General features: G+C 71.5%; 50 protein-coding genes and 1 pseudogene (1 of these 51 only partly in view). 25 read left to right on the plus strand and 26 right to left on the minus strand.

Features of this window, described 5'->3' with window-relative positions; genetic code table 11:
• Nucleotides 1-1138: the 3' portion of a DUF2264 domain-containing protein gene (locus ABT381_RS04185; protein ID WP_351587396.1), read on the plus strand. Its footprint begins 740 nt before the window's first position; 1138 of the gene's 1878 nt are visible here — the last part of the coding sequence; its start codon lies off the left edge, out of view; its stop codon occupies nucleotides 1136-1138.
• Nucleotides 1139-1194: 56 nt separating this feature from the next.
• Here the strand turns inward: ABT381_RS04185 and ABT381_RS04190 are convergent.
• Nucleotides 1195-1596: pseudogene (locus ABT381_RS04190) on the minus strand (ABC transporter substrate-binding protein); the annotation flags it as partial.
• Here ABT381_RS04190 and ABT381_RS04195 point away from each other — a divergent pair.
• Nucleotides 1510-2409: a LysR family transcriptional regulator gene (locus ABT381_RS04195; protein ID WP_351587398.1), complete on the plus strand. Its 900-nt coding sequence runs from the start codon at nucleotides 1510-1512 to the stop codon at nucleotides 2407-2409. The pseudogene ABT381_RS04190 and the gene ABT381_RS04195 sit on opposite strands and share 87 nt — an antisense overlap.
• A 20-nt stretch (nucleotides 2410-2429) precedes the next feature.
• Here ABT381_RS04195 and ABT381_RS04200 read toward each other — a convergent pair whose 3' ends face one another.
• Complete coding sequence (locus ABT381_RS04200; protein WP_351587492.1) at nucleotides 2430-3206, minus strand: SDR family oxidoreductase; 777 nt, start codon at nucleotides 3204-3206, stop codon at nucleotides 2430-2432.
• A gap of 212 nt (nucleotides 3207-3418) precedes the next feature.
• On the opposite strand from ABT381_RS04200, the gene ABT381_RS04205 reads away from it, so the two are divergent.
• The 8 genes from ABT381_RS04205 to pstS (ABT381_RS04240) all read left to right on the plus strand — a co-directional run bounded on the left by ABT381_RS04205 (nucleotide 3419) and on the right by pstS (ABT381_RS04240) (nucleotide 14493).
• Entirely contained in the window at nucleotides 3419-3820 is a 402-nt protein-coding gene (locus ABT381_RS04205; RefSeq protein ID WP_351587400.1) for a tautomerase family protein, read from the plus strand.
• Between the two features lie 37 nt (nucleotides 3821-3857).
• Nucleotides 3858-5381, plus strand: coding sequence for a purine-cytosine permease family protein (locus ABT381_RS04210; protein WP_351587402.1), 1524 nt, complete (start codon nucleotides 3858-3860; stop codon nucleotides 5379-5381).
• Entirely contained in the window at nucleotides 5378-6100 is a 723-nt protein-coding gene (locus tag ABT381_RS04215; RefSeq protein ID WP_351587404.1) for a nitroreductase family protein, read from the plus strand. Before ABT381_RS04210 ends, ABT381_RS04215 begins: the two co-directional genes overlap by 4 nt.
• 119 nt (nucleotides 6101-6219) lie before the next feature.
• Nucleotides 6220-8388: an FUSC family protein gene (locus ABT381_RS04220; protein ID WP_351587406.1), complete on the plus strand. Its 2169-nt coding sequence runs from the start codon at nucleotides 6220-6222 to the stop codon at nucleotides 8386-8388.
• A gap of 48 nt (nucleotides 8389-8436) precedes the next feature.
• Entirely contained in the window at nucleotides 8437-9945 is a 1509-nt protein-coding gene (locus ABT381_RS04225; protein WP_351587408.1) for a CoA transferase, read from the plus strand.
• 197 nt (nucleotides 9946-10142) lie between these two features.
• Complete coding sequence (locus ABT381_RS04230) at nucleotides 10143-11354, plus strand: alpha/beta hydrolase (protein ID WP_351587410.1); 1212 nt, start codon at nucleotides 10143-10145, stop codon at nucleotides 11352-11354.
• A 102-nt stretch (nucleotides 11355-11456) separates the two neighbouring features.
• The gene (locus tag ABT381_RS04235) at nucleotides 11457-13178 is read left to right on the plus strand and encodes a chitinase (protein WP_351587412.1); all 1722 of its coding nucleotides are present in this window, start codon (nucleotides 11457-11459) and stop codon (nucleotides 13176-13178) included.
• Nucleotides 13179-13374: 196 nt separating this feature from the next.
• Nucleotides 13375-14493 (plus strand): phosphate ABC transporter substrate-binding protein PstS, encoded by a 1119-nt coding sequence (gene pstS / locus ABT381_RS04240; protein WP_351587414.1) that lies wholly within the window; start codon nucleotides 13375-13377, stop codon nucleotides 14491-14493.
• 47 nt (nucleotides 14494-14540) lie between these two features.
• Here pstS (ABT381_RS04240) and ABT381_RS04245 read toward each other — a convergent pair whose 3' ends face one another.
• Nucleotides 14541-14894 (minus strand): SH3 domain-containing protein, encoded by a 354-nt coding sequence (locus ABT381_RS04245; RefSeq protein WP_351587416.1) that lies wholly within the window; start codon nucleotides 14892-14894, stop codon nucleotides 14541-14543.
• Between the two features lie 228 nt (nucleotides 14895-15122).
• On the opposite strand from ABT381_RS04245, the gene ABT381_RS04250 reads away from it, so the two are divergent.
• The gene (locus ABT381_RS04250) at nucleotides 15123-15830 is read left to right on the plus strand and encodes a response regulator transcription factor (protein WP_351587418.1); all 708 of its coding nucleotides are present in this window, start codon (nucleotides 15123-15125) and stop codon (nucleotides 15828-15830) included.
• The gene (locus tag ABT381_RS04255; protein WP_351587420.1) at nucleotides 15827-17458 is read left to right on the plus strand and encodes a sensor histidine kinase; all 1632 of its coding nucleotides are present in this window, start codon (nucleotides 15827-15829) and stop codon (nucleotides 17456-17458) included. Before ABT381_RS04250 ends, ABT381_RS04255 begins: the two co-directional genes overlap by 4 nt.
• Nucleotides 17459-17462: 4 nt before the next feature.
• Here ABT381_RS04255 and ABT381_RS04260 read toward each other — a convergent pair whose 3' ends face one another.
• From ABT381_RS04260 to ABT381_RS04280, 5 genes are all read right to left on the minus strand, one after another.
• Nucleotides 17463-18689: an ABC transporter permease gene (locus tag ABT381_RS04260; protein ID WP_351587422.1), complete on the minus strand. Its 1227-nt coding sequence runs from the start codon at nucleotides 18687-18689 to the stop codon at nucleotides 17463-17465.
• Nucleotides 18686-19471, minus strand: coding sequence for an ABC transporter ATP-binding protein (locus ABT381_RS04265; RefSeq protein WP_467754760.1), 786 nt, complete (start codon nucleotides 19469-19471; stop codon nucleotides 18686-18688). The genes ABT381_RS04260 and ABT381_RS04265 overlap by 4 nt, the downstream gene beginning before the upstream one ends.
• On the minus strand, nucleotides 19468-20811 hold the full coding sequence (locus ABT381_RS04270) for a peptidoglycan-binding protein (protein ID WP_351587424.1): 1344 nt from the start codon (nucleotides 20809-20811) through the stop codon (nucleotides 19468-19470). Before ABT381_RS04270 ends, ABT381_RS04265 begins: the two co-directional genes overlap by 4 nt.
• Before the next feature lie 26 nt (nucleotides 20812-20837).
• On the minus strand, nucleotides 20838-21413 hold the full coding sequence (locus ABT381_RS04275) for a hypothetical protein (RefSeq protein WP_351587426.1): 576 nt from the start codon (nucleotides 21411-21413) through the stop codon (nucleotides 20838-20840).
• A 176-nt stretch (nucleotides 21414-21589) separates the two neighbouring features.
• The gene (locus tag ABT381_RS04280; protein ID WP_351587428.1) at nucleotides 21590-22114 is read right to left on the minus strand and encodes a hypothetical protein; all 525 of its coding nucleotides are present in this window, start codon (nucleotides 22112-22114) and stop codon (nucleotides 21590-21592) included.
• A gap of 112 nt (nucleotides 22115-22226) precedes the next feature.
• On the opposite strand from ABT381_RS04280, the gene ABT381_RS04285 reads away from it, so the two are divergent.
• Together ABT381_RS04285 and ABT381_RS04290 are read left to right on the plus strand one after the other, a co-directional pair.
• The gene (locus ABT381_RS04285) at nucleotides 22227-22691 is read left to right on the plus strand and encodes a MarR family winged helix-turn-helix transcriptional regulator (protein WP_351587429.1); all 465 of its coding nucleotides are present in this window, start codon (nucleotides 22227-22229) and stop codon (nucleotides 22689-22691) included.
• 54 nt (nucleotides 22692-22745) lie between these two features.
• Nucleotides 22746-24221: an MFS transporter gene (locus ABT381_RS04290; protein ID WP_351587431.1), complete on the plus strand. Its 1476-nt coding sequence runs from the start codon at nucleotides 22746-22748 to the stop codon at nucleotides 24219-24221.
• Here ABT381_RS04290 and ABT381_RS04295 read toward each other — a convergent pair.
• The gene (locus tag ABT381_RS04295; RefSeq protein ID WP_351587433.1) at nucleotides 24199-24741 is read right to left on the minus strand and encodes a GNAT family N-acetyltransferase; all 543 of its coding nucleotides are present in this window, start codon (nucleotides 24739-24741) and stop codon (nucleotides 24199-24201) included. The two genes, ABT381_RS04290 and ABT381_RS04295, sit on opposite strands and share 23 nt — an antisense overlap.
• Here ABT381_RS04295 and ABT381_RS04300 point away from each other — a divergent pair.
• Together ABT381_RS04300 and ABT381_RS04305 are read left to right on the plus strand one after the other, a co-directional pair.
• The gene (locus ABT381_RS04300; RefSeq protein WP_351587435.1) at nucleotides 24740-25351 is read left to right on the plus strand and encodes a helix-turn-helix domain-containing protein; all 612 of its coding nucleotides are present in this window, start codon (nucleotides 24740-24742) and stop codon (nucleotides 25349-25351) included. The genes ABT381_RS04295 and ABT381_RS04300 overlap by 2 nt on opposite strands.
• A 49-nt stretch (nucleotides 25352-25400) precedes the next feature.
• A complete protein-coding gene (locus ABT381_RS04305; RefSeq protein WP_351587437.1) occupies nucleotides 25401-26057 on the plus strand; it encodes a GOLPH3/VPS74 family protein in 657 nt (218 codons plus the stop codon).
• A gap of 41 nt (nucleotides 26058-26098) precedes the next feature.
• On the opposite strand, the gene ABT381_RS04310 is transcribed toward ABT381_RS04305, so the two are convergent.
• A complete protein-coding gene (locus ABT381_RS04310; protein ID WP_467754759.1) occupies nucleotides 26099-27340 on the minus strand; it encodes a benzoate/H(+) symporter BenE family transporter in 1242 nt (413 codons plus the stop codon).
• Between the two features lie 149 nt (nucleotides 27341-27489).
• On the opposite strand from ABT381_RS04310, the gene ABT381_RS04315 reads away from it, so the two are divergent.
• Both ABT381_RS04315 and ABT381_RS04320 read left to right on the plus strand, forming a co-directional pair.
• Nucleotides 27490-28053, plus strand: a complete 564-nt coding sequence (locus tag ABT381_RS04315) for a helix-turn-helix domain-containing protein (RefSeq protein WP_351587439.1) — start codon at nucleotides 27490-27492, stop codon at nucleotides 28051-28053.
• 51 nt (nucleotides 28054-28104) lie between these two features.
• Nucleotides 28105-29382: a DUF1479 domain-containing protein gene (locus ABT381_RS04320; RefSeq protein WP_351587441.1), complete on the plus strand. Its 1278-nt coding sequence runs from the start codon at nucleotides 28105-28107 to the stop codon at nucleotides 29380-29382.
• A 45-nt stretch (nucleotides 29383-29427) separates the two neighbouring features.
• On the opposite strand, the gene ABT381_RS04325 is transcribed toward ABT381_RS04320, so the two are convergent.
• Complete coding sequence (locus ABT381_RS04325) at nucleotides 29428-30684, minus strand: ROK family transcriptional regulator (protein WP_351587443.1); 1257 nt, start codon at nucleotides 30682-30684, stop codon at nucleotides 29428-29430.
• A gap of 108 nt (nucleotides 30685-30792) precedes the next feature.
• Between ABT381_RS04325 and ABT381_RS04330 the strand changes: the two genes are divergently transcribed.
• Nucleotides 30793-31377 (plus strand): nucleosidase, encoded by a 585-nt coding sequence (locus tag ABT381_RS04330; RefSeq protein WP_351587445.1) that lies wholly within the window; start codon nucleotides 30793-30795, stop codon nucleotides 31375-31377.
• Nucleotides 31378-31550: 173 nt separating this feature from the next.
• On the plus strand, nucleotides 31551-32672 hold the full coding sequence (locus ABT381_RS04335) for an NADH:flavin oxidoreductase (protein ID WP_351587447.1): 1122 nt from the start codon (nucleotides 31551-31553) through the stop codon (nucleotides 32670-32672).
• 20 nt (nucleotides 32673-32692) lie between these two features.
• Here the strand turns inward: ABT381_RS04335 and ABT381_RS04340 are convergent, their stop codons facing one another.
• The 5 genes from ABT381_RS04340 to ABT381_RS04360 all read right to left on the minus strand — a co-directional run bounded on the left by ABT381_RS04340 (nucleotide 32693) and on the right by ABT381_RS04360 (nucleotide 38153).
• A complete protein-coding gene (locus tag ABT381_RS04340; protein ID WP_351587449.1) occupies nucleotides 32693-33697 on the minus strand; it encodes an alpha/beta hydrolase fold domain-containing protein in 1005 nt (334 codons plus the stop codon).
• A gap of 100 nt (nucleotides 33698-33797) precedes the next feature.
• The gene (locus ABT381_RS04345; RefSeq protein ID WP_351587501.1) at nucleotides 33798-34733 is read right to left on the minus strand and encodes an NAD(P)-dependent oxidoreductase; all 936 of its coding nucleotides are present in this window, start codon (nucleotides 34731-34733) and stop codon (nucleotides 33798-33800) included.
• 20 nt (nucleotides 34734-34753) lie between these two features.
• Nucleotides 34754-35953: a Cmx/CmrA family chloramphenicol efflux MFS transporter gene (locus ABT381_RS04350; protein WP_351587451.1), complete on the minus strand. Its 1200-nt coding sequence runs from the start codon at nucleotides 35951-35953 to the stop codon at nucleotides 34754-34756.
• Nucleotides 35954-36028: 75 nt separating this feature from the next.
• Nucleotides 36029-36610: a TetR/AcrR family transcriptional regulator gene (locus ABT381_RS04355; RefSeq protein ID WP_351587453.1), complete on the minus strand. Its 582-nt coding sequence runs from the start codon at nucleotides 36608-36610 to the stop codon at nucleotides 36029-36031.
• Between the two features lie 31 nt (nucleotides 36611-36641).
• Nucleotides 36642-38153, minus strand: a complete 1512-nt coding sequence (locus ABT381_RS04360) for an APC family permease (protein ID WP_351587455.1) — start codon at nucleotides 38151-38153, stop codon at nucleotides 36642-36644.
• Nucleotides 38154-38760: 607 nt separating this feature from the next.
• On the opposite strand from ABT381_RS04360, the gene ABT381_RS04365 reads away from it, so the two are divergent.
• The 3 genes from ABT381_RS04365 (at nucleotide 38761) to ABT381_RS04375 (ending at nucleotide 41852) form a co-directional block, all read left to right on the plus strand.
• On the plus strand, nucleotides 38761-39246 hold the full coding sequence (locus ABT381_RS04365) for an SRPBCC domain-containing protein (RefSeq protein ID WP_351587457.1): 486 nt from the start codon (nucleotides 38761-38763) through the stop codon (nucleotides 39244-39246).
• Nucleotides 39247-39609: 363 nt separating this feature from the next.
• On the plus strand, nucleotides 39610-40620 hold the full coding sequence (locus ABT381_RS04370) for a tryptophan dimethylallyltransferase family protein (protein WP_351587459.1): 1011 nt from the start codon (nucleotides 39610-39612) through the stop codon (nucleotides 40618-40620).
• Between the two features lie 5 nt (nucleotides 40621-40625).
• A complete protein-coding gene (locus ABT381_RS04375; protein ID WP_351587461.1) occupies nucleotides 40626-41852 on the plus strand; it encodes a pyridoxal phosphate-dependent aminotransferase in 1227 nt (408 codons plus the stop codon).
• A gap of 57 nt (nucleotides 41853-41909) precedes the next feature.
• Here the strand turns inward: ABT381_RS04375 and ABT381_RS04380 are convergent, their stop codons facing one another.
• The 7 genes from ABT381_RS04380 to ABT381_RS04410 form a co-directional block, all read right to left on the minus strand.
• On the minus strand, nucleotides 41910-43385 hold the full coding sequence (locus ABT381_RS04380) for a cytochrome P450 (RefSeq protein WP_467754758.1): 1476 nt from the start codon (nucleotides 43383-43385) through the stop codon (nucleotides 41910-41912).
• On the minus strand, nucleotides 43379-44002 hold the full coding sequence (locus tag ABT381_RS04385; protein WP_351587465.1) for a GTP-binding protein: 624 nt from the start codon (nucleotides 44000-44002) through the stop codon (nucleotides 43379-43381). The genes ABT381_RS04380 and ABT381_RS04385 overlap by 7 nt, the downstream gene beginning before the upstream one ends.
• Nucleotides 43983-44354 (minus strand): DUF742 domain-containing protein, encoded by a 372-nt coding sequence (locus ABT381_RS04390; RefSeq protein ID WP_351587467.1) that lies wholly within the window; start codon nucleotides 44352-44354, stop codon nucleotides 43983-43985. The genes ABT381_RS04385 and ABT381_RS04390 overlap by 20 nt, the downstream gene beginning before the upstream one ends.
• Nucleotides 44351-44737, minus strand: coding sequence for a roadblock/LC7 domain-containing protein (locus tag ABT381_RS04395; protein WP_351587503.1), 387 nt, complete (start codon nucleotides 44735-44737; stop codon nucleotides 44351-44353). Before ABT381_RS04395 ends, ABT381_RS04390 begins: the two co-directional genes overlap by 4 nt.
• Nucleotides 44738-44791: 54 nt before the next feature.
• Nucleotides 44792-46288: an ATP-binding protein gene (locus ABT381_RS04400; protein WP_467754757.1), complete on the minus strand. Its 1497-nt coding sequence runs from the start codon at nucleotides 46286-46288 to the stop codon at nucleotides 44792-44794.
• Between the two features lie 453 nt (nucleotides 46289-46741).
• A complete protein-coding gene (pstS, locus tag ABT381_RS04405; protein WP_351587471.1) occupies nucleotides 46742-47926 on the minus strand; it encodes a phosphate ABC transporter substrate-binding protein PstS in 1185 nt (394 codons plus the stop codon).
• A gap of 26 nt (nucleotides 47927-47952) precedes the next feature.
• Entirely contained in the window at nucleotides 47953-48558 is a 606-nt protein-coding gene (locus ABT381_RS04410; RefSeq protein ID WP_351587473.1) for a flavodoxin family protein, read from the minus strand.
• A 253-nt stretch (nucleotides 48559-48811) separates the two neighbouring features.
• Here ABT381_RS04410 and ABT381_RS04415 point away from each other — a divergent pair, with 253 nt between their 5' ends.
• Nucleotides 48812-50272, plus strand: a complete 1461-nt coding sequence (locus tag ABT381_RS04415) for an aldehyde dehydrogenase family protein (RefSeq protein WP_351587475.1) — start codon at nucleotides 48812-48814, stop codon at nucleotides 50270-50272.
• Here ABT381_RS04415 and ABT381_RS04420 read toward each other — a convergent pair.
• Entirely contained in the window at nucleotides 50260-51630 is a 1371-nt protein-coding gene (locus ABT381_RS04420; RefSeq protein ID WP_351587477.1) for an MFS transporter, read from the minus strand. The genes ABT381_RS04415 and ABT381_RS04420 overlap by 13 nt on opposite strands.
• Before the next feature lie 130 nt (nucleotides 51631-51760).
• Complete coding sequence (locus ABT381_RS04425) at nucleotides 51761-52690, minus strand: LysR family transcriptional regulator (RefSeq protein ID WP_351587480.1); 930 nt, start codon at nucleotides 52688-52690, stop codon at nucleotides 51761-51763.
• Between the two features lie 114 nt (nucleotides 52691-52804).
• On the opposite strand from ABT381_RS04425, the gene mdlC reads away from it, so the two are divergent.
• Nucleotides 52805-54397 carry a benzoylformate decarboxylase gene (mdlC, locus tag ABT381_RS04430; RefSeq protein WP_351587482.1) on the plus strand — a complete coding sequence of 531 codons (1593 nt, stop codon included), beginning with the start codon at nucleotides 52805-52807 and terminating at the stop codon, nucleotides 54395-54397.
• Here mdlC and ABT381_RS04435 read toward each other — a convergent pair.
• Nucleotides 54384-56336, minus strand: a 1953-nt coding sequence (locus ABT381_RS04435) for an HAD-IC family P-type ATPase (RefSeq protein ID WP_351587484.1), incomplete at its 5' end; no start/stop codon positions are given. The two genes, mdlC and ABT381_RS04435, sit on opposite strands and share 14 nt — an antisense overlap.

Consider the following 56336-nt stretch of genomic DNA (forward strand, 5'->3'; position numbering starts at 1 on the left):
GCTCCTCTTCGGCGGCGACGGCGCCCCCATCCACTTCGGCCGCTCGCTGACCTACCGCTTCGCCGCCACGGCGGCGGTCGGCCTCGGCGCGCTGACCGGCCACACCCCCCTCGCACCGGGCGTCTCCCGCCGGCTGCTCAGCGGCGCCCTGCGCCACTTCCTGACCCGCGGCGGGGTGGGCGCCGAGGACGGACTGCTCGGCCTGGGCTGGTACGGGCCGCACGAGCCCACCTGCCAGACGTACTCCGGGCCCGGCTCCCCGTACTGGGCCTCCAAGGCGTTCGTCGCGCTCCTCACCCCCGCCGACGACCCGCTGTGGACGGCCACCGAGGAGGCGGCCCCCGCCGAGGCCGCGGACCGGGTACGGGCGCTGCCCGCCCCCGGCCTGCTCGTCCAGACCACCGCGGCCGACGGCATCGCCCGGCTGCACAACCACGGCAGCGACCACGTCCGCCCGCACGAGGGCGACAACGCCGCCGCGCACGACGTCCTCTACGGGCGCTTCGCGTACTCGACCAGTACAGGACCGACCTCCGCCGACAACGCCCCCGACAACCACCTCGCCGTCGAGGTCGCCGGGCGGTCCTCGGTGCGCTGCCGGATCCATCCGCTGGGCGCCGGCGACGGCGACGGCTGGGGCTGGGCGGCCTCCTGGCACCGCCCGGTGTTCGCCGCGGGCCCGCCGATGGTGCCGGGCCTGGAGGTACGGAGCGTGACGGTGGCCCGCGGCCGGTACGAACTGAGAGTGCATCAGGTCGCGGGCGTCCCGCACGGCGCCCGCATACACCTGACGGGCTGGGCAACGCCCCCGGCCGGGCCACTGTTCTCGCAGCTCCACGGCCTGCACGGCTGGCCGGACCACGACGAGGTACGCGCCCCGCAAGGCACAGCCTTCACCCCCTGGGCGGTACTCCCCCGCCTCAGCACGCGGCCCGTCGAGGACGCCGACGCAACGGTGCTCGTGGCGGCCCTCGCTTCCCTGACGGGTGCGGCGGAGGCAGCGCCCCTGACCGATGTCGCCACCGTGGTGTCGGCGAACGCCGAGGAGATCCGCGTCCGGTGGGCCGACGACGGATCGGTCACCCGGATCGCCTTCACCGTTGGGACGCGACACGTCACGGTGGTGGCACGGGAGTGAGGCGTGGTACGGCGTCTCGCAGGGTGCGGGTGGCCTTCAGCAGCTTCCGGGCGCGCCACGATGTCCAGTGGCGCCGCGCGGGACAGCTCGAAGCGGACCTGCCGGGTCCCGACCGGGGTGATCTTCTTCACCGGATCCCACACGTAGGAGGCGCCGGCCCTCAGCTTCATGGTGCGCTCGATCGACGCCTTGACCGCCTCGGCGGTCAGCGGGTGCCCGGAGTGGAACCGTACGTTGTCCCGCAGAGTGAACGTCCAGGTCCGGCGGTCCCCGGACCGCGGGAATCCTCGTCGGCAGATCTGAGTTGTCTGCTGTGACAACGACTGCCACGAGGTGGACCGCGGTCCACTGCAAGGAGGAGACGGGAGCCGATGAGCCTTCGTCAGTTCGAGTACGCCCTGGCCATTGCCGAGGAGGGCTCGGTGACGGCGGCGGCAGAGCTGCTGCGCGTCGCTCAACCGTCGGTGTCCCAGCAGATCCGCGGTCTGGAGCGGGATCTCGGCGTGGAATTGTTCGCTCGCACGCCGACCGGACTGGTGCCCACCGTGGTCGGCCGCGCGTTCCTGCGGGAGGCGGAGGTCGCGGTGAGCGCGGCGCGGCGGGCGCGGACGACGGCGCGGGCCGGTGCCGATGACATCGTGGGCGAGCTGGTGGTCGCGGTGCAGATGGGCTTCGGCACGCGGCAACTGCCGAACGCCCTGGGCGCGCTGCGTCGCCGCTTCCCGCGGCTGGAGGTCACCGTCTTCGAGGAGCCGAGCTCCGCCGAGCTGGAGCGGCTGTGCCGCCGGGGCGTGCTGGACCTCGCCCTGATGGCGGCGTGCGAGCGGAGCCCCGCCAACGCCCACCACCTCGGCGACGAGGAGCTCGTCGTGGTGCTGGGCGCCGGGCACCGGCTGCTCACCGCGGACCGGGTCGAACTGCGCGAACTGGAGGGGGAGCCGTGGGTGAGGTTCGACCGCGACAGCGCGCTCGACGGCGTACTCCTTGCCGTGCTGCGGGACAACGAGCTGGCCCCGACCACGGCCGCCCGCGTGTCCCAGACGGCGACGGCCGTGCGCTGGGCCGCCCAGGGGCTGGGGGTGACGCTCGTCCCGGCCTCCGCGGTGCCCGACGGTCACGAGCACCTCGTGCGCCCGGTGTCCCCGGCCGTGTCCCAGCCCGTCATCGCCGTAATCCGGCAGGGCCCGGGCCCCGCGGAAACGGCATTGCTGGAACTCCTGCGGCAGGAGGCCTGGGACATATTCGCGCGAGGGACTGTCAGCCCTCTCTAGCAATTCCTCGCAATTCGGTGTCAGCCCCTGGGGAATTCACCGCCGTCCACGAAGAGATTACTTCCGGTCAGCCAGCCCGCCCGGTCGGACGCGAGGAAAAGCACTGCGTCGGCGATGTCGTCGGGCCGCCCGTCGCGCCCCAGCGGCGTCGTGTCGTCGGCGTTGACCTGGGCCGGTGCCGCGCTCAGGCGCGCCCACTCCTCCCGGGTCGCTTCGCCGCCGGGGGTGGTGACCCGGCCGGGGCTCACGGTGTTGACCCGGATTCCGGCCGGGGCCAGTTCGGTGGCCAGTCCCCGGCTGTAGTTCTCCAGCGCCGCCTTCGCCGCCGTGTAGTGCAGGAACTGCCCCAGCGGGGTGCGGACGGCGGCCGAGGAGACGTGCACGATCACCCCCGACCGCTGTTCCCGCATCCCCGGCGCCAGCAGTGCGTCGAGGCGTACCGACGCCAGGAAGTTCAGGTCAAGGGCCTCCTGCCACTCCTCGTCGGAGATGGCCGAGGCGGCCGCGTGAGGTGTGGCTCCGCCCGCGTTGTGGACCACGATGTCCACCCCGCCGAGCGTCTCCTGCACGGCCGCGGCGAGCGCCTCCGCGCCGGCCCGCGTCCGCACGTCGGCCGCCACGAACGCGGCCCCCTCCGGCACCGTGCTCGTCGCCGACCTGGCGGTCGTGAGCACCTCGGCGCCCGCGCCCAGGAGCTGCCGCACGACGGCCGCTCCGATTCCGCGAGTACCACCCGTGACCAGTGCCCGCTTTCCCGCGAGTTCCCGCGTTCCCGATGAATTCTCGATCGTGGCCATGCCACCGGTCCTCTCCATAGCGTAATTATCCGCTCGACGGAATTCAGTCGCGATGCGCGCCTCATCGAGCTGTTTCACAGTAGGACCGGAAAAGAATGAGAGACAAAGACGAAAAGTCAGCAGAGGCTATAGGGGACTCCTATGGCAGCGACTGGTGACTGTACCTACTAGTATGTACGCTCCTGCTCTCCTCTCGGAAAGGGACCTCTGACATGCCATTTGTGCGCATTGACGCGCTCGGGACCGACAGCACGCGGCTCGACGCGCTCGGCCGTGCCGTGCACGACGCCCTCGTCGAGACGATCGGCTTTCCGCCCGACGACCTGTTCCAGGTCCTGACCGGTCATGACGGCGTCAACAGCACGCTGCGCTACGGCAATTACCTCGGCATTCGGCGCGACGACGGGATCGTGTACGTCGCGATCACGATGCGTTCCGGGCGCACCCCCGAGCGGAAGCGGGCGTTGTACCGGCGGATCGCCGAGCTCGCGCACGAGTACGCGGGGACCGAGCCGCGGAACGTCTTCATCACCCTGACCGAGAACGAGTCGGTCGACTGGTCCTTCGGGCACGGGGTGGCGCAGTACGAGCCAGGGGGCGCTGACAGACTGTGAGGCCGAGCGACAGCAGCGGCGACAGGAAGCGGAGCACGTGACCACGGCGATCACCGAAATCGAGACCTACGGCGTCGAGCGCATACCGGACGAGGACCGTTCCGCGCGTCCGATCGACCTCTTCCGGCTGGCCTTCGGTGGCGCGAATACCTTCGCGACCTGTGTGCTCGGGGCCTTTCCCGTGCTCTTCGGGCTGTCCTTCCTGCAAGGGCTCGCGGCGACCGTCCTCGGGCTGGTCGCCGGGGCGCTGCTGCTCGCCCCGATGGCGTTGTTCGGCCCGGCCAACGGCACGAACAACGCCGTCTCCTCGTCCGCGCACCTGGGCGTGCACGGGCGGATCGTCGGGTCGTTCCTCTCGCTCCTCACCGCCGTGGCGTTCTTCTCGATTTCGGTGTGGTCGTCCGGGGACGCGCTCGTCGGCGGCGCCCACCGGCTCGTCGGGGTCCCCGAGTCGGGGCCCGCGTACGGCCTCGCGTACGCGCTCTTCGGCGGGCTCGTCCTCGTGGTCTGCCTCTACGGCTTCCGGTTCATGCTGCTGGTCAACAAGGTGGCCGTGGTGGCGGCGTCGGCGATGTTCGTCCTCGGCGCCTTCGCCTTCGCGGGCGACTTCGACCCGGGGTACGCGGGTGCCTTCGCCTCGACCGACGACCCGCTGTTCTGGCCCTCGTTCGTCGGTGCCGCGCTGATCGTGCTCTCCAACCCGGTCTCCTTCGGCGCGTTCCTCGGCGACTGGTCCCGCTACATCCCCGCCGCGACCTCGCGCCGCCGGGTGATGGGCGCCGCGTTCCTCGCCCAGCTGGCCACGCTGCTGCCCTTCGTCTTCGGCCTGGCCACCGCGTCGGTCATCGCGGAGAAGGCCGCGCGGTACGTCGACCCGGCGGCGCCCAACTACGTCGGCGGCCTCCTCGCCGTCTCGCCCGGCTGGTACTTCCTGCCGCTCTGCCTGATCGCCCTGATCGGCGGCCTGTCCACCGGCACCACCGCGCTCTACGGCACGGGCCTGGACTTCTCCAGCGTCTTCCCGCGCTTCAGCCGGGTGCAGGCCACGCTGTTCATCGGGGTGCTGTCGATCGCGTTCATCTTCGCCGGCCGCTTCGCGCTGAACCTGACCCAGTCCATCTCCACGTTCGCCACGCTGATCATCACCTGCACCGCGCCCTGGATGGTCGTCATGATCCTCGGCTATGTCACCCGCCGCGGCTGGTACGACGCGGACGCCATCCAGGTCTTCAACCGGCGTCAGCGCGGCGGCCGTTACTGGTTCACGCACGGCTGGAACTGGCGCGCCATGGCCGCCTGGCTGCTCTCCGCCGCGCTGGGGCTGCTGTTCACCAATCTGCCCGGCCAGTTCGTCGGCCCGCTCGGCGGCCTCGCCGGCGGCGCGGACATCTCACTGCCCGTCGGCCTCGCGCTCGCCGCGGTGAGCTACCTCCTCCTGCTGGCCGTCTTCCCCGAACCGCGTGCGGTGTACGGGCCGGACGGGCCCCGGTTCGTCCGGGCGTCCGCGGCCGAGGTACCGCCGATCGTCGACGACCGTACGACCTACACTCTGCGGTCATGATCACCACCACGACCGCCTCCTCCGCCCGTCAACCCCCGCTCTTCGACACCATGTCGACCATGCGGGCCATGCGCCGCCTGAAGCCCGACCCCGTGCCGGACGAGCTGCTGGAGCGGCTCGTACAGGCCGCCGTCTGGGGACCCAGCGGGGGCAACATGCAGCGGTACGAGTACGTCGTCGTGACCGACCCCGAGGTCATGGCACGGCTGGCGCCGCTGTGGCAGCGGTGTGTGGACGCCTACCTGGCCACCACCGGTAAGCATGCGCCTGAGGGGATGGACGAGGCCGCGTACGGCCGCATGGTCGCGGCCATCGAGTACCAGCGCGACCACTTCGCCGAGACCCCTGCTCTGATCATCCCCTGTTACCGGATGCCCGAGCAGCAGCCGGACGAAGCGGGGCTGCGGGCTTCGGCGCAGGCGCTGGGCACGGACGCGGTACAGGAGCTGGCACGGACCCAGTCGCGCTTCACGGCGCTCGCGGAAGGCTCGTGCGTCTATCCGGGCGTGCAGAACCTGCTGCTCGCCGCCCGCGCGCTCGGCCTGGCCGCCAACATCACCATCTGGCACCTGATGCTGGAGCGGGAGTGGAAGCAGGCGCTCGGCATCCCCGAGGACATGCGCACCTTCGCGGCGATCCCCGTGGGGTGGCCGGCCGGCAACTTCGGTCCGGTGCGGCGGCGCCCCGTCTCCGAGGTCATCCACCGCAACGCCTGGTGACGTTCTGATGAGGGACCGAGGGACCGACTGCGCCCCGGCGGCGGGAGTGGGCTGATTCACTCCCCGTCGGGGCGCGGTCACTCGCCCCGCACGGACCGTTAGGTGTAACATACATATATATGAGTGAGGTCAAGGCATGGTGCTCCGCCATCCAGCACAGCTTCCGGGCGGGGCTGAAGATGGAACGCGTACTTTCGGATCCCTGGGCGATCGGCCGGGCCGTGCTCGCCGTCGTCGCCGCATCCGTCGTGGGATGGCTGCTCGACGACCCACTGGCCTGGGCCATGATGACGGTCGGGGCCTTCATCTGCGGCATCGGCACGCTCCTGGCGCCGGTCCGGCACCGGGCGGTGAACGCGCTCGCCCTCGGGGTCGGGTTCTCCCTCGCCACACTGGTCGGCGTGTACCTCCACCCGATGGGCTGGTGGTTCCTGCTCGTGCTCGCCGTGGCGTCCTACGTCGCCGGGCTGTGGCGCGCCCTGGGCGTGGCCCCCGGCATCCGGGCCTGCCTGGTCACGATCGGCCTCATGATCACCGCGGACCTCTCCCCCGGCACATCGGCCGGGCTGACCATGGTCCAGTGGATCGCGGTCGGTTCCGCCATGGTCTTCGTCGCCCAGCTGCTGCCCCCGTACGGCCGTCGCCACCCCGCGCAGCGCAAGGCGGTGGCCGCGCTGTACCGGAGCCTGGCGAGCACCGCGCGGGCCGCCGAGCCCGCCGAGTACCTCTCGTCCGCCCCCTTCACCGCGGCCCGCTCGGCCCTTGATCTGCTGCCGTCGTTCGCCCGCCCCGCCGCGGCCCCGCTCTACGGGCTGCTCGCGGAGGCCGAGGGCATCCGGCGGGCCCTGCACTTCCTGCCCCGGACGGCGCGCGTGCCGCGTACCGCGATCGCCGAGGCGCTCGACGCCGTCGCCGGTACGGTGCTGACCGCCCGGCGCCAGGACGCCGACGCCGAGGCCCTGCGTCTGCTCGACACCTGGCGCGGGCCCGAGGCCGACGCGCTGCTGCCCCGCCTCCGGGAGGCCGCGCGGCTGGCCGACCACTGGCTCCAGGCCCGCGGCCCCGAGGGCCTTGACCAGGTACTGGACGCCTTCCCCGCCGAGAACGCGCTGCGTTCCGGATGGCGCCGGCTGATGGCCGAGATGCGCCCGGGCGCTCCCCTTTTCCGGCACGCCATCCGCATCGCGGTCGGCACCGCGGCCGGTGAGGCGGCGGGCCGCGCGTTCGGCGACTTCTGGGGCCACGCCCTGCCCGACCACGGCTTCTGGGCCGCGCTCACCACGATGCTGGTGCTGTTCCCCGACTACGGGCACACCTTCGCCCGCGGCTGGAGCCGGCCGATCGGCTCGATCCTCGGCGGGATCGTGGCGTGGGTGGTGCTGCTGCCCGGCGGGTGGAGCGCCGACGGGCTGGTGATCGGCGCGGCGGTCCTCGCGGCCTGCGTCTTCCTCACGCTCCGCGTCGGCCAGCTCGTACTGAACTTCTTCATCACCGCCTGGATCGTCTTCCTCATCAGCCGGCTCGGCTCGGCGCCCGACCTGATCGAGTGGGGCCGCCCCGCCGACACCCTCGTGGGCGCGCTGCTCGGCCTGGTCGTCTTCGTGGTGATCCCGACGTACCACCACCACCGCACGCACGAGCTGCTGGCCGACTGGCTGCGGGTGCAGCGGCGGCTGCTGCCGATGCTGGTCACCGGGTACGCCGAGGCGGGCGCGGTGGATCCGGCCGGGATCGACGTGCTGCGCCGGCAGTCCCGGCAGGCCAGGGAGCGGCTGGACGGCGCGATCGGCAGCCTCGGCCACGAGCCCCGCAGCCACCGCGCCCGGTGGACCGCCGAGGAGCTGACCGGCATCCAGCGGTCGGTGTACGAGATCACCCAGTGCGCCGCGCTGCTCTACGACGGGCAGCCGGGCCGGCCGGCGGACGCCGTGCCGGAGACCGCCGAGTTCGCCGCGGTCCTCGATCACCACCTGGCGGAGCTGGCCGCCGTCGTCGCCGCGAAGGGCCGGCCGCACCCCGGCGTCCTGCGCGCCGCCTTCGACGCGACGGCCGCCCGCAGCGGGCTCGCCGACCTGGTCGACCGCACCGCGCCCGACGGCGTCGCGCACGCCCGTGGCCGGGCCCTCACGCTGTGCCTGCACACCGTGACGGCCGTCGAAGAGCTGGTCGCCCGCCTGGCCTCCGGCGCGGCGGCCGGTCCGGTGGCCGGTGAACGGGGGTCGGGAGCGGGCCAGTTGGGCTCCGTACGCAACCATCGCACTCAGATGTCGTATGCAACCACCGAATAACCACGTCGTACGCAACCACCGAACACAGCACAGGGAGCTGACCGACCGATGACCACGAACACCGAGCACGCCCAGCGGCTCACCCAGCGCATCGAGGCAGCCGTCGCCGCCCCGGCCACCGACGACGCCTTCGACGTCGAGGCCGCCTTCGCCGAGGTGCTGGCAGGCATCGGCATGAGCCCGGAGGACACCGGGGGCAAGGTCACCTTCCTCGGCGCCGACCCGGTCGTACCGAGCACCCTGCGGCTGGGCGGGGCCGCCGCCATCGCGCTCGCGGCCAAGTCCGCTGCGGTCGCCAAGCTGTGGCGGCTGCGCGGCGGCGACGGGCAGGACATCACCGTGGACCTGCGGAGCGCGCCGCACCGGCTGTGCCCGTTCTACGACCGCCGCTGGGAGCTGCTGAACGGCTACCCGCCGGCCTCCTCCACCAACGTCAACCAGGCGCTCGGCTTCTCCTTCTACCCGACCGCCGACGGCCGCTGGGTGATGCCGCTCAATCCCTACCCCGGCATCAAGAACGCCGCCATGAAGCTGCTCGGGACGCCGGACGACCCCGCCGCCGTGGCCGCGGCGATCGCCGGCTGGAACGCCGATGACCTGGAGAAGGCCGCTGTCGAGGCCGGCGTCGTGCTGCCCGTGCTGCGCTCCCCGCTGGAGATGCTGGACGAGCCCCAGTACCGCGACCACCTCGCGCACATGCCGCTGGTCCAGATCGAGAAGATCGGCGACAGCCCGGCCGAACCCCTGCCCACCGAGGGCGACCAGCCCCTCTCGGGCATCCGGGCCCTGGGCATGGGCCATGTGATCGCCGGCGCGGGAGCGGGCCGGTCGCTGGCCCTGCACGGCGCCGACGTACTGAACATCTGGCGCCCCAACGAGCACGAGCACGACACCACCTACACCACGGCCAACATCGGCGTCCGCTCCACCACCCTCGATCCGCGCTCCGCCGAGGGCGCGGCCCGCATTCGCGCACTGCTGACCGGCACCGATGTCTTCTACGCCAACCGCCGCCCCGGCTACCTCGACAGCATCGGGCTGAGCCCGGAGCAGGCCGCCGAGGCGCGCCCCGGCATCATCCACGCGACGGCCACCCTCAACGGCCCCACCGGGCCGTGGGCCGACCGGGTCGGCTTCGACCAGACCGCCGGCAGCCTGGTCGGCATGATGAACCTCGAAGGCGACGGCGAGCGGCCCGGCCTGCCGCCGATCCTCGTGGTCAACGACTACATCGTCTCCTGGCTGATGGCAGCCGGCGTCAGCGAGGCGCTGGCCCGCCGGGCGCGCGAGGGCGGCAGCTACCGCGTGCACGTCTCACTGACCCGTGCCGCGCTGTGGATCCTCAGCCTCGGCGTCTTCGACAAGGCGTACGCGGCCGGGATCGCCGGTACCGGCGTGGAGCACGCCTACCTCGACCCCGAGACCTTCACGGACGAGACCCCGCTCGGTACGTACCAGGGCGTCACCGACCAGGTACGGATGTCCGGCACCCCCGGCCGCTACCCGTTCACCCTCGTCCCCCGCGGCTCTTCGCGGCCGGAGTGGCTGGGGGCCTGAGCTACGGCCGGGGTTGAGGGTCGCTGCCGGCGCCGTACGGGGCACCGGGTGGGCAACGTCCTTGGCAAGAACCGGCCCCAGCCGGAACGCACCGTGCTTCGCTCGCCTCCTCAACGATGAGCGGGACCGGGCCGCCCGCCGAGCTGACGGGCGGCCCGCCCCGGACGTTGCGAGGTGTGGGGTGGAGTGATGGGCGCATGGATCTGACCAGCGGCTCGCTCGAATACACGGTGGTGGTGGCCGCCGTGCTCTGTGTGGTGCTCACGGTGTGGGGCTGGCCCCGGCTGGCCGGGCGCGGGCTGCTGCCCGTGCTGGGCCGGCTCGCGTCCATCGCCGTCACCCAGCTCGCGCTCGTCTGCGCGCTGGCCCTGGCCGTCAACTCGGCCTTCGAGTTCTACGGTTCGTGGAACGAACTGCTCGGACGCAACGAGCAGGCACCGGTGTCCGTCACCCACCAGACCGGCCCGGACGGCAACCGGGAGACGGTCGCCGGGGCGCGGCGCGGGCTGGTGCAGGCGGCCGGGCCCCAGGGGCTGGACCGGGTGGACGGACTGCCCGCGGGCCCGCCGGACAAGGCCGGCAAGGTGGAATCCGTACGGATCATGGGGCGCCGTACCAGGGTGGTGAATCCGGCCTTCGTCTATCTGCCGCCGCAGTACTTCCAGCGCCAGTTCCGCCGCCAGCGCTTCCCCGTGATCGTCGCGATCAGCGGCTATCCGGGCGGCATCACCAACCTCGCGCGGTACCTCCGCGTGCCGCAGACCGCCGGGCGGCTGATCGCCCGGCACGCGATGCAGCCGACCGTCGTGGTGATGATCCGGCCGACCATCGCACCGCCGCGGGACACCGAGTGCGTGGACGTGCCCGGCGGGCCGCAGGCCGAGACGTTCTTCACCAAGGACCTGCCGGACGCACTGAAGTCGGTCTACCGCGTCGGCCACGACCCCAGCGCCTGGGGAGCACTCGGGTACTCCTCCGGCGGCACCTGTGCCCTCCAACTCGCCCTGCGCAATCCCGGTGTCTACACCTCGGCCGTCGCGATGTCCGCCGACTACCGGGTCACGGACGACCTGACCACCGGCAGCCTCTTCGGCTCCGGGCCGCGGGCCGCACAGCGCCGGCGCGAGCACGACCTGCTCTGGCGGCTGAAGCATCTCCCGACGCCGCGGGTCTCCGTGCTGGTGGCCAGCAGCCGGCAGGGCGAGCCGGATTACGCCGACACGATGCGCTTCGTGCGCGCGGCGAGGCCGCCGATGACCGTCGACTCGATCATCCTGCCCCGGGGCAGCCACCACTTCACGACCTGGCGACGGGAGATCACGCCCGCGATGGAGTGGATGGGCTCCATGCTGACCTTCCCGCAGGACGTGGCGCCCCGGCCGCGGCGGAGCGCGCGGACCTCGCCGTGACCCCTTGACAACAGCATTGGTCTGAACCATTTTTAGCGCAGACACGGTGGCCGCCGTCTCGTACGTGCCCTTGGGTTCCCCTCTTCCGCACCGGAGACAGCCATGCCCCGTACCGCAGATGTCAGACCCGGCCGGCACAGACGCCGGCTCACGGCCCTCCTCGCCACCGCCGCGGCCTTCGTGTGCGCGGCGAGCGGCGCCCCGTCGGTCGCCGCCCCGCAGGCCGACGTCAACGTCGCCAAGAACCCCGGCTACGAGTCCGGCCTGTCCAACTGGACCTGCGCGAACGGCAGTGGCACGACCGTCACGAGCCCCGTGCACAGCGGTACGGGCGCTCTGAAGGCCACCCCGGCCGGCTCCGACCACGCCCAGTGCTCGCAGACCGTCGCGGTCAAGCCCGGCTCGACGTACCGACTCAGCGCGTACGTCCAGGGCTCGTACGTGTACCTCGGCGCGTCCGGCACCGGGACCACCGACGTCTCCACCTGGACCCCCGGCGGCTCGGGCTGGCAGCAGCTCAGCACCAGTTTCACCACCGGGCCCGCCACCACCTCCGTGACCGTCTACACGCACGGCTGGTACGGGCAGCCCGCCTACTTCGCCGACGACCTCAGCGTGTTCGGGCCCGACGGCGGAGGCGGCACCGATCCCATACCGGGCGTGCCGGCGGCCCCGACCGGTCTCGCCGTCGGCTCCGTGACGCCGTCCTCCGTCGCCCTCTCCTGGAACGCGGCCAAGGACGCCACCGGATACACCGTCTACCGCGACGGCGCCAAGGCGCAGTCCGTCAGCGGTACTTCCGCGACCGTGACCGGCCTGAGCCCGTCCACCGCCTACCGCTTCCAGGTCGCGGCGACCAACGCGGCCGGCGAGTCCGCCAGGTCGGCCGAGGTCACCGGCACCACGGCCGCCGACGGCGGGCCCGGCGGCAATCCGGCGGTGCCCAAGCACGCGGTCACGGGCTACTGGCAGAACTTCAACAACGGCGCGACCGTCCAGAAGATCAGCGACGTGCCGGGCCAGTACGACATCATCGCGGTCTCCTTCGCCGACGCCACGAGCACGCCCGGCGCGGTCGCCTTCCACCTCGACACCGCGGGCCTGAACGGCTACACCGTCGACCAGTTCAAGGCCGACATCAAGGCCAAGCAGGCGGCCGGCAAGTCGGTGGTCATCTCGATAGGCGGCGAGAAGGGCACGATCTCCGTCAGGGACGCGGCCGCGGCGGCGAACTTCGCCAACAGCGTGTACGCGCTGATGCAGGAGTACGGCTTCAACGGCGTCGACATCGACCTGGAGAACGGCCTCGACCCCACCTACATGACGCAGGCGCTGCGCTCGCTGTCGCAGAAGGCGGGCGGCAAGCTGGTCCTCACGATGGCCCCGCAGACCATCGACATGCAGTCGACGTCGGGCGGGTATTTCAAGACGGCGCTGAACGTCAAGGACATCCTGACCGTCGTCAACATGCAGTACTACAACAGCGGTTCGATGCTCGGCTGCGACGGCAAGGTCTACTCCCAGGGGACGGTGGACTTCCTGACCGCGCTGGCCTGCATCCAGCTCGAAGGCGGTCTCGACCCCTCCCAGGTCGGGATCGGCGTGCCCGCCTCCACACGCGGCGCGGGCAGCGGGTATGTCGCACCGAGCGTGGTCAACGCCGCCCTGGACTGCCTCACAAAGGGCACCGGCTGCGGCACCTTCAAGCCCGCGAAGACCTACCCCGGGCTGCGCGGCGCGATGACCTGGTCGACGAACTGGGACGCCACCGCGGGCAACGCCTGGTCCAACGCAGTCGGCCCGCACGTCCACGCGCTGCCGTAGCGACGGCCCGCACGGCGGTGTTCACCTGGCCGTGATCCAGAGATCACCTGCTGTTCGCCCGGGCGACACGCACCTCGTACGAAAGATCGGCGAGCATTCATGTCCAGTTCGTTGTGTCGAGGTGAGTGTGGCGCCGTGTGGGTGCCGTGCGGGTGCCGTGAGGGGAACAAGAGTGCAAAGCCAACGTCGGGTCCGTATGAGGCGTACGAGCCGATGGAGCACTCTGCTCACCGCGACCTGCGCGGGCGCCGCGCTGCTCGCCGGGTGCGGGGCGCAGGCCACCGGCCCGGCGGACGGCAGCCGCCGGTCCGCGGAGCCGGTGCCCGCCGGGATCGACTGTGCCGGTCAGGGCAGGGCGCGCGGCTCCGGCTCGACGGCGCAGCAGAGCGCCATGGAGCACTGGATCGACGCGTACCAACGGGCCTGCCCGGGCGCGCGGATCGCCTACAACCCACTGGGGTCGGGCGCCGGTGTCGCGCAGTTCCAGCGGGGGGCGACCGCGTTCGGCGCCACCGACGGGGTGCTGAGCAAGCAGGAGATCGAGTGGTCGCGAGAGGTCTGCCGGGGCGGCCGGGCCATCCATCTGCCGATGGCCGGCGGCCCCGTCGCCATCGGTTTCCAGCTGCCGGGCGTGGACCATCTGGTACTGGACGCGCCGACCCTGGCGAAGATCTTCGACTCCCGCATCACCACCTGGGACGCACCGGCCATCCGGAAGCTGAACCCCGGCACGAAGCTGCCGTCCCTGCCCATCCGGCCGATGCACCGCTCGGACGACTCGGGCACGACCCAGAACTTCCAGGAGTACCTGGCCGGTGCCGCGCCCGAGGACTGGCCGCACTCGGCCGGGAAGGCGTGGCAGGGCAAGGGCGGCGGCGCCGCCACCGGGTCCTCCCGCGTCGCGGCGGAGGTGGCCTCCTCGCCCGGGACCATCGGCTACTTCGAGCTGTCCTTCGCCGTCTCCCACAAGATCACTACGGTCAGCATCGACACCGGTGCCGGCGAGCCGGTGGCGCCCACGACGGAGACCGCCTCGGCCGGCATCGGCGCCGCCGAGATCGTGGGTGAGGGCAAGGACAAGACGCTCGCGTTCGACTACGCCGCGCCGAAGCCCGGTGCGTACCCGATCGTCCTGATGACGTACGAGCTCGTCTGCGACAAGGGAAATCAGGCCGCTTCCCTGCCGGTCCTCAAGTCGTTCCTGACCTACACCGCGGGCCCCGAGGGTCAGAAGCGGCTCCCGGCACTGCACTACGCACCGCTCCCCGACCCCGTCGCGACGGAGGTCCGCCGGGCGGTCCGCTCGCTGAACTGACCAGGGGCGGCCCCGGCGGGACCGCCCCTGGCAGTACGGGCAATGGATCAGAAGCCGCAGTACACGCTGGAGCCGTAGTCGCTCAGCAGGTCGTCGCGGACCCAGCCGTAGGTGCCCGTGCTGTCGTTTCTGAGGTACGTCCAGGTGTAGTCGCCGGCCACCGTGTAGCAGTGGTAGTCGAGCCGGTGGCCGGAGTAGGCGATGCCGTTGCTCGCACAGCCGGTGCTGGAGCCGCTGCGCTCGTTGGCACCGCTCGCCGTGGCGTTCCAGGCGCCTCCGTCCTTGTCGGCGGCGGTCTTGCCGCAGGACGCTGCGGCCACCGCCGGAGTGGAGAGGGTGAACGGGAGGCACACGGCCACCGCCGCGATGGCGGGCAGAACGGCTGCGAGTCGACGCTTCATAAGATCCCCCACATGCGATTTTTTGTTGGCACCGCCCCTGCTTGCCGAGTGGCTTGAGGCAAGAGCAGTGACCACTGCATCGCCTGGGATGCACGTGGCGTTAGTACGATCCTGTTCTGAACATGGCGAAGAAAGCATTCCGCCCCGGAGTGACCGATTTCGGGTGCCCGAGAGGCCGAAAAGGCGCTACGGGCGCACAAATTGGCACATGACGTGAGGAGAGGCGCGTTGAGCGCTCGCATACTGGTCGCCGAGGACGACGTGAAACAGGCCCGCCTGATCCGGCTCTACCTGGAGCGGGAGGGGAACGAGGTCCAGGTCGTCGGCGACGGCCGCTCGGCCGTGGACCGGGCACGGTCCGCCCGGCCCGACCTCATCGTGCTCGACGTGATGATGCCGAACGTCGACGGACTCGATGTGTGCCGCATCCTGCGCGCCGAGTCCCAGGTGCCGATCCTGCTGCTCACCGCGCGCACCACGGAGGAGGACATGCTCCTGGGGCTGGACCTCGGGGCCGACGACTACCTGACCAAGCCGTACAGCCCGCGGGAACTGACCGCCCGGGTCCGGGCGTTGTTACGGCGGGCGAAGGCGGCGGGGCGTACGGAGCCCACCGTCCTCACGGTCGGGGACCTGGAGATCGACACCGCGCGCTTCGAGGTGCGGGTGGCCGGCGAGCCGGTGGTGCTGACCGGCAAGGAGTTCGCCATTCTGACCGTCCTCGCGGGCGAGCCCGGCCGGGCGTTCACGCGGGCCCAGATCATCGACCGGGTCTTCGGATTCGATCAGAACGTCCTGGAGCGCACGGTCGACGCGCATGTGATGAACCTGCGACGGAAGCTGGAGAAGGCGGGCGGCCCCGACGGCCCGCGGTATGTGGAGACGGTGTACGGACGGGGTTACCGGCTGGCCGCGGGTCAGGGTGAGGAGCGGTGAGCTTCCGGGTGCGGGCGCTCGCCCTGCTGATGCTCGTCGCGATGGCCGCCACGGCGGCGACCGCCTGGCTGACGTGGCGTCAGGCGACGCGGCAGGCCGCCGATTCCGTCACCGCCGGGCGGCAGGTGGTGTCCCGCATCACCGGCGAGCTGTACGCCTACGGTTTCGCGCACGGCACCTGGGAAGGCATCTCGCCCACGGTGAGCCGGCTGGCGAAGGACACCGGCCAGCGCGTCTGGGTCGCCACGGAGGCCGACGAGCTGCTCGCCGACTCCGACGCCCTCACCGGCCGCGAGCCGCGCGCGGTGAGCCGGCAGCCCCCGGTCCTGGTCGACCCGCGCCCCACGCTGCGGCTGCCGACGGACCAGGTACCGCTGGCCTCGGTCAAGCGCACGGTCACGGCGATCGGCGAATACCGGGCGGCCGCGGCGTATGCGGCGTGCCTGACCCGGGCCGGGGCCACGGTCACGGCCCGGCCGAACAGCATCGGCGTGCCCCGCGTGAGTACGAACGGCAGGGCGCCCGCGCAGTGCGAGGAGCCGGCGGCGGCGTCCGACCCGAAGGCGGCCCAGGACCACGCGGCGGTCCAGAAGTGCGAGGGCGAGCGGCGGTTCGCCACCTGCCTGCAGCGCGCCTTCGACGAGCGGATCGGTACGGCCGCGCCGCCTCGGCTGCAGGTCCGCATCGGGGTGCGCGACGAATCCCCGCCCACCCTGGCCGCCGCGCCGACCGTGGCCGTCGCCGTCGGGGTCGCCCTCGCGGCCATCCTCGGCGCGCTGCTGCTGAGCCGGGCCGTACTGCGCCCGATCCGCGCCCTGACCGTGGCCGCCCGGGGTCTGGGGGACGGCGAGCTGGGCCGGCGGGTGCCGGTCTCCGGGCGGGACGAGATCGCCGAACTGGGCCGTGCCTTCAACCGGATGGCCGATTCCCTCCAGGCCGGCGAGGAACGCCAGCGCCGCCTCACCGGTGACATCGCGCACGAACTGCGCACTCCCCTGGCCAACTTGCGCGGCTACCTCGAAGCATTGCAGGACGGGGTCGTGGAGCCCACGCCCGAACTCCTCGCGTCCCTCCACGAAGAGGCGATGCTGCAACAGCGGATCGTGGACGACCTGCAGGTCCTGGCGCTGGCCGAGGCCGGGGCGCTCACCTACCACCGCGCCGACGTCGACCTGCGCGACCTGCTGGAGACCTGCCGCACCGCCCACCGGGCCCAGGCCGAGAGCGCGGGTGTCGCGCTGGAACTGGCGGCGCCGCAGCGGGCGTACGCGGTCGCCGACGCCGACCGGCTGCGCCAGGTCATCGGCAATCTGATCGGCAACGCGATACGGGCGACGCCGCCCGGCGGCACGGTCACGCTGGCGCTGGCCTCCCGCGCCGACCACGCGGTCCTCCAGGTCCGCGACACCGGCACGGGCATACCGGCCGAGGACCTGCCGCACCTCTTCGACCGCTTCTGGCGCGCGGACGCGGCCCGGGGCCGCGCCACCGGCGGCAGCGGCCTGGGCCTGTCCATCGCCCGGCAGATCGTGAGCGATCACCAGGGGACGATCGGGGTGGAGAGCACGGTGGCGGTGGGGACGGTGTTCACGGTGGCGCTGCCCGCGGGGCCGGGTCCCACCGGGTGACGCCTCAGCCGGCGAGCGCCTCGGTCGGGGAGAGCCGTCCGGCCCGTACCGCCGGGTAGAGGCCCGCTGTCGCGCCGATCAGCAGCGTGACGGCGATGCCGGCGCCGGCGGCCCACACCGGTACCTCGGTCGGCCAGTCCCGCACGTATGCGTACGCGGCAGTGATCGCCGTACCGAGTATTGTCCCGCCGAGGCCGCCCAGTGCGGACAGCAGCAGCGACTCGGCGACGAACTGGCCCCGGATCTGGCCGCTGGTGGCGCCCAGCGCGCGGCGCAGGCCGATTTCCGGGCGGCGTTCGAGCACCGAGATGACCATGGTGTTGCCCACCCCGACGCCGCCCACCAGCAGCGCGACCCCGCCGAGGCCGAGCAGCAGCCCGGTCAGCGCGGACTCGGTGGCCTCCCGGGCGGCCAGCGCGTCCGAGGGCCGGGAGACCAGCACCTCGTTCGGCTTCGCCGGGTTGGCGGTGGCCGCGAGCACGTCCCGTACCGCCGTCACCCGCTCGTTCCGGGCGCGTACGTAAATGGTCGACGGGTGGCCGTCGAAGCGCAGATACGTCCGCGCCGCCTGCCGGCCGACCAGCGCCGAACTGTCGATCTCCGGGGCGAGCGGCGCCGGTTCCAACACGCCGACCAGCGAGAACCACTTGCCGCCCAGCCACAGGCGCATGCCCGGGGTGTACGCGTCCAGCCGCCGGGCCGCCTCCGCGCCGAGTACCACCGCCGGGTACTCCTCGGTCGCCGAAGCGAGCCACCGGCCGGTACGGATCTTGCCGCCGATCGCCGGCAGCAGCCGCGGCTCGGCCGCCGCCACCTGGACGCTGCTGGTCCGCCCCACGGGTATGTGCGCGTTGCGGTAGACCGCGGCGCCGTCGATCACACCGACCGACGCCACCTGCTGCACCGGACCGATCCGCCGGATCATGGGCACCGCCTCCTCGGGAAGGCGGGTCTTCCGGCCGTCGGGGGTCTGACCGGGGGCGACGCGCAGCATGTTGGTACCCAACGCGTCGAGCCTGCGGTCGACCTCGGCCCGGCTGGAGCTGGAGATGCCGACGACGGCGACCATCGCGGCGACCCCGATCGCGATCCCCAGCGCGGACAGGAACACCCGCAGCGGGCGGGTGCGCAGCCCGGTCCCGCCGAGCCGGACGATGTCGGCGGGGCTCAGCCGGGCGGGACGCAGCGAGGTGGTGCGCTCGCGGCTTCGTTGGGGCTTCCGGTGGCTCAACGCTCCTCCCCGGAGCCGGAGTTGGTACGGCCGGGGGCGGCGGGGCCGTACCCGGTTCCGCCGCTGTCGGCGACGATCCGGCCGTCGCGCATCTCCACCCTCCGGTCGAAGACCGTGGCCATTTCGCGGTCGTGGGTGATGACCACCACCGTGGTGCCGGCCGTGTGCAGATCGCGCAGCAGCTCCAGTACCGCGGCGCCGGAGGCCGAGTCGAGGTTGCCGGTGGGCTCGTCGGCGAGCAGCAGGGCCGGCTCGCCGATGACGGCACGGGCGACCGCTGCCCGCTGCCGCTCGCCGCCGGATAGCTGGTGCGGCAGGTGGTCGATCCGGTGGTCGAGGCCCACCCGGGTCAGCGCGACCGCCGCCCTGCGCCGGCGTTCCCGCAGCGGCACGCCCGCGTACAGCAGCCCGTCGGCGACGGTGTCCAGTACCGGTACCCCCACGGCCAGGTGGAACTGCTGGAAGACGAAGCCGATGCGCTGCGCGCGCAGTGCGGAGACCTCGCGGTCGGACAGCTCGGCGATCGGGTGGCCGTCGACGGCGACCCGGCCGCTGGACGGGCGGTCCAGGGTGCCCATCAGGTGGAGCAGGGTCGACTTCCCGGACCCGGAGTGGCCGACGACGCAGACCAGTTCGCCGTACGCGATGGCCAGGTCGACCCGGTCGACCGCGGTGACGTGGCCGGGGTAGGTCTTCGTCACGCCATCGAACTCGACGACGTGTGCGCCCGGCGTGGACTCCGATGGCGGGTGGGCATGCTGGGTGTCGGTCGCTGAGGTCACTTCGGGATTCTCACTTTCATGCCCTCGTGGACCTGGGGCCCGCTCACCTCGACCCGGCCGTTGGCGAACAGCCCGGTCTTTACCGGTACGAACCGGTCGGCCCCGCCACCGCCACTCCCTTCGGCCAACTCCACACCGTGGCCGCCCTCGGCCAGGGCGACGAGGGCGGCGACCGGAACGGTCAGCACGCCCTTGCGCTGCTCGACCACATAACGAACGGTGACCGGGCCGCTCTCCATCCTGCCCAGCGCGTCCTGGTCGTCGAAGGTGATCACCACGGACACCGTGGCCGCCTTCGACCCCGCGTCGCCACCGCCGTCCTCGCCGCCCCCGCCGTCGGCGCCCCCCTCACCCCCGGCGCCGGAGGCGGACGCGTCCTTGCCCACGCTCGCGACCTTGCCCTGCACGGAACGCCCGTCCGGGAGCTCCACGGTGACCTCGCTGCCCCGTCGCGCCCAGTCCGTGTCGGCGGCGGGCGCGGCCACGGTGACCATACGGGAGGTACGGGTGTAGCTCACCGGGCTGCCGGCGGCCTCGGCCCCGACGCGCACGCTGGTGCCCGCGATCCGTACCGGCCCTGACGCGTAGACGATGTCACCGGCGCCGACCTTGCCGGTCTGCGGCAGGCCGAGGTCTTTCTGCCAGCGCTTGACCGCGTCGGCGGTCAGTGTGGTGTACGTGTCGTCCACGGTGAAGCCCGAGTAGCCGAGGGCCTGGAGGTTGGTCTCGAACTGCTTGACGTCCATGCCGCGCAGGGGCGTCGGCTGAGCGGACGGGGCGGGCTGCTGACTCGGCGGGGTGCCCCCGTCGATGTCATCGGCTCCGTCGGTGCCCTTGATCCCACCGATGCCCTTGGTCCCACCGATCCCCTTGGCTTCATCGGTGTCCTCGCTCCCCGCACCGCTCCCTGCGGTACCCGCTTCCGGCGGCTCCACCATGCCCAGATCGCGGTACATGGGCAGGCTGCCGTACAGCAGCACCACCGGACGGTCGTCGACGCGCAGCACGGTCCCGCCGCGCCGGATCGTCCGGTCCGTCTCGGGCAGCCAGGTCACCGTCCCCTTCGCCTTGACCGGGAACGGGACCTCGGGTCCGTGGCCGAGCCGGCCGTCGATCTCGGTCTGGTCGGTCAGCGTGCCACGGGTGACCCGTACCGCCTGGCTGCTCCTGCTCTGCCCCGATTGATCGGCGTCCGCGCCGCCTCCGCCCAGCCCGAGGGCGCCGACCGTACTGACCCCGGCGACCAGGAGAATCCCGGTCCCCACGAGTACGGGGCCGCGCCTGCGCCGCCCGGCTCTCCGGCCGTCGGCGCGGCTCTCCGATTCCCGTCCCGTGTCCATGATTTCCCGCCCCCGCCCCGTTCCTGTCAGCCCTTGGGCGTGGGCGCGTTGTCCGGGATGCCGATGATCGAGGCGCACTTGCGCGCGGCCCGCTTCGCACCCGCCGACGTCGAATCCCACTGGACGTCCCGGAAGTGGCCGTCCTCACCGGTGTCGGGGAAGTCGGCAGCGCCGTGCTCCTGCATGCACTTCGCGTACTCCCGGTTCTTCCCGATCTCCTCCTTGGAGAGCTCGGGCTGCTGCTCCTGCTGGACGCTGTCGGGGACGGGCAGGCTGAGGTCCGCGCACTTCTCCTGCGCTTGCAGGGCCTTCTGGTCGCGCTTCCACTTGGCGTTGTCGCCGAAGTCGACCCGGCCCTTGGCGTCCGGGTCCGGCACGTCGAGTCCCGCGTCACGCAGGCACTTGACCCACTTGCGCTGCCCCTCGACGTACTCGGCCAGCTCACTGGCGCCGCTCTTGGACGCACTGGCGCCGGTCTTGCCGTTCCCGGCGGACGCGATGTCGTCCCCGCCGTCGTCGCTCCCGCAGCCGGTCACCGTCAGCGCCACCACCGACACCGCCCCGACCAGCAGCCGTCCCCCGAACCACCGACGCGAACCCATCCCCGCACTCCTCATCCCTCGGCCACCGCCCGGCCCACCGAGGCCGGACGCGCCGAATGTAGAGCCGCACCGATGAAGAACCTATGAAGAAGCCATCAAGAACTTCTCCGCACGGATCGAGGAGGGGTCCGCACGGACCGAGGAGAAGGGAGGTAGGCCGGTTCTCGGACGCCGGGTCAGCAGCCGGTCCGGGTCGGGGTGAACCGCATCCGGTCGTGTTCGTCCTTGCCGAGCGCGGTGGTGTAGGTGGCGTGCGTAACGCGGTACCAGACGTCGTCCTTGCCGCGCCGGCCGTTGACGTCGTCGAGCTTCACGCACCACCGCTCCGGCCGGACGACCCGCCGGTACGTCTCCGTGCCCTGCCGGACCTTCCGGCACTTGTCGTACCGCTCGGTGGTGTACCACGTCTTCTTCGTGCGGCCGCTGCGCTTGGTGTGCTTGACCCGCTTCGTGGCGAGCGTGCACTTCTTCACCTTGTGCGGCCGGGTGGCCTTGACCGTCTTCTTGGTGACGTGGCGGACGCCGGCCCGGAGCCCGGTGACGCCGTCCGAGTGCGGCCGCGCGTCCTGGGCGCTCTTGCCCGTACCGTGACTGCCGCCGTCGCTCCCCCGGTGGCCGTCCGCTCCGGCTCCGCAGGCGCCGAGCGCCGCCACGAGAAGTGCCGTCAGCCCGGCCTGTATCAGTCGCTGCTTGGTGCGCATGTCTCCCCCTGCGGTCCTGCGGTCTGCGGTCGCTCCGGCAGCGGTCAGCGTAGCTGATCTTCACCATGCGCATGGCGAACCGCGGTGAACACTCTTGAACTATGCTGAAGAGATGTCCTCCGGCGAAGAGCTCGATCACGCGGCCGTCGAACTGCGCAACAGCCTGATGCGCATGGCGCGCCGCCTACGGGCGCAGCGCCCGCCCGGTGAGCTGACGCTCGGCACGATGGCCGTACTGGGGCGGCTGGAGCGCGACGGGCCGGCGACCGCGAGCGAGCTGGCCGCGGCGGAGCGCGTCACCCCGCAGTCGATGGCGCGCCCGGTGACCCGGCTCGTGGATCTGGGCCTGGTCGACCGCCGCCCGGACCCGGCCGACGGACGACAGACGCTGCTGCACGCCACGGACAGCGGCCGGGAGTTGATCCGGGTCGATCGCGCGCGCAAGGACGTCTGGCTGGCCCGCGCAATGGCGGCCCACCTCAACGACGTGGAGCGCGATCTGCTGCTGCTCACCACCCGGCTGCTGGACCGGCTGGCCGCCGCCCCCGAGGACGGGGAGCCGGGGCCCTCGGGCTGAGGGTGCGGTCCTCCCCCGTACTCCTCTCCCGCGCCACCAGAATGGACCGCCCCCGTGTCCCCCTCCCCCTCCTCCCCTGATTCCGCTCGCGCTTCCGGCGCCGAAATACCCAGCAAGGCTGAAGACCAGGGCGGCGCCGTCCCGACCGAGAAACGGCCCCAGCTGCCGCAGCGCATGGTCGGCCCCATCGCCTTCGGCACGATCCTGCAGCCGCTGAACTCCTCGATGATCGCGGTCGCCCTGGTCGGCATCCAGGCGCACTTCGGAGCCGGACCCGCGACCGCCTGGCTGGTCTCCGGCCTCTACCTCGCCACCGCCGTGGCCGCCCCGGCCGCCGGCCGGCTGGCCGACACGCTCGGCCCGCGCAAGGTGTCGCTCGCGGGGCTGGCCCTGGTCGCCCTGGCCTCGCTCGCCGCCCCCTTCGCCCCCTCCGTCGGCGTACTGGTCGCCTGCCGCGTCGTCATCGGCATCGGCACCGCCGCGCAGTACCCCTGCGGGCTCGCCATGGTCCGCCGCGCCGCCGACCGGATGCGGGCCGACTCGCACAACGCGCTGGCGGCGCTCACGGTCTGCTCGCAGGTCATGGTCGCGCTCGGCCCGACCCTGGGCGGCGTGCTGGTCGGCGGCTTCGGCTGGTCCGGCATCTTCTGGGCCAACGTGCCGCTGACGGTGATCGGCGCGGCCGCCATCCTGCTGTGGGCCCCCGCCGACCCCGTACGCAAGAACAGTGCGCTGCGCCGGACCGTCGTGGAGCTGGACCTCCCCGGGATGCTGCTGTTCGTGGCGGCCATGGGCCTGCTCATGTACTGGCTGCTGTCGCTCGCGGAGACGCCGTACTGGTGGGCGCTGGGCGGAGCGGTGGCCGCCGGGCTGTGCACGGTGTGGCGCTCGCTCCGGGCCCCGGTGCCGTTCCTGGACCTGCGGCTGCTCTCGAACCGCGCACTGTCCTTCACGTACGTACGGACCATCGCCACGTACACCGCGTACTACGGCATCTTCTACGGGCTGCCGCAGTGGCTGGAGGAGTCCCGGGACCTGGGCGCCTCCGGGGCCGGGCTGGTGATGCTGCCGCTGGCTCTGATGGGCATCGTCTCCACGCTCACCGCCACCCGGGTGCAGAAGACCCGCGGGCCCGGCCCGCTGCTCCTGATCGGTTCGGTGGTGCTCGCGGCGGGCGGGCTGCTGCTGACGCTGCCCAACCACTCCTCCCCCGTATGGCTGCTGGTCCTGCTGTGCCTGGTGCTCGGCATCCCGAACGGCTACAACTCGATGGCCAACCAGAACGCCGTCTACCAGGCCGCGCCGGCCGCCCAGGCGGGCGCGGCGGGCGGGCTGTACCGCACCGCGCAGTACGTCGGCGCCAACCTCGCCTCCGCGATGCTCGCCCTGCTCATCGGCAGCCACTCCACCGACGGCGGCCTCCACCGCACCGGTCTCGCCATCGCCGCGATCAGCGGCTGTCTCGCGCTCGCCGCAGTGGGCGGGCTGCGCCGCGGGCGGCCAGGGCTCAGGCCAGCGCGAGGCGCATGATCGTCAGGTCCAGCCACCGGCCGTACTTGATGCCGACCTCGCGCACGGTGCCGACGTCCTGGAAGCCGAACCGTTCGTGCAGGCGGATCGAGGCGGCGTTGCCCGACTCGATGTCGGCGATCATGACGTGGTAGCCGGCCGCCCGCGCGGAGGTGATGAGGGTGGCCAGGAGCGCGGAGCCGACGCCCAGTCCGTGCCGGTCGGTACGGACGTAGACGGAGTTCTCCGCCGAGTGCCGGAAGCCCTCCAGCTTCCGCCAGGGTTCGTAGACCGCGAAGCCGACGACCTCGCCCGCGTGCTCGGCCACGAACGCCGCGCCCTTGTCCAGGAACGCGGCGAGCCAGGCGGCGCCCTCGGCGGGCGTCTGGAGCGTCTCCGTCCACAATGCGGTCGAGTTCTCGATCGCATCGTTGCGAATGGCGAGAATGGCGTCCAGGTCACCGGACCGCGCCGGACGCACCGCCGCCGCTTCCGCCACTGCGACCGCCGCTCCCTGCTCCTTCTCATATATTGGATGCATGTCCCATATAATAGATCCTCTGGTGACCCGGATCGGGGCACGGGTACGTGCCGAACGGGAACGGCGCCGGTGGACCTTGGCGCAGCTGGCCGATGCCTCCGGCGTCTCACGCGCCATGGTCCATCGGATCGAGCGCGGCGAGAGCAGCCCGACCGCCGTCGTCCTCGGCAAGCTGTCCGGCGCCTTCCGCATCAGCGTCTCGTCGCTGCTCGCGATGGCGGAGGACGCCACGGACGGCACGGACGGCGGGAACGCCACGGGCGGTGGGGACAGCAAGCACGGCGGCGCCGTGGACGCGGCGGAGTGGCGCGACCCGGCCACCGGGTACCGCCGCCGCCAGCTCTCCTCTCCGCGGTTCCCCGCGGAGCTCGCCGAGATCCGGCTGCCCGCCGGCGCGCACGTACCGTATCCGGCCGCGGCGTTCGCCTTCGTACAGCAGATCGTCTGGGTACTGGACGGCCGGCTCACCTTCCACGAGGGCGACGAGACCCACGAACTCGCGGCGGGCGACACGATCGAGCTCGGCACCCCGGCCCCGCGCGCCTTCGCCAACCGCACCGAGCAGGAATGCCGCTATGCCGTCATCCTCGTCCGCTCCGAGGCGCCCTGACCACCATGACCGTCGCAACCGTGATCGCCATGGCTGCGTCCTCCCTGCTATGACGATGCCTCCTGCCACCGAGCTGACGATGGCCGAGGAACTGCTGCTCCTGGGCCTGAACCCCGACCGCTCCAGGTTCCGCGTCCGGTCCCCTTATCTCCGTTACGGCCTGGCCGCCGCGGTACTGGCCGAGCTGGAGGAGTACGGCAGCGTGGCCGAGGAACGGGGCAGAATCGTCGTCCCGCGTCCGCTGCGCACCGGACAGCCCTTGCTCGATCCGTTCCTCGACGGCCTCGCCGCCGCCTCCCGCGGCTCCGCCGGCAAGGGCAAGGGCGAGCACCTGCAGAGGTGGCTCCGCCGCAACGGAGAGCGGGCGGAGCGGCTCGCCGCGGATGCCCTCGTCGCCCGCGACGCGATCCGGCTGGAGGAGCGGCGCGCCCTCGGCCTCTTCCCGTACCGGCGCTACCACGTGCGCGATCATGGGATGCACGGCCAGGTGCTCGCCGCCTTCCACGGCGCGCTGAAGCGCGGCGTTCCCGACCGCCGCTCCCGCGTCCTCGTCGGCCTCGCTCTGGCGACGGATGTGGCCGCCCGTCTCGGCGTTCCCTGGCGGGTGCGCCGCGAACTCAAACCGCTCGTCCGCGAACAGTGGTTCGCGCGGGCGGTGCACAAGCAGGTCCACTCGGACAAGGCCGCAAGCAACGGGGGCGGTTGAGCGGGCACGGACGGGTGGGCGCGGCGATCAGGGTGCGGTGGTCAGGTACGCGTCGTGAGGCGGGGCGAGCGGGCGGTGGGGGTGGCGCCCGATGCGGGGTCGTCCGGCTTCCGCCGCTTGCGCCCCGCCGAGAGGATCACGCTCGTGAGGACGCCTGCGAGCAGGCCCCAGAAGGCCGAGCCGATGCCCAGCAGCGTCACGCCGGAGGCCGTGGCGAGGAAGGTGACGACGGCCGCTTCGCGGGACGCCGTGTCGGACAGTGCGGTGGCCAGCGAGCTGGTGACGGTACCGAGCAGGCCGATGCCGGCGATGCCCATGACGAGGGCGTGCGGCATGGCGGCGAGCAGGGACGCCACCGTCGCGCCGAGGACGCCGACGCACAGGTAGAAGACGCCGGCCCAGACGCCCGCGACATAGCGTCTGCGGCGGTCGGGGTGCGCCTCTTCGCTGGTGCAGATGGCCGCGGTGATCGCCGCGAGGTTGAGGCCGTACGCGCCGAACGGCGCCAGGAGGAGGTTCGCGGTGCCGGTCCAGGTCATCAGCGGCGAGACCGGTACGTCGTAGCCCGCGCCACGGATCACCGCGACGCCGGGGAGGTTCTGGGAGGCCATGGTGACGACGAACAGCGGGACGCCGACGCTGATCAGTACCTTCCAGTCGAAGTCCGGGGTGACGAACACGGGCGTGGCCACGGAGAGCCGCACCCGCTCCGCGTGCCAGCCGCCGGTGAACACGGTGGCGACGACGCCGGCGGCGAGGGCGAGCAGTACGGCGTAACGGGGCAGCAGCCGACGGCCGAGCAGGTACGCCACGAACATCGGGAAGGCCACGGCGAAGCTGCCGTGCATGGTGGTGAAGAGGCCGGTACCGAACTGGAGCAGGACCCCCGCGAGCAGCGCGGCCGCCATCGGCACGGGGATGCGGTTCATGGCACGGGCGAACCAGCCCGTCACCCCGCTGGCGAGGATGAGCAGCGCGGAGAACAGGAACGCGCCCACGGCCTGGGCCATCGACACGCCGCTCAGGCTCGTGGTCAGGAGGGCCGCGCCAGGCGTCGACCAGGCGGTCACCACGGGCGCCCGGTAGCGCACGGACAGGCCGATGCAGGTGCACGCCAGGCCCACGCCGAGGGCGAGCATCCAGGAGGAGATCTCGCGGGAGTCCGCGCCGGCCGCCTTGGCGGCGGTGAAGACGAGGGCGGCCGAGCTGGTCACGCCCACGGTCACCGCGATCAGTCCCGCGACGACCGCGGAGGGCGGGGCGGCAGCGCGTATTCGAGCCATAGCCATCAGGGACATACCGTTCGTTGTTCTCAGTCGGTCCTTCAGAGCGTCCGCTGTTCTCTTTATGGAACGTTCTGTTTGTGGAACGGTAGAGAGTAGGCTGGTCGCTCGTCAATGACCTTTCGAAGACGGGAACGGACGCGCGCGGCATGGGCCTGAACGACGAGGTGGGGCGCCGGCTCCGGGAGCTTCGCCAGCAGCAACGCCTGTCCCTGTCCGAACTGGCCCGGCGCTCCGGCGTGGGCAAGGGGACGCTCTCGGAGCTGGAGGGCGGACAGCGCAACCCCACCCTGGAGACGCTGTACGCGCTCACCACCGCGCTCAACAGCCCGCTCAGCGCCGTGCTCAGCGACCAGCCGCCGCACGCCTTTCAGGCGCAGGGCGCGGGCGTCTCCGGCAGCGCCGTCACCGCGGTCCTCATCGAGCGCTTCGAGGAGCCGCCGGCCGTCACCGACATCTTCCGGATCCGCATCGCCGCCGGCAGCGTGCAGGAATCCGCCGCGCACATCGCAGGCACGTCGGAGAGCCTGATGGTGCTGACCGGCACGGCCGTGGTCGGCGAGCCGGCGCAGCCGCAGACGGCGGGCCCGGGCGAGTACGCACACTGGCGCGCCGACGCGCCGCACGTCTACAGCGCGCCGCACGGCGAGGACGTGCACGGGATTCTGTTCGTGCGGTATCCGCAGGCGGCCCCGGGCGTTACGTTGCTTTAGTCAGGAGCCCTGACCAAAGCTTCCCGAAGGACCGATCCCGAGGAGTCCGCCATGTCCGCCGATACCGCGCTGCCCCACTGGGAGGCCGTTCCCGAGGACCTGTCCGCAGCGATCCGCCGGATCAAGCCGGCCCTGCGCGCCCGCATCGAGGCCTCCGGGCGCAGCGTCGCGGAGGTCTTCGCCGTCGTGGAGCGCCGGGTCGCCGCCCGGGTGGCCGAGATCGCGGCCGACAAGGAGCGCGGCGAGGAGGTGTGGCCGGTCATCGACTACGCCGACATCGCGCACGGCACCGTGCCCGCCGGCCTGCTCGACAAGCTCGAGCGGCGCGGCTGCCTGGTCGTGCGCGGCCACTTCGACCGCGAGCAGGCCCTCGCCTGGGACGCCGACATCGTCGAGTACGTCGAGCGGAACGAGTTCTTCGAGAACTACGCCGGGCCCGGCGACGACTTCTTCGGCAGCGTCGGCTCGAAGCCGGAGATCTACCCGATCTACTGGTCGAACGCCCAGATGCAGGCCCGGCAGAGCGACCGGATGGCCCGCGTCCAGACCTTCCTCAACTCCCTCTGGAAGCACGAGTCCGACGGCGTGCGGTGGTTCGAGCCGGACCGCGACGCCATGTATCCCGACCGCATCCGGCGCCGTCCGCCGGGCACCGACTCCGGTGGGCTGGGCACGCACTGCGACCCCGGGACGCTGGACCTGTGGATGACGCAGGCGTACCAGCTGGCCTTCCGCCACCTGTTCGACGGCAGCGTCGAGGAGTACGACCCCTGGGACGCGGCGCACCGCACCGCCGGGCCGCAGTACCCCGGCTCCACGATGTGCTCCGCGTTCCGTACGTTCCAGGGCTGGACCGCGCTGTCGGACATGGACCACGACCAGGGCGTCCTGCACACCGTGCCGATCCCGGAGGCGATGGCGTATCTGATGCTGCGTCCGCTGCTGCCGGACGTGCCCGAGGACGACATGTGCGGTGTCACCACCCATCAGGTCTTCCCCGCGAGCGAGAAGTGGCATCCGCTGCTGATGGAGGCCCTCACCGGCATCCCCGACGTCAAGGCCGGCGATTCCGTCTGGTGGCACTGCGACATGATCCACAGCGTCGCGCCGGTCACCGGCCAGCAGGGCTGGGGCAACGTCATGTACATCCCCGCGGCTCCCTGGTGTCCGCGCAACGAGGAGTACGCGGCGAGCGTGCGGGAAGCGTTCGTCACCGGGTCGAGCCCCGCCGACTTCCCCGAGGAGCACTACGAACGCGGCTGGACCGGCCGCTTCACCGTCGATCAGCTCAACGAGGCGGGCCGCCGCGGCCTCGGCTTCGACGGCTGACCGGACGCGGTACCGGACGGCTGACCGGCGAGGCGCCAGGGCCGGTCAGCTGTTGGCGCGCGCCCACAGGTCCGTGCGGCCGCGGCGTACGGCGAGGGCGAGGGCGCCGCGGAGGGTGGCGTTCGCGCCCAGCGTCCCGGTCTCCACGCGCGGGGCCAGCGGCGCGAGCGCGTCGACGGTGGCGCGGACCGGTGCGAGCAGCGCGGGGTGGGCGCCGATGGGGCCGCCGAGCAGGACGAGTTCGGGGTCGACGACCGCGCAGACGGCGGCGACGGCCTCACCGATGGTGCGGCCTTCCCGTTCCACCACGGCCTGTGCCTCGGGGTCGCCCCCGGCGGCCCGGTCCAGGATCGCGCGGGCGGCTTCGACGGCGGCGGGGCCGCGGAGCCCGGCCGCCCCACCGCCGGTTCCGCCATCGGTACCTGTGCCGGTGCCCGAGCCGGCACCTGAGCCGGTACCGCCCATGGCGAAGCCCTCGGCGACCGCTCGGGCGAAGCCGTGGCGGCCGTCCGTACGGCCGTGGCTCCCGCCGAGATAACCGATCTCGCCGGCCATCCCCCGGGCGCCGCGGACCAGTTCGTCCCCGATCACCAGGCCCATGCCCATCCCGGCACCGATGTGGACGTACGCACAGCTGCCGGCCTCCCCCGTCGCGCCGTGCCACCGCTCGGCGAGCGCGGCGAGGTTGACGTCGTTCTCCACCAGCAGCGGCGCGTCGGTCACGCCGGCCAGCGCCTCCCGGGGCTGGAAGAGACCGGCGGGGTGCGGCGTCTCGGGCAGCGGGATCACCGCCGACGTGCCGGGGTCGACCGGGTTGGCCACGGACAGGCCCACCGCGAGCAGGGGGCCGCGCGTGCCGCGGCTGCCGGCGATCGCGTCGCGCACCATCGTGCGCAGCTGTCCGGCCGCGTCGGCGGGCTTCCCCGTTGCGGCGGGCGGGACCGAGGTCTCGTGGAAGGGCGTGCCGAACAGGTCGGCGGCGGTCAGCCGTACCTCGGTGGAGTCCAGCGAGGCCGCGAGGACGAAGCCGGCGTCCGCTGCCACCTTGTAGTACGTACCCACCCGGCCCTGCCGGCCCGTCTGGGCGCCGGCCGGCAGCAGCAGACCCGCGCCCTCCAGGCGGCGCACCGCCTCCGAGACGGTCGTCTTGGAGATGCCGGTCACCTGGGCGACCTCGGCGCGGGTGATGGGCGCCTGCTCGAACACCGTGTCCAGCACGATCTGGTCGGTCAGTTCACGCAGCAGCGTCATGCTCGGCAGCGCCGCGCGGCCGAGTCCGCCGAGCCCTCTGCGGATGTCCATTCCACCCCTCGTCCGCCGTCGATGCGGCTGCCACTTTATCGCCGGCGTGCTGGTCAGGGGCCCGCCCCGGCAGCCGGGGCCAAAACGTGTGAGGTTAGCGTGACGTCCATGGAACTCATAGGAGAGATCACTGCCGACCGGCCGCTGCTCGTGGTCGCCGTCAAGGAAGAGGCGCAGTTCCTCGGCGCCGACTTCCCGGTCCTGCTGACGGGCATCGGCAAGGTCAACGCGGCGACCGCGCTCGCCACCGTACTGGCGCGCGGCCCCCGCCCCTCCGGCATAGTCAACCTGGGCACGGCCGGCGCGCTGCGCCCGGGCTGGCGGGGTACCCATGTGATCGGCTCGGTCATCCAGCACGACCTGGACAGCCCGATGCTGGCCGCGCTGACGGGCGAGACGTACGGCGCGCCGCTGGACCTGGCGGACGAGGGCGGACCGGTACTGGCGACCGGCGACTCCTTCATCGCCGACGACGCTGCCCGCGACCGCCTCGCGGCGCGCGCCGCGCTGGTGGACATGGAGGGGTACGCGGTCGTGGCCGCCGCGCAGCAGGCCGGCGTGCCGGTGCGCCTCGTCAAGCACGTCAGCGACGAGGCGGGCGACGACGCGGCCAGGACGTGGCAGGAGTCGGTGACGGAGTGCGGCCGCGAGCTCGCCGCGTGGGCGGCGGAGCACATCGCCGTCGGTTCCTGAGCAGCCTTCCGGTACCTGGCGGTACTTGGCGGTACCTGGCGCCTGCACGGGCCACTGTGGCGCAGGCGACAGTGAAATACGGATGACCATGGTGGCGGCGGGTGTTCCGAACAACGGAGCGCCTGCCTCCCGGCGGCGCTCTCCCATCGCGTCACAACCGAGGAGAACCACACGTGTCATCCAGCGACCCCGCCGCCCGCGCGGCCCAGGTGCTCTCCCGCCCCTTCTCCCTGGGCGGGCTGACCGTGCCCAACCGCATCGCCATGGCGCCGATGACCCGCGAGTTCTCGCCGGGCGGCGTCCCGGGCGCCGATGTCGCCGAGTACTACGCGCGCCGTGCCGCGGGCGGCGTCGGCCTGATCATCACCGAGGGTACGTACGTCGATCACCCGGCCGCCGGGACCAGCGGCGCCGTCCCCCGCTTCCACGGTACGGACGCGCTCGACGGCTGGCAGCGGGTCGTGGACGGGGTGCACGCGGCGGGCGGCACGATCATGCCGCAGCTGTGGCACGTGGGCATGGCCCGGCAGGCGGGCGCGCCGCCGTTCCCCGATGCCCCGCCGTCCGGCCCGTCCGGGCTCGGCCTCGACGGCACGCCGTCCGGGCACGCGATGACGCAGCGCGACCTCGACGACGTCATCGCGGCGTTCGCGGACGCGGCGCGCGCGGCCGAGCGGCTCGGCTTCGACGGCGTCGAGCTGCACGGCGCGCACGGTTACCTCATCGACCAGTTCCTGTGGTCGGGCACCAATCAGCGCACCGACGCGTACGGCGGCGACCCCGTGGCCCGTACCCGCTTCGCCGCCGAGATAGCGGCGGCCTGCCGCGCGGCGGTCTCCCCCGACTTCCCGATCCTCTTCCGGATGTCGCAGTGGAAGATGGGCAATTACGAGGCCCGGCTCGCCGACACCCCGGAGGAGCTGGACGCGCTCGTGGCGCCGCTCACCGCTGCGGGCGTGAGCGCCTTCCACTGCTCGACGCGCCGCTACTGGCTGCCGGAGTTCGAGGACTCGGACCTGAACCTCGCCGGATGGGTCAAGAAGCTCTCCGGTCTCCCGACGGTCACCGTCGGCTCCGTCGGTCTCGACAACGAGTTCATCCAGGCGTTCCAGGGCAAGCAGGCCGGCGTCGCCGGCATCGACCGGCTGCTGGACCGGATGGAGCGGGACGAGTTCGACCTGGTCGCCGTGGGCCGGGCGCTGCTCGGCGACCCGGAGTGGGCCGCCAAGATCTTCGAGGGCCGCACCGGCGACCTCGTACCGTTCGACGCCTCGATGCTGCGCACGCTGAGCTGACGCGCGCGGCGGTACGGCGCTCATCGCCCCCTGTGCGCCAGCAGCTCTCGGATCCGGTCGCGGGGCAGTGACCGGCGCGGTGAGCGGCGGGCGCCGTCCGGGCCCGCGAGGGACGAGTGGCGGGACGGCTCGGGTCCGGGCAGCGAAGCGAGCAGGTGGCGACGGGCCTGATGGCCCTCGGCGGTGGGCCAGAGCGGGTAGACGTGGATCTGGCCCACCCCCTCGGCGAAGTCCACGTCGACCCCCTCGCGCGCCGCCAGGTCGCGGAAGCGGCGGGCGTCGGCGGTGAGGATGTCGCGCGTCCCGGCGAACACCGTCGTACGGGGAAGCCCCGCCAGGTCGCCGTTCAGTGGGCTCACCCACGGATCGGCGAGCTCCAGCTCGCCCGCCCACAGGGCACCGCAGTACCGCAGCGCCTCCGTCGCCAGCATGGGATCGTGCGGCTGCAGCCCTGCGATGCCGGGGTTGTCCAGTACGAGGTCCAACCACGGGGATATCAGCACCAGTTGGTCCGGCGGGGTGCCGCCCGTGTCCCGCAGCCGCTGTGCCAGCGTCACGGCCATCCCGCCGCCGGCCGAGTCGCCCATGAAGACGGTGGGGGCCGTCCCCTCACCGGTGAGCCGGCCCGCCAGTACGGTCAGCTCGGGGACGACGGCGGAGGCCGTGCCGCGCGGCGCGAGCGGATACACCGGTACGACCACCCGCGCGGCACCACTGGTCACCAGCTCCTCGACCAGGTTCCAGTGGTTGTCGCCGATCTCCTCGATGTAGGCACCGCCGTGCAGGTACAGCACCTGCCTGCGCACGGCACCGTCGCGCGGGACGACCTCGTAACAGGGCCACCCGTGGCGGAAGTGAGCCGTCACCCGGCAGTGCCGGTCCAGCCGCTTGGGCGGCCCGAACACGGCGGGCCGCCGCTGCTGCCGCTCGACCTTCCGCCGGACCTCGTCCAGGTCCCGGTACCCCATCCGGTGCCCCAACGCCGACGCGACGAGCAACAGCACTCGGCTGCTCAAGCTGGCCACGACACCACCTCCCTCGTCCACGACTGCAGTACACCCAGACGCGTTCCACACAGCCTCGATCGAAAACTGAGGGCGCGCATCCGCAGTGGACCCGGCCGGGTCAGGCTCCGAAGCTCGCGAAATAGCCTGCGGCCATGTCCTTGTCGCCGTGGCCCTGAGCCGAGGCACGCCGGAAGCGCTGGTGCCCGGCTTCGACGGTGTCCATGCGGATGCCGGTGCGCCGTGCGGCCTCCAGTACCAGCCGCGCGTCCTTCTCCGCGTTGTCCACCGAGAAGCTCGTGGTGAAGTCGTCCGCGAGGATGGCAGCGGACTTGCCCTGGAAGAAGCCGTTGTCCATCGGCCCGCCGGTGACGACGTCGACGAACTGCCGCGGGTCGACGTCCAGCCGCCCGGCCAGGGCAAGGGCCTCGCCCACCCCGTGCGTCAGCGCCACCACCCAGGTGTTGAGCACCAGCTTGAGGCGGCTGGCCGCGCCCGTGGTGCCGTCCTCGCCGACCCACAGGGTGCGCGAACCGATGGCGTCGAAGACCGGCTGCAGGGCGGGGCGCATGCTCTGCGGACCGGCGGCCATGACCACGAGTTCGGCCGTTTCGGCCGGGCGGCGGGTGCCCTGGACAGGAGCGTCGACGAAGACCAGCCCGGCCTCGTCGGCATGGGCGGCGAGCTCGTCAACGGCCTCGCCGACGGTGCTGAGCTGTACCCACACGGTGCCCTTGGCCAGGCCGGGCGCGGCCGCTTCCATGGCCTCGATGACCCGGGGGCCGTCGCTGAGGACGGTCAGCACCATGTCGGCGCCTTCCACCGCGTCGGCCGGGGTGCCGGCGACATGCACGCCGTCGGCGGCCAGGGCCTCGGCCTTGCTCCTGGTGCGGTTCCACGCCCGTACGGTGAAACCGCCCCGGCTCAGATTGCGGGCCACGGGCGCTCCGATGATGCCGGTGCCCAGTACCGCGATGACGGGCTGGGTGATGGCGGTGTCAGTCATGTCGCATGCTCCTGGTGATCTGGTGTGAAATGTGCGTATCGACTGATGAATATTGCGGGTGATCCGGCTGTTCAGGCCTCGGAGCGCTCAAGGGCAGCCGTGGCCGGCAACGGCTGTTGTGCGTGGCCCGCCCGGCGTTGCAGCACGCCGGAGACGGCGGCCGCCCCCAGCCCGCCCAGAGCCAGCAGGGCCCCGGCCCAGGCGGGGGCCGTATAGCCGAGGCCGGCGCTGATGACGCTGCCGCCGATCCACGGCCCGATGGTGTTACCGACGTTGAACGCCGAGGTGTTGGTCGTGGTGGCCAGCGTCGGGGCGTCCCCGGCCTCCCGCATCACCTGTGCCTGCAGGGCGGGATTGATCGAGAACGCCGCCACACCGAAGACGACGATGCTCAGCACAGTGGCGGTGCGGCTGTGCGCGGTGACGGTCAGCACGGCCAGGACGAGGGCCATGGCGCCGGTGCCCATGTACAGATTGGGAAGCAGGTACCGGTCGGCGAATTTTCCCCCCAGGACGCTGCCGGCGAAGCAGCCGACGCCGAAGAGCACGAGCAGCAGGGGCACGGCCCCCTCGGAAAAGCCGCTGACGTCCGTGAACAGCGGCGAGAGGTAGCTGAAGCAGCAGAAGATGGCCGCCTGGGTCAGCATCGAGGTGGTCAGCGCCACCCAGACCCGCGGATTGCGGAAGGCGGCGAGCTCCGCACGTACCCCCACGTGCGGCCCGTTGGGCCGGCGCGGTACGAGGAGGGTCACGCCGAGCAGCGCCAGTACGGCCAGGGCGTCCACCACCCAGAAGCTCGCCCGCCATCCGGCGTGCTGGCTGAGGAAGGTTCCCGCGGGGACCCCGAAGACATTGGCCACGGTCAGGCCGGCGAACATGATCGCCAGTGCTCGCCCGCGCCGCCGCGGCCCCGCCAGCTCCACGGCCACCACCGAGCCGATACCGAAGAAGGCCCCTTGTGCCAGCGCGGCTATCACCCGGCCCGCCATCAGGACCCCGTAATCCGGCGCCGAGGCGCCCATGGTCTGGCCCACGACGAACAGCACCAACAGGCCGGTCAGCGAGGTCTTCCGGTTGATCCGCAAGGTGGCGACCGTCAGCACCGGGCCGCCGATGACCACGCCCAGCGCGTAGCCGGAGATCAGCAGGCCCACCGCGGGCACCGATACGGACAGATCCCCGGCCAGGTCCGGCAGCAGCCCGGAGATCATGAACTCGGTCGTCCCGATGCAGAACACGGTCAGTCCGAGGACGTACACGGCGACAGGCATCGACGCTCCTCACTTTTGAACGAACGTTACAGAACTTGCCCAGCGAAAAGGCCGACGCTTCCGTCGGCCTTTTCGCTAGAGAGCCAGCAGGGTCTTGTCGACGATGCCGGTCAGGGTCCGCCGGTCGGCGACCTTGCCCAACACCCGCAGCCCGTACATGGAGTTGAGCAGGTACTGCGCCAGGCAGCGCGGGTCCTGATCCGCGCCGATCACCCCATCGCGCTGACCTTGCTGGATGCACACACTCAGCGCTTCCTCCATGCGTACGAACGTGCGTCGGACGAGATCGGTGACCTCCGCGTCCTGCCCTGCCAGCTCCATCGCGGAGTTCACCACCAGGCAGCCCCGGCGCTCGGGAACCTCGGCCGCCTCCTCGTCCACCACACTCATCAGCACCGCCCGGATCCGGTCCGGCGCCGGGCCTTCGCCCTCCTCCAGCAACTCCACCAGCCGGGACGTGTTTTCGCCGTCGTACCGCCGCAGCGCGGCGACGAACAGGTCGCGCTTGCTGCCGAAGGTGTTGTAGAGGCTGCCGCGCCCAAGACCCGTACTGTCGACCAGGTCCTGGGCAGAGGTCGCGGTGTACCCCTTGCTCCAGAACGCGGCCATGGCGGCATCGATGGCGTGGTTGAGGTCGAAACCCCTGGGACGGGACATGATCGAGAGAGTAGCAGTTCTGGAATGAGCGTTAAAGTTTTTCGCTGACGGTCTCGGCGGTCGCTTCGGCCGGGGTGTCGGCCGCACCGGCGCCCGCCGGCTCGGTGGCGGTTTCCGGGAGGAGGGTGTCCTCCGGGAGGGTGACCAGCCAGTGGGTTTCCTGGCGGGGGCGGAGGTAGCCGGCCCAGTAGACGGTGGCCACGGCCATGATGCCGCCGGTCCACAGGAGGTACTGCGTCTCCTGCTGGCTGAGGATGTAGACGAGGACCACGATCAGCAGCAGCGGCACCGCCGGCCACAGCGGCATCCGCCAGGCGGCCATCTTCTTGTGGGCGCCGCGCCGGGCCGCCAGTGCCGCGACGGCGACGAGCAGGTACATGCCGCTGACGGAGACGCCAGTGACACCGTAGAGCGTGTCGAGGTTGACGAAGCACAGGGCCGCGCCGGGGAGGCCGACGAGCAGGGTCGCGACCCACGGGGAGCCGAAGCGGCCGAGGCGGGACAGCGCCTGGTTGACCGGCTGGGGCCATGCCTTGTCGCGGGCGGAGGCGAACAGCACGCGGGAATTCTGGATGACCATGACAATTCCGGCGTTGATGATGGCCAGGGCGACACAGAGGCTGACGAAGGTGCCGACCGCCGAATTGCTCCAGGCTGTGACCATGGTGCCGATGTCGCCCGAGGTCAGGGCCGCGAGGCTCGGGGCGCCGAGGGTGATGGCGATGACCGGCACGAGGATGACGGCGGTGGAGATCGCCAGCGTCGCCAGCACGGTACGGGCGACGTTGCGGCGCGGGTCCTCCAGCTCCTCGGAGAGGTAGACCGCGGTGGAGAAGCCCTGGGTGACGAAGAGGGCGATGGCCAGGCCCGAGACGATGAGCAGGGCGGTGACCGGGCCGGGGGCGCCGGTGGGGCCGGCGACGGTGCCGTGCAGGAGGGTGGAGCCGCCGCGCTCGGTGTGCGCGAAGCCCAGTACGGCCACGACGCCCGCGGCGATGACCTCGAGGACCAGGAAGATGCCGGTGATCCAGGCGTTGGCGCGCAGGTCCAGCAGGCCGGCGAGGGTTGCCAGGAGCATCACCGCGGCACCGGCGATCGGTGCCGGGATGTGAACCAGGGGGGCGAGGTAGTCCGCGGTGCCCATGGCGATCACCGGCGGCACGATCATCACGACCAGCAGCGACAGGACGAACACCAGCCAGCCGGCCAGCCGCCCGGTCAGCGTCGAGACCATGGCGTACTCGCCGCCGGCGCTCGGGATCAGGGTGCCCAGCTCCGAGTAGCAGAACGCCACCGCGATGCAGAGGACGGAACCGATCGCGATGGTCAGGGCCGTGTACGTACCCAGGTCGGCGAAGAGGTCGGGCACGACCACGAAGAGCGTGGAGGCGGGCGTGACGCAGGACAGGGTCAGCAGGGTGCCGCCGACGACGCCGATCGAACGCTTCAGCGTCTTCGGGCTGTCCTGGCCCGCGGCGTCGACGGCGTCGGTGGTCACCGCGGTGCGGTCACCGGTGGGTGGCTGGCTGAGGATGTCGGTCATGGAGCGGTTCCGATCGACTGGAATGTGCATGTGATGGCGGGAGCCTTATCGCCTCCGGGACGGCTGGGTCGTGCTTCCGAGCTGACCGGCGGCTGATCGTCCGATGACGGGGCGGCCGGTGAGCTGATCTGCTCCCGGCGCATATAGAAGCCCGACGAGATCCGGAGCGTCAAGGCCTCTACGCCTGCGGAATTCGTCGCCACAGGGGGCCGTCGATGCGGTTTTCCGCAGAAGGGGGGTAAGGGGTGCTCTTCGAGTGTCGGTCGCGCAGGCGCGGCATTGCCTTGGAAAGTGAGGCAGTGGAGGTCATGGCACCTTGGTTGCGCAGGCGACAGGCGGTATTGGTCGGGAAGTGAACGACTGTTGATTGCTCGCTACGGGAACCGCAGACCAGCGGCATCGAGGAATTCCGCAGGTCAGGCGTGTCCGGCGGCGACGAGCATGACGGGCGGCGGATCGCGGCGGATCGCGGCCGACCGAGGGCCGCCGCCGCGGTCGTCGGCGTAGCCTGAGCCGCGGAAGAAGCCGCCTCCTCCCCCGCCCCCGAGACGTTCCCCTTCCGCGCCCGCGGGTGGCGCGAGAGGAGAGGACAAGGAGCGTGCACGCCGTGGACCAGGAGAACGTGAGCGCCACGCTGACTGTCGCCGCGCCCGCCGCGAGGGTGTTCGCGGTACTGGCGGACCCGGCGACCCACGCTGCGATCGATGGCACCGGCTGGGTTTCGGACGTTGTCGACCGGGCGCCGCTGACCGAGGTGGGGCAGATCTTCCGGATGGACATGTACCACGCCAACCACCCGAACGGTGACTATCAGGTGGCCAACAAGGTCCAGGTGCTCGACCCGCCGCGCGCCATCGGCTGGCTGACGGGGACGGAGAGGGACGACGGTCGCCTGGAGTTCGGCGGCTGGCTCTGGCGTTATGACCTTGCGCCGCTCGGTCCGTCCGAGACCGAGGTCACGCTCACCTACGACTGGTCGGCGGTGCCGCAGTCCATCCGGGAGTACCTCCGGTTCCCGCCGTTCGGCCCCGAGCATCTCAGCAACTCGCTGCACCACCTGGCCGAGCTCGCCGCACCGACGTCCCGGGCCTGAACACCCGGCGGCCAAAAGGCTGTCCCACATTCACACACGGCGTACCCGATACCCGGACCCCATGAGTCCGCTCCTGCCTCTCTGGGCGTTGACCGGCACATCCGTCAGACGAGGGCGTGCGCCGCCCACGCGGAACGTTCTCGCGAGCCCCCCGCGCGCCGCTGTCGACCCGGAAGATTCTTCGTTATTTGTAGGGTAATAAGACCGGGCCCCGAAGAAATCAACGGCAGCTGCTGAAGAATTGAGAGACAGGGAGGGGATTCCATGTTGTCTATGCAGACTAATTCTCGGGGATCGTCTGTGGGCGTGACATTCCGGGATTATGGGATTGCTACCGCGACGCGCCTCCTCGACAGTGCGGGCATGGATGTCGAGACGGGGACAAAGGTTCTTCGGAGGATGCTTTCGCCGTGGGGGGAAAGGGCGATCGCGGAGCAACCGGATTGGCAGTCGGATGTATGTGCCGATGGTTCGCCGATCGAGTTTTCTGCGGCCTTTTCGGCCGGTTGCGTGAAGATCCGGGTGCTCGTGGAGGCCATTCCGGACGAGCCGAGCACTCTCGCCGCACAGCAGTCGGCCCTCGACCTCACGCAAGGGCTGACCCGCGAGTTCGATGCCGCTGACAGCCGACTCGCGGCAGTGTCGGACCTGTTCCTGCCGGACGACGACCCGACCGGTTTCGCCATGATGTATGCCGCCATTTTCGCGCCGACCGGGCCACCCGAGTTCAAGGTCTATCTGAACCCGAGCGCGAATGACGCCATGACCGGCGTCGAGCGGACCCGCGAGGCAATGGAGCGTTTGGGATTCGGTAAGGCGTGGACGGCGGTGAGCGCATATGCTCACCGGGGTTTCGACCTCGATCGAATCGTCTACTTCGGTCTCGACCTGGTCGACGGCCCCGAGTCGCGCATCAAGGTGTACTTCCGCCACTACGATGTCTCTCCGGCGGAGCTGGACGCTCGCATGGAGATCTCCGCTCAGCATGAGAGCGGTCTCCTGGAAAATTTCTGTCGTAGGCTGACCGGACGAGCCGGCGAGCTCAAGGAGCAGCCCCTGGTCAGCAATCTGACTTTTACGTCGACCGGCGGGCATATCCCTGTGTCCGCTACGGTGTACGTCCCGCTGTGGCTGTATGCGGAAAGCGACCGAATAATGCGCGATCGCATCAGCTCCGTCATGGACGATATGGGGCTTCCCGGCTGCCGCTACCGGTCACTGCTGAATCACATGGCCCGCCGTCCGCTGTCGGACGGGCGTGGGATACACACATACGCCTCAGCGCGTGTGTACCAGGGCCGCCCCCACTTGGCCACGTACTGGTCCTCGGAACTGTACGACCGGTATCCGCCTGCCCGATATCAAGGAGGCTGATCCCGATGCGGTTCCAGGGCACGCCCGGACCACTCGGGTCGCTGTTCGACGACGCGCGGGTCCGCCCGGATCTGTTGCGACAGCAATCGCCTATCCGGTGGGGTGCTCAGCCACCCGATGTCATCCCGTTGACGGCGGCGGAACCGGATTTCCCGGGGCCCCAGGTGGTCAGGGACGCCATCGCCCTGTCTCTTGCCCATGGCCACTTTCCCTATGCGCCACCTGCGGGACTCGATGAACTGCGGGAAACATTCTCCGAGGTGGCCGAGACACGCTACGGGATCAACGCGGACCCCGATTGCGTGGTGCTCACCGCCGGCACGGCGTCCGCGCTCTGGGGAGTGGTGCGTCTTCTCTGTGCGGAAGGCGACGAGTGCATTCTGCTGGACCCTGTTGATCTGCTGTTCGGTCAAGCAATCGATGCCGCGGGGGCCCGGCGGGTGCACTGCCCGATGGACAAGCGCACGGGCCAGTTCGACCCGGACCGGCTCGCCTCTCTGATAACTCCGCGCACCGCCCTGATCTGTCTGTGCAATCCGCACAACCCACTGGGTACGGTCTTCACCGAGGCGACGCTGCGCAGGTCAGCGGAGATAGCGGACATGCATGGTGTGCCGATACTTTGCGACGAGGTATGGGGCGAGATCGTGTACCCGCCCGCGACGCATGTCAGCATGGCGAGCCTGGACACCGCGAACAGCCGGCAGATCTACACGGTTACCGGGCTCTCCAAGACCTTCGCGCTGCCCGGGCTGCGGATGGGATTCGTGCTCGCCCCCAATGCGCGAGCGGCGAACAACCTGCAACTCACCTTCCAGCGTCTCGGTGCCGCGTACAGCCTGACGCCCTTCACTCAGGTCGGAGCCCTGGCGGCACTGCGGCACGGCTGGCCTTGGCGGAATGCCTTCGTGCAGCATCTGCACGAGATGCGGAACTACTGCGTGGCACGGCTGAACGCGATCCCGGGCATGTCCTGCGGTCGCCCGGACGGGACGTTCGTCCTGTTTCCCGACATCTCTTCCACCGGGCTGAGCAGTAAAGCGATGGGAGAGTTTCTGCTGACGGAAGCCCGGGTCGCCGTGGTGGGCGACACACCCGAGTACTTCGGTCCGGCCGCCGAAGGCAATATCCGTATCAGCTATGCCACTTCCCGAGGGGTGCTGGAAGAGGCGTTGGACCGCATGGAATCGGCGGTTGCGGACCTGTGCTCCGACAGCCCGATGGCGTCCTGACCATCGGCCCTGACCATCGGCCATCGGAGCACGTAGGGCGCTGTCCTCATTTCCGGGTCACCGGATGCGCAGCCATGCTTTCAGCGAGTCCCACCGGCGTACGCGCCTCCGGGGGGCCTGCGCCGGGACCGGCACCGGCGCAGGGGCCTGCGCCGGCAACGGCACCAGGGCCGGAGCCGGAGCCGAGGGAAGCGCGGACGGAACAGGGAGTCCGGCAGCGGGACCCGAGCCGCCGTCCGTTCCGGACGACCGGGGCCTGGTGAACGTCACCGGGAGGCTGATCAGGTGGCGCGTCATCCAGCCCGACTTCCAGCGCAGTTCCTCCTCGGGGATGCTCAGGCCCACGTCGGGCAGCCGTGCCAGCAGGGTGTCGATGGCCGTGTCGGTGATGGCACGGCCGATGTTCTGCCCTGGACACTCCTGCGGGCCGCTGCTGAAGGCGAGATGCGAACGGTTTCCGTGCAGCGGAACCGTGGGGTCCGGCCGGACGGCCGGGTCGTGGTTCCCGGCGGCCAGGCCGAGCAGCAGCATGTCCCCCGCCTCGACCTTCTGGCCGCCGACCTCCGTGTCCACGGCAGCCCAGCGGCCGGGGATGGTCATGAGCGGCGGCTCGCTCCACAGCACCTGCTCCACCACGTCGGGCAGGGTCATCTGCCCGCCGGCCAGCGACGCGTGGCAGCGGGGATCGGTCAGCACCATCCGCAGTGTGCTCTTGAGGAGGTTGACCGTGGTTTCGTTCGCGGCGATGAGGATGACCCGCAGGTGATTCCACACCTCCTCATCGGTCAGCTGGGAGGAGTGCTCGATCAGCCAGGACGTGATGTCGTGGCCGGGGTTTCCGCGCTTTCGCCGTACGAGCTGCTGGAGGGTCTCCACGATGAACTCGTTGCTGGCGACCGAGGTATCGGTGCCCGCCACCATGTCTCTGCTGGCCTCGACCAGCCGCGGGCCGTACTCGTCGGGCATTCCCAGGAGCTGTGTCAGGACGAGCATGGGCAGCTGTTCCGAGAACTCGCCCACCAGGTCGGCTTCTCCCCGGTCGGCGAAGCTGTCGATCAGCTGATGCGCGGAGCGGGTGATCTGGCGTCGGATTCCGCGCCGGTTGAAGCGCTCCAGGCTGTCGGTGACCGCCAGGCGCAGCCGGTCGCGTTCCGCACCGTCCAGGAACAGACAGACCGGCTGCCAGGCGATCATCGGGAGCAGGGGGAAGTCCGGCGGCACCCGGCCTTCCTTGAACCAGCGCCAGGTGCGGGAGTCGCGACTGAACCGGGAGGGGGTACCGGCGACCTCCAGGATCTCGCGGTAGCCGAGGACGATCCAGGCCGGCAGGCCGCCGTCCAGCAGGACGGGCGCAACGGGCCCGTGCTTGGCGCGCAGGCTCTCGTACAGCCCCATGGGGTCCTTGGCCGCCTCGGGTCCGAGGAGGTGCGCGAGTCCGGAAAGATCTCCGAACCGGGAGTGTGCCGGGCACGACGGAGGCGGCTTTGATGCTGACGTGGCGCGGGGCGGGTCGGGGAAGGAGGCGGTCACCATTGCTCCGGGGTCGTGGTGGTGAGGGTGTGCAGGTAACGCATGAGGGCCAGCAGGGCATCACGGCTGGACACCCGGTTGCGGGCATCGCAATCGATCACGGGTACGGCATCGGGGATGTCCAGGGCCGCTCGGAGCTCGGACACGGGGTGGCACGGGGCGTCCGGGAAGGCGTTGATGGCGACGACGAAGGGCACACCGCGTTCCTCGAGTCGGCCCATCACATCGAAGCTTTCCTCCAGCCGCCGGGTGTCGACCAGGACCACGGCGCCCAGCGCGCCTTCGAAGAGGCCGTTCCACAGGAACCAGAACCGCTGCTGGCCCGGGGTGCCGAACAGGTACAGCACCAATTCGTCGTTGAGGGTGATCCGGCCGAAGTCCATCGCCACGGTGGTCTCGGACTTGCGCTCGATGCCGGCGATGTCGTCCACCCCGGCACTCGCCTGGGTCATGGTCTCCTCGGTGGTCAGCGGCCGGATCTCGCTGACCGCACCGACCAGGGTGGTCTTGCCGACTCCGAAGCCGCCGACGACCACCACCTTCACCGCCGAGGTGACCGAAGCCGGCAGGGCGTCCTCGCTCCTGGGTCCGACACCGGATTCAGAGATTTTGAAGTCCATGCATCACCGCCTCCAAAAGTTCGACGTCGGGCAACGACGCGGCCGGGACCGGTGCGCGGGCTTCGACGTGGCCGCTCGCCAGCAGATCCGTGAGCAGCGCCGTGATCACACTGACCGGCAGGTGCAGGTGGGCGGAGATCTCGGCGACGGACAGCGGGTAGTCGCACATGGCGATGAGGGCGGCCTGTTCGGGCTGCATGCTGACACTGGCCTCGTTGCGGCTCACGATCAGCGTGACCATGTCCAGCGGGGAGCTCTTGTCGGGCCGGTTCCGGCCGGACGTGAGGACGTAGAGCCGTTCGGGACCGCCCTCTTCCCAGGCCGCGCGCTGTGGCTGCTCCGGGTCGCTCATGGAACCTGCCGGTCGGCCCGCGGCGGGCTGGTGAGGTGCTGGCCGATCCGGGCGACCAGGTCCCGCATCCGCTGTCCCATGAGCCCGGCGTCCACGTCGTCGTCGGCCAGCACCGCCAGATACGCTCCGGCGCCGGCCGCCATCAGATAGAAGAAGCCGCCGTCGACCTCGATGACCACGAGTTTCATCCGCCCGTCGCCGTGCGGGAATTCCGTGGCGACGGCCGCCGACAGGCTCTGCAGTCCGGCGCAGGCGGCGGCGAGGCGGTCTGCGGTGTCTTTGTCCGTACCGAACTGCGCCATGCACAAGCCGTCCGAGGACAGCACCACGACATTACGAGTCTGCGGAACGCTGGATGCCAATTCCTCGAGCATCCAGTCCATATTGAGCCGTTGCTGTGTCGCCACTTGCTTATTCACCCTTACCTAATGGCTCAGTTACTGATCGGACTCGTCATCGCTCGGCTCATGGGGACGATGTGCCGGGGACTCGGCTCGGGACTCGCCGTAGGCGCCCTCGTGGAAGGCGGCCAGCCACATCCCGGCCTGTGGGGGTTGCTCGACCGACGCCGGGGACGGGGAGTCGGTGGTGGTGGAGCGTGCGGGCTTCGGCCGTACGGGCGGAACCACCGCGCGCGTACGACTCCTGCGCTGTGGAAGGCCGTTGGTGGTGCGCGGAGCGTCGGTGGACACCGGTTCCTCGACGGCCACCCCGTAGCGGCGCTGCGGCCCGAGGGTGTGCCGGGGCGGCGGCAGGGTGGCGGCCTTGGCCACGGCTCCGCCGGGCGCCGGCGTTGCGGTGATCAGGGCCGGGGGGACGATCAGGACGACGCGTACGCCGCCGTACGCGGATTCGCGGAGGGAGACTTTGAAGTTGTTCGTGTGGGAGAGCCGGCCGACCACCGCGAGGCCGAGTCGTGGTGACTCGCCCAGGTCGTCGAGGTCCAGTCCGCTGGCGGAGTTCTGCGCCAGGGCCCGCTCGGCGCGGATGCGGGCCTCATCGGTCAGGCCGAGCCCGGCGTCCTCGATCTCGACGGCCACCCCGGACTGGACCTCTGTCGCGGTCAGATGGACCTGTGTCTGCGGCGGCGAATAGCGAGTGGCGTTGTCCAGCAGCTCGGACACGGCGTGGATCAGTGGTTCGACGGCGCGTCCGAGAATGCCGACGTCGGCCACCGAGTGCAGATCGACACGTTGGTAATCGGTGATCCGGGACATGGCGCCGCGCAACACGTTGAACAGCGGGATGTTCTTCTGCCATTGACGTCCCGGCCGGGCCCCGCCGAGTACGGCGATGCTGTCCGCCAGCCGGCCGATCAGTGCGGTCCGGTGATCGAGGTGCAGCAAGTCGCCGAAGACGTCCGGGTCATTGCCGTGTCGGTCCTCCATCTCCCGCAATTCCTGGGCCTGTTGGTGAACGATGGCCTGGACCCGGCGGGCGATGTTGACGAAGGCGCGTTGGGCGGAGTCACGCAGATCCTCCTCGGCCTCGACGGCTTGGAGGACGTAGCGCAGCACCGCATGGTGTGCGGTTTGGAACCGGGGGCTCACGCGGGACAGGGGGCAGGTGTTGAGCAGTACGTTCTCGACCGGCACGCCTTGCTGAAGCTGTGCCATGGCGGCCGGCAGGATCTCCTTGGCCATCCGCGCCGTTTCGGTCTCCTGCTCGGCCAACTGCCGTTGCAGTACTGCCTCCCTCTCGGCGCACTGCCTGCGCAGCCCGGCGATCGCCCGTCCCCGTCTCGCCGCCTCCCCGGCCGTGACGGCCACCGCCGCCGTGGCGATGGTGCCGATCCAGGCGGCGTGGGCACGGGCCACCGAGGGCGTCAGCAACACGGCCACGGCCGTGCATATGGCCAGTAGTGCGGGTGGCAACAGCCACATTGCGGTGGAGGTGCGCCCCGGCCTTCCGGGCGGCGAATCAGCACGAACCATCGGCATCCTCAAAGGACTCGTGGAGAGGGACGAGGCGTCATGCACGGCAAATACGGTCGCCAGGAAAGACGCCAGGAAAAGGGATGGGAACAAGGTGGACGCTCGTCGGTTCACACTCACCAACGCTTGGCCGCAGCGCATTCCAAGTTCGCATTCCGCGCGCGGAGCCGGGTCCCGGGACGCCCGAGCACTCGTGCGGATGAACGGCAGCGCGACAGCCAGCAGAGAGGCCCTGTGACCGCCGCAACTCGCTGCGCGGCAGTGAGCATAGCGGGGCCCGAATGGCTTTGTGTGATGAGTGCATATAACACATGAATGTACGTGCGTGCGAAATTCAGCAGAATCGTTTAGCGCTGGCTATTCAGCGAAATCGCGCAGGGCCGGCGCCGCCGTGCCGCCGGCCCCAAAGACGCGGTCCTCGCGCAACACCCGCACAGAGAACTCTCCGGCAGGTCAGGAAATGCTGTTGAGCTTGTTGCGTACCTTGTCCATGACCTTGGCGGGGAGGGTGGCGTAGCCCTGGAAGGAGAGGTCCTGCTGGCCCTGCATGCCGGCGGCGTACAGGAGGAAGGACTTGGTGGCGGGCCAGGTCTTCGCCTTGTTGCCCTTGTCGCAGACGATCTCGTACGTGACCATGCCGATCGGGTACGCGCCGGCGGTCCTGGGCTTGTAGTCGAGGCCGAGGACCAGGTCGCCGTCCGAGCCGGCGACCTTCGCGCCGGCCAGTGCCTTCGAGGCGTTGACGACGGTGGGGTCGACCGGCGCCGCGGCGCCGGTGTCGAGCGAGGCCGTGGGGATGGACTTGCCGATCGCGTAGGCGAGTTCGACGTATCCGATGGCGCCCTCGGTCCGCTTGACCTTGGCGGCCAGCCCGGACGAACCGGTGGCGGAGTCGCCGCCCTTGGCGGGCCACTTCTGGCCGTGCGGGTGCGGCCAGCCGCTCGGGGTGGCGGCGTGCAGGTACGCGGTGAAGTTGTCGGTCGTGCCGGAGGCGTCGGACCGGTGCACCGCCTTGAGGGGCGTCGCGGGCAGGTCGGCCTTGGGGTTCAGCTTCGCGATCGCCGGATCGTTCCACTTGGTGATCCTGCCGTCGAAGATCCGGGCGAGGGTGGGGGCGTCCAGTACCAGCTTCTTGACGCCCGGCAGGTTGTAGGCGACGGCGATCGGGCCGCCGAGCATCGGCAGGTGGACGGCGCGGCCGCCGTCCGCGCACGCCTTCTTGGACCGGTCCCGCTGTGCCTGCCGCAGCGCGGAGTCGGAGCCGGCGAAGGCGGTACGGCCCGCAAGGAAGTCCTTCTGACCGGCGCCGGAGCCGGAGCCCTCGTACTGGATCCGGGTGCCGTCGCAGGCCTTCCGGTAGTTCCTGATCCAGAACCGCATGGCGTTCTGCTGCGCGGTCGAGCCGGAGGCCCGCAGCGTGGCCGCCTTGCCGCACTTCACCGCGCCGCCCGCGGCCGCGGTACCGGAAGCGGACGCGCTACCGGACCCGGAGCCGGAAGCGGACGCGGACGTCGCGCCGGACGAGCCGCCGGACGCCGGAGAACCGTCCGAGCCGCAGGACGCGAGGGCCAGTACGCCCGAGAGTGCCGCCAGGGCGGCGGCCAGGGCGCGCGGGCCCCGGGGACGCTGTGTTGTCACGGTCGAGTACTCCTTGAGCTTCGGGGTCAGGAGGGAGGTGCGGGCAGCGGGTGCGCGGCAAGCGCGCGGGCCGTGTGGGCCAGCTGGGAGGCCATGGCGCGGGCGGTGGAGGCGGACCAGTCGTGGCCGCGGTCCTCGTCGAGGTAGTCGGGGCCCGGGCCGGGGCCCAGGTGCCAGTACGTCCAGCTCTGGCCGGGGATCGTGTAGCCGATGTCGACCAGCGCGCCGTTGATCTCGCTGATGACGTGGTGGGCGCCGTCCTCGTTGCCGGTGACGACGACGCCGGCCACGCGGTTGAAGGCGACCGGGCGCCCCTGGTCGTCGGTCTCGCTGAGCATCGCGTCCATCCGCTCCAGTACGCGCTGCGCCACGGAGGACGGCCTGCCCAGCCAGGTGGGCGAGGCGATGACCAGGATCTCAGCGTTCAGGATCTTCTCGTGCACCGACGGCCAGTCGTCGCCCTCGCCCATGTCACTCTGCACGCCCGGCAGGAGATTCAGGTCGACGGCCCGGACGGTCTGCGCGGTGACGCCGTGGGTGTCCAGGGCCTTGACGACGACGCCTGCGAGGGCTTCGGTGTTCGACGGCTGCGGGGAGGGTTTGAGGGTGCAGTTGATCACGAGGGCGCGCATGGGATTTCTGTACCCGGGTCCGGCGCCCGTCCGCGGCGGCAGGTGGGGGCTTCACCCGCACGGCACCAGCACGGCACCCGCTGGTGGCCGCCCGGTGGAGCCCGCGCCCGGATCTTGACATTCACGGCGCGCGGAAGCAGCATTTCCCAGAAATGTGAACAAAGGTTCACTATACGAACGTCGAGTCATGCGAACGTCGAGTTCCTCGCTCCCCCTCTCCCCCCTCCCCCTCTCTCGAAGGATCACTCAGCCCATGGCCACCACCCGTGAACTGTTCATCGGCGGCGAGGACGTACCCGCCGCCTCGGGCCGTACCACCGAGGACGTCAGCCCCTTCACCGGTGAGGTGTACGCGACCGTCGCCGCCGGCGGGCCCGAGGACATCACGCGGGCCGTGGACGCCGCGGACGCGGCCTTCCCCGCATGGGCCGCGCTCGCCCCGTTCGCCCGCCGGGCCATCTTCCTCAAGGCCGCCGACCTGCTCGACGCCAAGGGTGAACAGGCCGTCGAGCTGATGGCGCAGGAGGTCGGCGGCACGGCGCCGTGGGCGCACTTCAACGTCGCGCTCGCCGCCAATGTGCTGCGCGAGGCGGCCGCCGCGATCACCGCGCCGCGCGGCGAGGTCCTCAGTACGCAGGAGAGCGGCGCGCTGGGCATGGCGGTGCGCGAACCGCTGGGCGTCGTCGGGGCGTTCGCGCCGTGGAACGCGCCGCTGATCCTCGGGGTGCGCGCCGTCGCCGCGCCGCTCGCGGCGGGCAACACCGTCGTGGTCAAGCCGAGCGAGGACGCGCCGCTGGCCTGCGGGCTGTTCGTCGCCGACGTGCTGCGCGAGGCCGGGCTCCCGGACGGCGTACTGAACGTGGTCACCAACGCCCCCGAGGACGCCGCCGCCGTCGCCGAGACGCTGATCGCCGACGCACGCGTACGGGCCGTCAACTTCACCGGCTCGACGGGCGTGGGCCGGATCATCGGCACCCACGCGGCGCGGCACCTCAAGCCCGCGGTGCTGGAGCTGGGCGGCAAGAACGCGATCCTCGTGCTGGACGACGCGGACGTGGATTACGCGGTCGACGCGGTCACCTTTGGCGTGTTCATGAACGCGGGGCAGATCTGCATGTCCGGTGACCGGATCCTGGTGCACGAGAGCCTGGCGGAGGAGTTCACGCGGAAGTTCACGGCGAAGGTGGCGACGCTGCCGGCCGGTGATCCGCGCGAGCCGCAGACCGTCGTCGGTCCGCTGGTCAGCGCGGCCGCGGCGGAGCGCGTCGCGGCGCTGGTGAAGGACGCGGTGGACAAGGGCGCCACGGTGCTGACCGGGGGCGGGGCGCCGGAGGGCGCGGTGCACCCGGCGACCGTGCTGACCGGCGTCACCAAGGAGATGGAGCTGTACTACGGCGAGGCGTTCGGACCGGTCTGCGTCATCGAGACGTTCGCCGACGACGACGCGGCCATCGCCCTGGCCAACGACACGGAGAACGGCCTGACCTGCGGCATCCTCACCGAGAACGCCACGCACGGGCTGGCCGTCGCGCGCCGTATCCGTACCGGCATCGTGCACGTCAACGACCAGTCCGTCGGCGACGAGCCGCAGGCGCCGTTCGGCGGCGTCAAGGACTCCGGTTACGGGCGGTTCGGCGGCCGCTGGGGCATCGAGGCGTTCTCCAGCACCCGGTGGCTGACGGTCGCGACGCAGCAGGCGCACTATCCGTTCTGAGGCGCCCGCACAGCGGTATGACGTTCCGTCGCCCCTGGCACGCCCTTGCGGCGCGCCAGGGGTACGAGGGCGATGGCGGCGGCGCCGAGGAGGCCGGCCATGGCGAAGGCCGTGAAGCCCATGCTCTGGCTGCCGGTGGCGGCGAGGACGCCGATCAGCCAGGGGCCGAAGGCCGCGCCCATCCGGCCGACGCCGGTGACCAGGCCGAGCCCCGCGGCGCGTTCGCTGTCGCGGTAGACGGTGTCGGTGACGGCGTAGACCATGACCTGCGCGCTGAAGAGCCAGACGCCGGTGAGGGCGATGACGGCGTAGGTGAGGCCGAGCGGCATGTGCGACTTGAGGAGCAGCGCGCCGGCCGCGGTGAGGGCGAACCAGAGGGCGGAGATCTTCACGGAGCCGAAGCGGTCGGCGGCGCGGCCCGCGACGAACATGCCGACGATGCCGCCCGCGTTGATGACCATCAGGAAGGTCACCGAGGAACTGAGGCCGTAGCCGGAGGCGCGCATCATCTGCGGCAGCCAGGTGGACACGCCGTAGACCAGGACCAGGCCGCAGAAGGAGGCCAGCCAGAGCAGGAGGGTGGCCCAGCGGGACTCGGCGCTGAAGAGGGCGCGGACGGCGGCCAGGCGGCCCTTGGCGCCGGCGGCCGGGGCCTGGACGGGGGTGGGCCGGGGCAGGCCGTACCGGTCGGCGACGGCGTCGGCCCGCGTGCGGTCACCGCGCGCGAGGAGCACGCCGGGCGATTCGGGGAGCAGTTTCAGCAGCAGCGGTACGGCGACGAGGGCGGGCAGCACGCCTGCCCAGAACACGGCGCGCCAGCCCGCGGCGGGCGCCAGCCCGAGGCCGATGCCGGTGGCTGCCATGCCGCCCGCGTGGTACGAGGACATCAGCAGGCCGGTGGTGAGGGCCGCCCGGCCGGGCGGCGCGAATTCCAGCACCATGGCGAGGGCGAGCGGGGTGAGGCCGCCGAGGCCGATGCCCGCGACGAAGCGGCCTGCGCCGAAGGCGGCCGGGCCCGCGGCGAGAGCGCAGACCGCGGAGCCGAGGGAGAACAGCGTGACGCTGGCGACCAGCGTGGGGCGGCGGCCGAGCCAGTCGGTGATGTTGCCGGCGGCGAGCGCGCCGAAGAACATGCCGAAGGCGGTCCAGCTGCCGATCGAGCCGGCGCTCGCGGGGGTGAGACCGAGGCCGGGGTCGTCGAGCATGTGCGGCATGACGGCGCCGTAGATGTTGACGTCCATACCGTCGAAGAAGACGGCCAGCCAGCACAGGGCCAGGACCGGGAAGACCGTGCGGAAGGTGTGCGGCGGGCGGTCGGCGGTCGGGCTTGCCGGCCCGGTCGTGCCGGAGGAAGTCATGGGTGTCCCTGGGATCTGTCGGCTCGTGCAGGTGGCGTCTCACGGGAAGCTGTTCACCTGGCGACTGTTCGCCTGGTGAAGTCTCGTTCACCAACTGGTGGCATGAGTGTCAGCGCGCTTCCGGCGCCTGTCAATGGTCTTGCCAGGACCGTTCTGTCGTCCGGTCCGTCGTCGCGAGGAGCCCGGCGACCGTGTCGCGCAGCCACTCCACCGCCGGCGCGGGCAGCGTCCTGCGGTACGTGTACAGCGCGACCTCGGCGGTGGGGAGGTCGAAGGGCAGCGTGAAGGTGCGCACCGGGGCCGCGCGGGTGAAGGACCGTACGGCGCGGCCGGGCACGACCGCCAGGTATCCGGTGCGGGCGACCAGTTCGGGCAGCACGGCGAAGTGCGGTACGTGGGCGACGATGTCGCGGGGGTGGCCGAGCCGGCCGAGCACCTGGTCGGCGTCGAGGTGGCCGGCCGCGGCGGCCACGGCGATGTGCCGTTCGGCCAAGTACTCCCCCAGCCCCGGCCGGTCGCCGATACGCGGGTGGTCCTCGGCGCGGAGGCCGACGTAACGCTCCTGGAAGAGCGGGTCGCGGCGGATGTCGGGCGCGTCGATGCGGGGCGTGCAGATCACGGCGTCGGCCCGGCCCTGGCGCAGCTCCTCGGCGGCGCCGGCGGAGTCCAGCGGTGCGACCTCCATCCGGCAGTGCGGCGCGCGGGCCTCCAGCTCCGCCAGTACGGCCGGCAGCAGGATCATCTCGCCGAGGTCGGTGGCGCGGATCCGGAAGGTGCGCTGCGAGGTCAGCGGGTCGAAGGCGCCCGCGCCGGAGACGGTCTCCGTGATCACCTCCAGGGCCTGGCGCAGTCGCGGGTACATCCGCGCCGCGGTCTCCGTCGGGCGGAGCCCGTCGGCGGAGCGGACGAACAGCTCGTCGCCGAAGTGCCGGCGCAGCCGCCGCAGGGCGTGGCTGGCGGAGGGCTGGGTAATGAAGAGGGCCTCGGCGGTGCGGGTGACGCTCCGGGTCTCGTAGAGCAGCACGAAGGTCTTCACAAGGTTGAGATCCAGGTCGGTCACGGCGCGACCCTACATAGGCGACCTCTATGCAGCCATCGACAGCAGTCATTGGACCTATACCCGGGCCGCTCCTACCGTGAGGCGGGTCACCCGGCACAGGAATGGGGAGAACCGATGGCCACCGTGAGGGACGCGACGTACGAGCTGCTCCGGGCGCACGGCCTGACGACGGTCTTCGGCAATCCGGGCTCCAACGAGCTGCCGTTCCTCGCCGGGATGCCGGCGGATTTCCGTTACGTCCTCGGGCTGCACGAGGGGGCCGTGCTGGCGATGGCCGACGGGTACGCGCAGGCGCGCGGTGGCGCCGCGTTCGTCAATCTGCACGCGGCCGCCGGTACCGGCAATGCGATGGGCATGTTCGCCAACTCCGTGTACGCGCACAGCCCCCTGGTGATCACCGCCGGCCAGCAGGTGCGCTCGACGGTCGGCCAGGAGGTCATGCTGGCGAACGTGGACGCGTCGGCGCTGCCGAAGCCGCTGGTCAAGTGGGCCTGCGAGCCGGCCTGCGCGGCGGACGTGCCGCGCGCGCTCAGCCAGGCGGTCCACCTGGCGAACCTGCCGCCCAAGGGGCCGGTGTACGTGTCGGTGCCGTACGACGACTGGGCGCAGGAAGCGCCGGAGGGCGCCCGGCATCTGACGGTGCGTCGGACGGCGGCGGCCGGCGCGCTGAGCGGGGCGCAGCTCGACGACCTCGTCGCGGCCCTGGACGGGGCCGTGAATCCCGTACTGGTACTGGGCCCCGAGGTCGACGCCGAGGAGGCCAATGGCGACGCCGTGCGGCTGGCGGAGAAGCTGAGCGCGCCGGTGTGGATCGCGCCCTCGGCGTCCCGCTGCCCGTTCCCCACCCGGCACCCCGCCTTCCGCGGCGTGCTGCCCGCCGCCGTGCGGGGCGTGAGTGACGCACTGGCCGGGCACGACGTGATCCTGGTGGCCGGGGCGCCGGTGTTCCGGTACCACCAGTTCGTGCCCGGCGCGTATCTGCCCGAGGGCGCGCGGCTGATCCACCTCACCAGCGACCCGGGCGAGGCCGCGCGGGCGCCGATGGGCGAGGCGCTGGTCGGCGGGGTGCGGGACGCGCTGGCTCGGGTGGCGGACGCGGTGACCGGCGGGCGGCGCCCGGCGCTGCCGCCGCTGCCGGACTTCCGGCCCGCGCCCGCGGCCGCGTCCGGCGACCGGCTGCACCCGGAGGAGCTGTTCGCGCTGCTGCGCAGGACCGCTCCACAGGACGCGGTGTACGTGAAGGAGTCCACCTCGACGACCGGCGCGTTCTGGGCGCAGACGGACCTGTCGCTGCCGGGCAGTTACTTCTTCCCGGCCTCCGGCGGGCTGGGCTTCGGGCTGCCGGCCGCCGTCGGCGCGCAACTGGCGCACACCGAACGGCAGGTGATCGGGCTGATCGGCGACGGGTCGGCGAACTACGGCATCACGGCGCTGTGGACGGCCGCCCAGTACGGCATCCCGGTGATCATCGTGATCCTCAACAACGGTACGTACGGCGCGCTGCGCTGGTTCTCCAAGGTGCTGGACTCCGGGGAGACACCGGGCATGGACGTGCCCGGCATCGACTTCGTCCAACTCGCCGGGGGTTACGGGGTCGCGGCGAGCGCCGTGCGGACCGGCGAGGACTTCATGCGCGCCCTGAAGGACGCGCTCGGCAGCGGCCGGCCCGCCGTCATCGAGGTGGCGACCGAACTCACGGAGCCGTAGCCGCAGCCGTGACCGGTTCTCCCTTCTTCCGGGTCGCCAGCGCCTCCATGCGGGTGACCAGCGGCGGGAGGAAGGGCGAGCCCGCCGTCGCCGCGCCGGCCGCGCCCAGGGCGATGGTCCAGGCGACCGGGCCGAGCGGGGTGCAGCCGAAGAAGTGGCTGAGGCCCGGGGTCTGGACGACCGCCGCGAGGGCGGCCATCGAGCCGAGCGCGGAGGCCACGACCGTACGGTCCCGGCCGCCGATCAGCAGGGTCTGGCCGAGCTGGCTGGCGACCAGCGCGGCGAGCGCGACCGTACGGGCGCGGGCCGGGCGGCCGGTGAGGCGTGCCGCGAGCCAGCCGGCGGCGGCGCCCGCCGCCGTGGCGAGCGCCCGTTGCGCGGTCTCGTCGGTCAGCGCGGTGCCCAGCGACGCCTCAGGGCCCTCGCGGAGCAGCCGGTCGGCGGCATCGGGGTGCGGCCGGCGGACGGCGAGGGCGATGGCCGGGAGCAGGTCGGTGAAGAGGTTGACCAGCAGGAGTTGACGGGCCGTCAGGGGCGAGGTGCCGGAGACGGTGGCGCCGAGTACGGTGAAGGCGATCTCGCCGAGGTTGCCGCCGACCAGCATGGCGAGCGCCTCGCGCACCGAGGCCCACATGGCGCGGCCCTCGATGAGCACCGCGAGGATGGTCTCCAGCCGGTCGTCGGTGACCACCAGGTCGGCGGCCGCGCGCGCCGCTGGGGTGCCCCGGCCGCCGAGCGCGATGCCGACGTCGGCGATCCGGATGGCGGGCGCGTCGTTGGCGCCGTCGCCGGTCATGGCGACCGTACGGCCCAGCCGCTGGAACGCCTGGACGACGCGTACCTTGTGCACCGGCGTGGAGCGCGCGACGACGCCGACGTCGGGCAGCGCCTTGTCCAGCGCGTCGTCGTCCAGGGCGTCCAGCTCGGCGCCGGTGATGACGCGGCGGCCGTCGATGACGCCGAGTTCGATGGCGATGGACTCGGCGGTCTGCGGATGGTCGCCGGTGATCATGACGATGTGCACGCCCGCGTCGGCCAGTTCCCGCACGGACCCGGCGGCGGTGGAGCGTACCTGGTCGGCGAAGGCGAGGAAGCCGAGGAAGCCGAGCTTGCCGACGGTCTCGTCGGCGAGTGTGCCGTCGGCGGCCGGGTCCTTGCGCGTGCGGCGCTCGGCGACCGCGAGGACGCGGTGCCCCTCGGCGGCCAGCTTCTCGCCCTCGGCCAGGATCTCGTCGCGGTCGGCGCGGTCCAGCCGCCGCCCCTCCTGGGTGGTACAGCGCTGGATCACCTCCTCCGGCGCGCCCTTGACCGACAGCACCCACTCCTTGCCGCTGCGGCCGACCGCGGCGTGGAAGCCGCGGCTGGGCTCGAACGGCAGGTACGCGGTGCGCTTCCAGCCGGCGGCCGAGCGGGTGCGGTGCACGCCCGCCTCCTCGGCGCCGCTGACCACCGCGCTGTCGGTGACGTGCGCGAACGGCTGCTTGCGGCGCCGGCGGGGCGTGGCACGCAACCCGGCGGCCAGTACGTCCTCGTGCTCGGGCGCGAGGCGGTCCAGTGCCAGGTTGCGGCCGGCCGCCGAGACGGCGCTGAGCGAGATCTGCCCGTGTGTGAGGGTGCCGGTCTTGTCGAAACAGAGTACGTCCGTGCGGCCGACCGCTTCGATGGTGCGGGGGTCGCGGACGAGGACGCCCTGCGCCGACAGCCGCCGCGCGGCGGCGAGTTGGGCGGCCGAGACCAGGAAGGGCAGCCCTTCGGGGACGCTGGCCACCGCGAGGCCGACGCCCGCGCCGACGGTCTCCCGGGCTGGGCGGCCGCGCAGCAGGCCGACGGCCATCAGGGTGGCGGCGGCGCCGAGCGCCACCGGCATCGTGGTGCGGGTGATCTGCGCGAGGCGGCGCTCCACGCCGACCGGGGCCGCCGCGCCCCGCCCGGCCTGCGC

The sequence above is a fragment of the Streptomyces sp. NPDC000151 genome (assembly GCF_040301705.1).
Taxonomy (GTDB): Bacteria; Actinomycetota; Actinomycetes; order Streptomycetales; family Streptomycetaceae; genus Streptomyces.

What these genes read in the sequence shown, in the direction of transcription:
- ABT381_RS04195 (WP_351587398.1), top strand. Translation starts at nt 1,510, where the DNA reads ATGAGCCTTCGTCAGTTCGAGTACGCCCTGGCCATTGCCGAGGAGGGC.
- ABT381_RS04200 (WP_351587492.1), bottom strand. Translation starts at nt 3,206, where the DNA reads ATGGCCACGATCGAGAATTCATCGGGAACGCGGGAACTCGCGGGAAAG.
- ABT381_RS04205 (WP_351587400.1), top strand. Translation starts at nt 3,419, where the DNA reads ATGCCATTTGTGCGCATTGACGCGCTCGGGACCGACAGCACGCGGCTC.
- ABT381_RS04215 (WP_351587404.1), top strand. Translation starts at nt 5,378, where the DNA reads ATGATCACCACCACGACCGCCTCCTCCGCCCGTCAACCCCCGCTCTTC.
- ABT381_RS04220 (WP_351587406.1), top strand. Translation starts at nt 6,220, where the DNA reads ATGAGTGAGGTCAAGGCATGGTGCTCCGCCATCCAGCACAGCTTCCGG.
- ABT381_RS04225 (WP_351587408.1), top strand. Translation starts at nt 8,437, where the DNA reads ATGACCACGAACACCGAGCACGCCCAGCGGCTCACCCAGCGCATCGAG.
- ABT381_RS04230 (WP_351587410.1), top strand. Translation starts at nt 10,143, where the DNA reads ATGGATCTGACCAGCGGCTCGCTCGAATACACGGTGGTGGTGGCCGCC.
- ABT381_RS04235 (WP_351587412.1), top strand. Translation starts at nt 11,457, where the DNA reads ATGCCCCGTACCGCAGATGTCAGACCCGGCCGGCACAGACGCCGGCTC.
- pstS (WP_351587414.1), top strand. Translation starts at nt 13,375, where the DNA reads ATGAGGCGTACGAGCCGATGGAGCACTCTGCTCACCGCGACCTGCGCG.
- ABT381_RS04245 (WP_351587416.1), bottom strand. Translation starts at nt 14,894, where the DNA reads ATGAAGCGTCGACTCGCAGCCGTTCTGCCCGCCATCGCGGCGGTGGCC.
- ABT381_RS04270 (WP_351587424.1), bottom strand. Translation starts at nt 20,811, where the DNA reads ATGGACACGGGACGGGAATCGGAGAGCCGCGCCGACGGCCGGAGAGCC.
- ABT381_RS04275 (WP_351587426.1), bottom strand. Translation starts at nt 21,413, where the DNA reads ATGGGTTCGCGTCGGTGGTTCGGGGGACGGCTGCTGGTCGGGGCGGTG.
- ABT381_RS04280 (WP_351587428.1), bottom strand. Translation starts at nt 22,114, where the DNA reads ATGCGCACCAAGCAGCGACTGATACAGGCCGGGCTGACGGCACTTCTC.
- ABT381_RS04285 (WP_351587429.1), top strand. Translation starts at nt 22,227, where the DNA reads ATGTCCTCCGGCGAAGAGCTCGATCACGCGGCCGTCGAACTGCGCAAC.
- ABT381_RS04300 (WP_351587435.1), top strand. Translation starts at nt 24,740, where the DNA reads ATGTCCCATATAATAGATCCTCTGGTGACCCGGATCGGGGCACGGGTA.
- ABT381_RS04295 (WP_351587433.1), bottom strand. Translation starts at nt 24,741, where the DNA reads ATGCATCCAATATATGAGAAGGAGCAGGGAGCGGCGGTCGCAGTGGCG.
- ABT381_RS04305 (WP_351587437.1), top strand. Translation starts at nt 25,401, where the DNA reads ATGACGATGCCTCCTGCCACCGAGCTGACGATGGCCGAGGAACTGCTG.
- ABT381_RS04310 (WP_467754759.1), bottom strand. Translation starts at nt 27,340, where the DNA reads ATGGCTCGAATACGCGCTGCCGCCCCGCCCTCCGCGGTCGTCGCGGGA.
- ABT381_RS04315 (WP_351587439.1), top strand. Translation starts at nt 27,490, where the DNA reads ATGGGCCTGAACGACGAGGTGGGGCGCCGGCTCCGGGAGCTTCGCCAG.
- ABT381_RS04320 (WP_351587441.1), top strand. Translation starts at nt 28,105, where the DNA reads ATGTCCGCCGATACCGCGCTGCCCCACTGGGAGGCCGTTCCCGAGGAC.
- ABT381_RS04325 (WP_351587443.1), bottom strand. Translation starts at nt 30,684, where the DNA reads ATGGACATCCGCAGAGGGCTCGGCGGACTCGGCCGCGCGGCGCTGCCG.
- ABT381_RS04330 (WP_351587445.1), top strand. Translation starts at nt 30,793, where the DNA reads ATGGAACTCATAGGAGAGATCACTGCCGACCGGCCGCTGCTCGTGGTC.
- ABT381_RS04350 (WP_351587451.1), bottom strand. Translation starts at nt 35,953, where the DNA reads ATGCCTGTCGCCGTGTACGTCCTCGGACTGACCGTGTTCTGCATCGGG.
- ABT381_RS04355 (WP_351587453.1), bottom strand. Translation starts at nt 36,610, where the DNA reads ATGTCCCGTCCCAGGGGTTTCGACCTCAACCACGCCATCGATGCCGCC.
- ABT381_RS04360 (WP_351587455.1), bottom strand. Translation starts at nt 38,153, where the DNA reads ATGACCGACATCCTCAGCCAGCCACCCACCGGTGACCGCACCGCGGTG.
- ABT381_RS04370 (WP_351587459.1), top strand. Translation starts at nt 39,610, where the DNA reads ATGGATGTCGAGACGGGGACAAAGGTTCTTCGGAGGATGCTTTCGCCG.
- ABT381_RS04375 (WP_351587461.1), top strand. Translation starts at nt 40,626, where the DNA reads ATGCGGTTCCAGGGCACGCCCGGACCACTCGGGTCGCTGTTCGACGAC.
- ABT381_RS04380 (WP_467754758.1), bottom strand. Translation starts at nt 43,385, where the DNA reads ATGGTGACCGCCTCCTTCCCCGACCCGCCCCGCGCCACGTCAGCATCA.
- ABT381_RS04385 (WP_351587465.1), bottom strand. Translation starts at nt 44,002, where the DNA reads ATGGACTTCAAAATCTCTGAATCCGGTGTCGGACCCAGGAGCGAGGAC.
- ABT381_RS04390 (WP_351587467.1), bottom strand. Translation starts at nt 44,354, where the DNA reads ATGAGCGACCCGGAGCAGCCACAGCGCGCGGCCTGGGAAGAGGGCGGT.
- ABT381_RS04395 (WP_351587503.1), bottom strand. Translation starts at nt 44,737, where the DNA reads ATGGACTGGATGCTCGAGGAATTGGCATCCAGCGTTCCGCAGACTCGT.
- ABT381_RS04400 (WP_467754757.1), bottom strand. Translation starts at nt 46,288, where the DNA reads ATGGTTCGTGCTGATTCGCCGCCCGGAAGGCCGGGGCGCACCTCCACC.
- ABT381_RS04410 (WP_351587473.1), bottom strand. Translation starts at nt 48,558, where the DNA reads ATGCGCGCCCTCGTGATCAACTGCACCCTCAAACCCTCCCCGCAGCCG.
- ABT381_RS04415 (WP_351587475.1), top strand. Translation starts at nt 48,812, where the DNA reads ATGGCCACCACCCGTGAACTGTTCATCGGCGGCGAGGACGTACCCGCC.
- ABT381_RS04420 (WP_351587477.1), bottom strand. Translation starts at nt 51,630, where the DNA reads ATGACTTCCTCCGGCACGACCGGGCCGGCAAGCCCGACCGCCGACCGC.
- mdlC (WP_351587482.1), top strand. Translation starts at nt 52,805, where the DNA reads ATGGCCACCGTGAGGGACGCGACGTACGAGCTGCTCCGGGCGCACGGC.